The sequence below is a fragment of the Pseudomonas sp. FW305-70 genome (assembly GCF_058783925.1).
On sequence record NZ_JBYSYZ010000012.1, the window covers coordinates 114219 to 169508 of the forward strand.

The following is a 55290-nucleotide window of genomic DNA, read 5'->3' on the forward strand; positions in this document are numbered from 1 at the left end:
GTCTACGGGCTGATCAAAAAGAACTGATCCAGACGATAAAGCCCTCTCCGCCAAGCCGGTCGGGAGGGCTAGAATGTTCGGCGTTTCCTGTTCTTCCCTTTGCCGAGCACCTTCATGCGCCGTCTTTTACTGACTCTTGTTTTACTGGGTACGGGCCTTGCCCATGCCGGCGAACTGCCAGAGACCGACTGGCTCGAATTGATGCCCAAGTCGGACCAGAAGGCCCTCGAGGCCATGCCCGAAATCGACCACAATTCCCCTGAAGCCAATGGCACCTTCACCGACAAAGGCGGGATGAAGCAGGCCAAAGGCTTGCCGGCGGTGATGTACTCGACCAAGACTGTTGCGTCGATGAACGACAGAAACATCCGCATTGGCGGTTATCCAGTGCCGCTGGAGTCCGACGCCAAAGGCCACAGTACTTTGTTCTTCCTGGTGCCGTACCCGGGTGCCTGCATCCACGTGCCGCCACCGCCACCCAATCAACTGGTGCTGGTGCGTTATCCCAAGGGCTTGAAGCTGGATGATATCTACACGCCGCTGTGGGTGACCGGCACGCTGAAGATCGAGAAGGTCAGCAATGACCTGGCGGATGCGGCGTATGCGCTGGATGCGCAGAAGGTGCGGGTGGTGGAAGAGTCAGACTTGTAGAGATGTAAATGTGGGAGCGGGCTTGCTCGCGAAGAGGGAGTGTCAGTCGCCATCAATGCTGACTGATACACCGCTTTCGCGAGCAAGCCCCACATTGGTTTCAGGTGTTATTTAGAGCGGCGCGCTACCGATGCTGATACCCAAGGTGTGGCTAGCACCTGCTGCGAGCGTCACCACATCGCCCATCACGTTCGCCGTCTCGATGCACAGCATGCGCTGCCAACCGTCGTCGGCCATGTCGCTGAACGCAGCGGCGCGGTCGATCCACGGGTTCCAGATCACTGCCGTGCGCGATCCGCTGCTGGTCAGTACGATGCGCCGTTCCCAGGCTGGATCGACGATGCTCAACTGTGGCGGGGCGTTGAGGTAGATGCGGTCGGTCTCGCCGGTAAAATGCAGATCACCGGTCTGGGTGACGGTTTTCCAGTTATCCAGGGTTTCGATGTAGTTGAGACCGTCCACACCTTCGACGCGCACATCACGCACATCGCTGACGGCAAAGTAACTGTGCAGCGCCTGGCTGATGCTGACGGTATCAGTGCCCCGGTTGTGGCTGGTCAGCTGGATGTGTAATTGCTCATCGAGGCGAATGGTCATAGTCAAATCCACCTGGTGCGGCCAGCCAGGGAAGCCGCCTTCGGGGTAGGGCAGCAGGAATTCGACCTTCAGGCTTTCGCCTTCGGCTTCGATGCCGCCCAGTTCCCAATCCATCGCTCGCACGAAGCCGTGAGCCGACGGCGCGTCATTGCTGACACGCATCGCCTTGACACTTTGCGGGTTGCGGTCGAAGACACCGAACCACGGCCAGCACACCGGTACGCCGGCGCGGATGCTCTTGCCGGTCTTGAATACGGCCTCGTCGTTGAGCCAGATCAGCGGCGGCTGGCCGGCCAGCTGATAGCTGAGGATGTGCGCACCTTGCTGGGCCACCAGTAATTCGGCCTGACCGTGGCGGATGCGCCAGCAGTTCAGTTCATCCAGTTTTACGGCTTCAACATTGGGCGTGCTCATGGGACAGCTCTCGATCAGTAACGTGGACGACTATCGACCGCAAAACGGCTACCAGGTTTAGAAACTCTTTATCGAGCCCTGGGCGGAACCGAGCGGGTACGACCGCTGCCGTCGATGGCAACGAACACAAACACCGCTTCGGTTACTTTACGCCACTCGCTGGACAGTGGATCGTCGCTCCAGACCTCGACCATCATCTTGATCGAGCTGCGGCCGATTTCCAGGGCCTGGGTATAAAAGGAAAGCTGAGCGCCCACCGCCACCGGAACCAGAAATGCCATGCGGTCGATTGCAACGGTGGCAACGCGCCCGCCGGCGACCTTGCTGGCCATCGCAGTGCCTGCCAAATCCATCTGCGCCACCAGCCAGCCGCCGAAAATGTCGCCAAAGCCGTTGGTTTCGCGAGGGAGCGCGGTGATTTGCAGGGCCAGGTCGCCTTGCGGGATCGGATCTTCTTGTTCGAGCTCTATCATGCCGGGGGTGCCTCTGACCCGTGACTCTTCGTTGGTATTGCTGGTGGTAGCCGTCTTCGGGAAAAACGATTCAGCACCGAACATACTGCGTTCGTCACGTTTTCCATAAGGCGCCTAAAGGGAAACTCTGCGAAATCGCCTATGAACCTGACAGGCGTTTTCGCACAGCAACCCTCAAAAACCGGAGCAAGGCTGCGAGTATATCGGTCGGTAGACTCCGCGACGACCGTCCGGTTCTCATTTTGACCGTCAAAAACGCACCTCTATGTGCTTTTTCGAACAATTTGCTATCGTGCCGGACCTGCCCAGGCCTCAACCAGCGTTGTTGAGGTTGCAGATCCGACTATAAGAGAAGCCCTTGCCATGACCACAGCGCCCTCGAGCATCGCGCAGCCAGAACAACCCGCACGTCCGCTGACCCGCAACGACTACAAGACTCTATCGCTGTCTGCCCTGGGCGGTGCGCTGGAGTTCTACGACTTCATCATCTTCGTGTTCTTCGCCACGGTGGTGGGCAAGCTGTTCTTCCCGGTGGACATGCCAGAGTGGCTACGCCTGATGCAGACCTTCGGCATCTTCGCCGCCGGCTACCTGGCGCGGCCGCTGGGCGGCATCGTGATGGCGCATTTCGGCGACCTGCTGGGCCGCAAGAAAATGTTCACCCTGAGCATTTTCATGATGGCCGTGCCGACCCTGATCATGGGGTTGTTGCCGACCTATGCGCAGATCGGCATGTGGGCACCGATCCTGTTGCTGCTGATGCGGGTGATCCAGGGCGCGGCCATTGGCGGTGAGGTGCCGGGGGCGTGGGTCTTCGTTTCCGAACACGTGCCGCAGCGTCATATCGGCTACGCCTGTGGCACCCTGACCAGCGGTCTGACGGCGGGCATCCTGCTCGGCTCGCTGGTCGCCACGGCGATCAACAGCCTCTATACCCCGGTGGAAGTGTCGGATTACGCCTGGCGGATCCCGTTCCTGCTGGGCGGCGTGTTCGGACTGTTCTCGGTGTACCTGCGTCGCTGGCTGCACGAAACCCCGGTGTTCGCCGAGCTGCAACAGCGCAAGGCCCTGGCCGAAGAGGTGCCGCTGCGCGCGGTGCTGCGTGACCATCGTGGCGCCATCGCCATTTCGATGCTGCTCACCTGGCTGCTGTCTGCCGCCATCGTGGTGTTGATCCTGATGACGCCGACTGTGTTGCAGACGGTCTATCACTTCTCGCCAACCACGTCCTTGCAGGCGAACAGCCTGGCGATCGTCTTCCTGAGCTTTGGCTGCATCATCGCCGGCGCGCTGGCGGATCGCTTCGGCGCAGGGCGAGTCTTCGTCCTGGGCTGCGCTGCATTGCTGGCCAGCTCCTGGACCTTCTACCACAGCCTGGCCGACCATCCGGACTGGCTGTTCCCGCTGTATGCGCTGACCGGTCTGCTGGTCGGCACCATCGGCGCGGTGCCGTACGTGATGGTGAAGGCGTTCCCGCCAGTGGTGCGTTTCAGTGGCCTGTCGTTCTCCTATAACGTGGCCTACGCCATTTTCGGCGGTCTGACGCCAATGATCGTCAGTCTGCTGCTCAAGGAAAGCCCGATGGGGCCGGCCTACTACGTGGCGGTGCTGTGCGGGGTCGGGATTCTGGTGGGGGCATATCTCTGGAAAAAAGGGCGCTAAGCGGCCTTTCTCAGCGACTGCACTGACGCCTTCGCGAGCAAGCCCGCTCCCACATTGGTTCTGTATTCGCCGCAGATCCCCTGTGGGAGCGGGCTTGCTCGCGAAGAACGATAACGCGGTATTACCTGGAAACACTGAATACTGGCCTTTCATCCAATTGTCATATTTCAGCCATAGAGTGTTCACACGGCCTGCTGATACTTGGCCCCGACTTAACACACCCTATCTGCTAGGAGTAAGGCATGAAACTGAAGCGTTTGATGGCGGCAATGACTTTTGTCGCTGCTGGCGTTGCGACTGCCAACGCGGTTGCCGCTGTTGACCCTGCTATCCCGAGCTACACCAAGACCACTGGTGTGTCGGGCAACCTGTCCAGCGTCGGCTCCGATACCCTGGCCAACCTCATGACCCTCTGGGCTGAGAACTACAAGAAAGAATACCCGAACGTAAACATCCAGATTCAGGCCGCCGGTTCTTCTACCGCACCACCTGCGCTGACAGAAGGTACCGCTAACCTGGGCCCGATGAGCCGCAAGATGAAGGACAACGAGCTGCAAGCCTTCGAAACCAAGTATGGCTACAAGCCAACCGCTATTCCGGTTGCCGTGGACGCCTTGGCCGTATTCGTGCATAAGGACAACCCTATCAAGGGTCTGACCATGGCTCAGGTCGACGCGATTTTCTCCTCGACTCGTCTGTGCGGTGCCAAGACCGATGTCAAAACCTGGGGTGACCTGGGCGTGACCGGTGACCTGGCCAACAAGCCAGTTCAACTGTTTGGTCGTAACTCGGTATCCGGTACCTACGGCTACTTCAAGGAAGAAGCCCTGTGCAAGGGCGACTTCAAGCCAAACGTCAACGAACAGCCAGGTTCGGCTTCGGTTGTGCAGTCGATCAGCAGCTCGCTGAACGGCGTCGGCTACTCGGGCATTGGGTACAAGACTGCCAGCGTGAAAACCGTTGCCCTGGCCAAGAAAGATGGCGGTGAATTCATCGAAGACACCGAAGAAAACGCCCTGAACGGCAAGTACCCGCTGTCGCGCTTCCTCTACGTTTACGTCAACAAAGCGCCAAACAAGCCTCTGGCTCCGCTGGAAGCCGAGTTCGTGAAACTGGTTCTGTCGAAACAGGGCCAGGAAGTTGTAGTGAAAGACGGCTACATCCCACTGCCAGCCAAGGTTGCTGCAAAAGCTCTGGCTGACCTGGGTCTCGCGGAAGGCGGCGCTGAAGTCGCAAAAAAGTAACAAATTGAGTCCGAGGTGAACCCCTCGGACTCACATGGGGGCGGCAGGAGTCGCCCCCATACACCTCTAATTCTCTATCCACTGCTGGTTACCGCCAGCGGCGGATTTGTTGCGTCACTGCATTGTCATCTTTCTGTCATACAGGATCGCTAGGGTGTGCGCATGAATGATCTGGCCAATTCCAACATGACTACTAATCCCCCCAAGCGAATTGACTTCAATACGCCTGAGCTACAACGCAAGCGTCGCATCCGCGCGCTCAAGGATCGCTTCACCCGCTGGTACGTCCTTATCGGCGGCCTGGCGGTGCTGGCAGCCATCACACTGATCTTCTTCTTCCTTGCCTACATTGTCGCGCCCCTGTTCCAGGGTGCCAGTCTGACCGCCAAGGACGCTATTACGCCAGCCTGGATGCAAGACGCCGGCAAGCCGCTGATGATCTCCCTGGAAGAGCAGAACCAGGTGGCGATGCGGGTTTCCGACAAGGGCCAGGCATTGTTCTTCGACATCGACAGTGGCGCCGAACTCAAGCGCGTCGATTTGCCGGTTCCGGCCGGCACCACCGTGACCTCCATCGGTGAAGACCAGCCAGGCCACCCGCTGGTGGCGGTGGGTCTGTCCAACGGTCAGGCACTGGTATTCCGTCACACCTATAAAGTCAGCTACCCGGAAGGCAAGAAAACCATCACCCCGGCCGTCGAGTACCCGTATGGCGAAGCGCCAATCGCGGTGAACGAGGCGGGTGGTACGCTGGAGCACGTCAGCCTCAACGCCAACGATTCGACCCTGATGCTGGTGGGCTCTACCGGTTCGCAACTCAATGTTCTGTCGCTGACCAGCGAAGAGAACATGATGACCGGCGAAGTCACCAACGAGCAGAAGCGCATCGAGCTGCCGCAGATGACCGAGCCGGTGAAGAGCATCTTCGTCGACCCGCGTCAGCAGTGGCTGTACGTGATCAACGGGCGTGCCCAGGCTGACGTGTTCAGCTTGCGCGACAAGAGCCTCAACGGTCGCTACAAACTGCTTGAAGACGGTGAAGCGCAAGTCACCGCCAGCACCCAGCTGGTGGGCGGCATCTCGCTGATCATCGGCGATTCCAAGGGTGGCCTGGCCCAGTGGTTCATGGCCCGCGATCCCGATGGCGAACAACGTCTGAAGCAGATTCGCACCTTCCAGATGGGCACTACGCCGATCGTTGAAATCACCGCCGAAGAGCGCCGCAAGGGCTTCGTTGCCCTGGACGCTTCCGGCAAGCTTGGCGTGTTCCACAGCACTGCCCACCGTACCTTGCTGGTGGAACCCGTCGCTGAAGGCCAGGGCGTTTTCGGTCTGTCGCCTCGCGCCAACCGCGTAATCGTTGAAGCCGGCGGCAAGCTGCATCCGCTGCTGCTCGACAACCCGCACCCGGAAGTGTCGTGGAGCGCGTTGTGGAGCAAGGTCTGGTACGAGAACTACGACGAGCCTAAATACGTCTGGCAATCGACCGCCGCCAACACCGACTTCGAACCCAAGCTGAGCCTGTCACCGCTGACCTTCGGTACCCTGAAAGCCGCGTTTTACGCCATGTTGCTGGCCGCTCCACTGGCCGTTGCCGCTGCGATCTACACCGCGTACTTCATGGCTCCTGGCATGCGCCGCAAGGTCAAGCCGGTGATCGAATTGATGGAAGCGATGCCGACGGTGATCCTCGGTTTCTTCGCCGGTCTGTTCCTCGCACCTTATGTTGAAGGACACTTGCCGGGCATCTTCAGCCTGCTGATGCTGCTGCCGATCGGCATCCTGGTCGCCGGTTTCACCTTCAGCCGCCTGCCTGAGTCGATCCGCCTGAAAGTACCGGACGGTTGGGAAAGTGCGCTGCTGATTCCGGTGATCCTGTTTGTGGGTTGGCTGTCGCTGTACATGAGTCCGTTCATGGAGAACTGGTTCTTCGGCGGCGACATGCGCATGTGGATCTCCCACGACCTGGGCATCACCTACGATCAGCGCAACGCTCTGGTGGTCGGCCTGGCCATGGGCTTCGCGGTCATCCCGAACATCTACTCCATCGCCGAAGACGCTGTGTTCAGCGTGCCGCGTGGCCTGACCCTGGGCTCCCTGGCCCTCGGTGCCACGCCGTGGCAGACCATGACTCGCGTGGTGATCCTCACCGCGAGCCCGGGCATCTTCTCGGCGCTGATGATCGGCATGGGCCGTGCGGTCGGGGAAACCATGATCGTGCTGATGGCCACCGGTAACACCCCGGTCATGGAAATGAACCTGTTCGAAGGCCTGCGCACCCTGGCGGCCAACGTTGCGGTGGAAATGCCCGAGTCGGAAGTCGGCGGCAGCCACTACCGCGTGCTGTTCCTCTCGGCGCTGGTGCTGCTGTTGTTCACCTTCGTCATGAACACCCTCGCAGAACTGATTCGTCAGCGTCTGCGCAAGAAATACTCGTCGCTTTAAGAAAGGTAGAAGTCTGTGAAACAGAACTCCCTGAAAGGATGGTTCAAGAGCGGCGCCCCCGGCGTCTGGATCAGCGGTGGCGCGGTGTCCATCGCGGTCATCATGACCATTGGCCTGCTGGCAGTGATTGCCGTGCGCGGCCTGGGTCACTTCTGGCCGGCGGATCTGATCCACGCCAGCTACGACGTACCGGGCCAGGGCCAGCACCTGGTGATCGGCGAAATCGTACAGAAGGAAGAAGTGCCACGTGCCCGTCTGAAGAGCGCCGGCCTGCCGGTGCCTGACGAAGGCCCTGAGTTCATGACTCGCGAGCTGATCAAGGTCGGCAACCGTGACCTGAACGGCAACGACTTTACCTGGGTCGTCGGCGAGTGGCTGACCAACCAGACGACGCCGCCGGAGTTGATGGCGATCGAGCGGCGTGAGTGGGGCAACTTCTACGGTTACCTGGTCAACGTCAAACAGGACGGCAAGGTTGTCGCTGAAGGCGAAGCCGCATGGCCTGAGTTGCAAGCCCGTGTCGATCGCGTGAACAAGCTGGCCGCACAGCTCAAGAGCCTGGAAAAAACCGACATCGGCGCGATCAACGCCGGTCTTGAGCGCGTTCGCCTGCACGGTCGCAAGCTGGAGCTGGATGGCAAGCTCGACGCCGCCGCACAAGCGGACATGGAATCGGAGCGCGCCGAACTCAATGCCCGCTATCAGGATGTTGAAGCGCGCCTGAACGATCTGCATGCGCAGTTCAACCGCGACAGCCTGACCGCCCGTGATGCGAACGGTAAGGAAATCGAAATCGGCATCGGCAAGGTGGTTCACGCCTACCAGCCGAACGCCATGAGCACGACCACCAAGATCGGTTTCTACTTCAGCAAGGTCTGGGAGTTCCTGAGCGACGACCCGCGTGAAGCGAACACCGAGGGCGGTATCTTCCCGGCCATTTTCGGCACCGTGATGATGACCCTGATCATGGCGATGATCGTGACCCCGTTCGGCGTGCTGGCGGCGGTGTACCTGCGTGAATACGCCAAGCAGAACACCCTGACCCGGGTGATCCGCATCGCGGTGAACAACCTGGCCGGTGTTCCGGCCATCGTTTACGGGGTGTTCGGCCTGGGTTTCTTCGTCTATGTGCTGGGCGGCTCGCTCGACCGTCTGTTCTTCCCGGAAGCCTTGCCGGCGCCGACCTTTGGCACGCCGGGCCTGCTCTGGGCTTCGCTGACCCTGGCGCTGCTGGCAGTGCCGGTGGTGATCGTGGCCACTGAAGAAGGCCTGGCGCGGATTCCTCGCACCGTGCGTGAAGGCTCGTTGGCCCTCGGCGCGACCAAGGCTGAAACCTTGTGGAAGATCGTATTGCCGATGGCCAGCCCGGCGATGATGACCGGCATGATCCTCGCTGTGGCTCGTGCCGCGGGTGAAGTGGCGCCGCTGATGCTGGTGGGTGTGGTGAAACTGGCGCCGTCGTTGCCGGTGGACGGTAACTACCCGTATCTGCACCTGGACCAGAAGATCATGCACCTGGGCTTCCACATCTATGACGTCGGCTTCCAGAGCCCGAACGTCGAAGCCGCACGACCGCTGGTATACGCCACGGCGCTGTTGCTGGTGCTGGTGATCGCGACGCTGAACCTGTCGGCCGTCTACATCCGCAACCACCTGCGCGAGAAGTACAAAGCTTTGGACAGCTGATTTCCAATGTGGGAGCGGGCTTGCTCGCGAAAGCGGTGGGTCAGGCAACATTGATGTTGAATGTGCCGGCCTCTTCGCGAGCAAGCCCGCTCCCACACTGGACCGCGTCCACCGGAATATTGATGGGAACTGCAATAAGCAGCGTTCCGAACCGAATTTGTTAGCACAGGGAGCCTCCCATGCAGCACGAAGCACATACCCACGGCATCAACATGTCGGCACTGGGTCGCGATAAACAGAGCCTGAGCCTCGAGCAGGAAACCGTAGCCATCGAAGTACCTGGCCTGAGCCTGTACTACGGTGAGAAGCAAGCGCTGTACGACGTCAGCATGAACATTCCGAAACAGCGCGTGACCGCCTTCATCGGCCCGTCCGGCTGTGGCAAGTCGACGCTACTGCGCACCTTCAACCGCATGAACGACCTGGTGGATGGCTGCCGCGTCGAGGGCGAGATCAACCTGTACGGCAACAACATCTACCGCAAGGGCGAAGACGTGGCCGAGCTGCGTCGTCGCGTCGGCATGGTGTTCCAGAAGCCCAACCCGTTCCCGAAAACCATCTACGAAAACGTGGTTTACGGCCTGCGCATCCAGGGCATCAACAAGAAGCGCGTGCTCGACGAAGCCGTCGAGTGGGCACTCAAGGGCGCAGCGCTGTGGGACGAAGTCAAAGATCGCCTGCACGAGTCGGCACTGGGTCTGTCCGGTGGTCAGCAGCAGCGTCTGGTGATCGCCCGCACCATCGCCGTTGAGCCGGAAGTGTTGCTGCTCGACGAACCCTGCTCGGCACTCGACCCGATCTCCACGCTGAAAGTCGAAGAGTTGATCTACGAACTGAAATCCAAGTTCACCATCGTGATCGTGACCCACAACATGCAGCAGGCGGCGCGGGTTTCCGACTACACCGCGTTCATGTACATGGGCAAACTGGTGGAATTTGGCGACACCGACACCCTGTTCACCAATCCAGCGAAGAAGCAGACCGAAGACTACATCACGGGCCGGTATGGCTAGGAACAGCTGCAAGCCGCAAGCTTCAAGCGGCAAGTAAGAGCGGTCCGAGTACGACACAACACAGCTTGCAGCTTGTAGCTTGCAGCTCACAGCTATCGCGGAGCAAAAGATGATTTCGAAGGAAGGCTTAACCCACCACATCTCTGCCCAGTTCAACGCCGAACTGGAGGAAGTGCGCAGCCACCTCCTGGCCATGGGCGGGCTGGTCGAGAAGCAGGTCAACGACGCGGTCACCGCGCTGATCGAGGCCGACTCCGGCCTGGCCCAGCAGGTGCGCGAGATCGACGACCAGATCAACCAGATGGAACGCAACATCGACGAAGAATGCCTGCGCATTCTGGCCCGTCGTCAGCCAGCAGCGTCCGACCTGCGACTGATCATCAGCATTTCCAAATCGGTGATCGACCTGGAGCGCATCGGTGACGAAGCGACCAAGATCGCCCGTCGCGCCATTCAGTTATGCGAAGAAGGCGAGGCACCGCGCGGTTACGTCGAAGTGCGCCACATCGGTGACCAGGTGCGCAACATGGTCCGTGATGCATTGGACGCCTTTGCCCGTTTCGATGCCGAGCTGGCCTTGTCGGTGGCGCAGTACGACAAGATCATCGACCGCGAATACAAGACTGCCCTGCGTGAGCTGGCGACCTACATGATGGAGGATCCGCGTTCTATCTCGCGGGTTCTGAGCATTATCTGGGTACTGCGTTCGCTGGAGCGTATCGGCGACCACGCGCGCAATATCTCGGAGCTGGTGATCTACCTGGTACGCGGCACCGACGTGCGGCATCTGGGGCTCAAGCGCATGAAGGAAGAAGTCGAAGGAACAACCGGCGAAACCGCTAATGTTCCGGGCAAAACTGACGATAAGTAAGGTTGCCCAAGTAAAGCGCCCGGCCTGTTGGCCGGGCGTTTTTGTTTGTGGCCTACGCATTCGAAAAGCAGCACCCGTGAACGAAAAGTCCGGCGTGACTGAAGGTTTTTTGGCAATGTGCCATCAGCAAGGCGGTATGCTGGCCGGGATTTTTTAAAGGGGTGGTGGATGAGTAAGGTCAGTGTGTTGGTCGTGGACGACGCGTCGTTCATTCGTGACCTGGTGAAAAAGTGCCTGCGCAATTATTTTCCGGGCATGCGGATCGAAGACGCGATCAACGGCAGAAAGGCCCAGGCCATGCTGGCCAAGGAAGCATTCGATCTGGTCCTGTGCGACTGGGAAATGCCGGAAATGTCCGGCCTGGAACTGCTGACCTGGTGTCGTGAGCAAGACAGCCTCAAAGCCATGCCTTTCGTGATGGTGACCAGCCGTGGCGACAAGGAGAACGTCGTCCAGGCGATCCAGGCCGGGGTATCCGGTTATGTCAGCAAGCCGTTCACCAACGAACAACTGATCACCAAGGTCAAGCAGGCGCTGCACAAGGTCGGCAAACTCGATGTCTTGACCAACGTAGCCGCGACCAAAACCAGCCCTGCATTCGCCAACGACTCCCTGGCCGCCCTGACCGCTGGCAAGGCCCCCGTCACCACGCCAACAGCCGCACCCGCACCGTCCAAAGGCTTGCTCAACAGCCCGCCGGTCAAGGCGCCTGCGGCTTCTTCAGCACCCGCCAGCGGCCGTGGCCAGGGTCAACTGCGTTTGCCGAACGGCATCCAGCAGTGCGTGATCAAGGCCCTGAGCCTCAAGGAGGCCCTGTTGGTGGTCAAGCGCACCGAGACCCTGCCGCAGATCCTCGACAGCGCCGTGCTGGACCTGGAGCAAGGCGACAATGCCGAAATCGCCCGCCTCAACGGCTATCTGCATGCTGTCGTGGCCCACGAACCGAAGCCCGACAGCGACTGGCTGCAACTGACCTTCCGCTTTGTCGATCAGGATGCGCAGAAGCTCGATTACATCTCGCGCCTGATTGCGCGGGGGACGGCGCAGAAGCACTTCATTCCTGGCGCTTGATACAGCGTATCTGCTTGTCCGCCTTCGCGAGCAAGTCGAGTCGTCGCACCGCCGCTCCCACATTTGAAATGCATTCCAATGTGGGAGCGGCGGTGCGACGACTCGACTTGCTCGCGAAGGGGCCATTGGCTTTGTCAAAAATCTTCTGAACGGCCCATTTTGAAACATCTGCCGACTACCCGAGTCCATAGCAGCTGCTAGGCTCCATCTCAGTTTCCACTCGACAGAATCCTTGCCCATGTTCACGCGGCTGCTGTTTTTCTGTGGCCTGTTCATGGTCGCCACCTCGGCCGTGGCCATGACCATCTACAAGTCCAAAGACGCCAATGGCGTGGTTTCCTACAGCGACCGCCCCAGCAAAGGCGCCCATGTGTTCGTTTTCCGCGATGGCATGGTCGAGCACCTTGAGCGTCAGGTGCGCCTCATCATCATGAAGAAGAAAGGCGTGCACAGCGTGTATGTGCGCAATGACCTGTATGCACCGGTAGAGGTCGAACTGAGTTTTGCCGGGGTAAAGAACGCCAGCGGTGTGCCGGGCAGGACGATTCGACGCGTGATACCGATGCGCAGCAGCGTTCGCCTGGCGCAGCTCACGGCGGCCAAAGGTGGAAGGCCGCTGGCGTACGTCCCGAAGTTCAAGTATTCCCTGGGCGACCCCTCAGGACCCACGGTGGGCTATCGGTACCCGTTGCCCTGGCGTGGCGGCCCGTTCCGGATCAGTCAGGGCGCCAATGGCCCCTATAGCCACTTTGGCCCCAAGAGCCGCTACGCCATAGACATCGCGATGCCTGAGGGCACGCCGATCATTGCCGCGCGAGGCGGGGTGGTGGTGAAGACCGAGAACAGACAGAGCGGGCGCGGCACCGATGCCTCCGGCAATTTCGTGCGGGTGCTGCACGATGACGGGACCATGGGTGTTTACCTGCACCTGAAGAAGGGCTCGGTCCGCGTTCGGGAAGGTCAGCGGGTAACGGTAGGCAGTGCTCTGGCGTTGTCCGGCAACACCGGCAACAGCACCGGGCCGCATTTGCACTTCGTGGTGCAGCGCAATACCGGGCTGGGGCTGGTGTCGATTCCGTATCAGTTCAACCAGCCGGTGGGTGCTTTGCCCAACTTTGCGTTGGGCAAGCAATAAAAGATCGCAGCCTCCGGCAGCTCCTACAGGTGTTCACATAGCCCTGTAGGAGCTGCCGGAGGCTGCGATCTTTTAGGTGTTTAATCGAGCATCAACACCTTGGCCAGGACAATCTTCGGCCCCTTCATCTTCTTGATGATGATCCGCAGGCCTTCGACTTCCAGCACTTCTTCCTCTTCCGGAACGCGCTTGAGACTCTCATAGACCAGCCCTGCAAGGGTTTCGGCTTCGACGTGGTCGAGGTCGATGCCCAGCAGTCGTTCAACCTTGAACAGCGGGGTATCGCCCCGGACCAGCAACTTGCCCGGCTGGTACGCGAGGATCCCGCGCTCGGCCTTGCGGTGTTCATCCTGGATGTCGCCCACCAGCACTTCCAGCACGTCTTCCATGGTCAGGTAGCCGATGATGTTGCCGTCGGCCTCTTCGACCACGGCGAAGTGCGAACCGCCCTTGCGGAACTGCTCCAGCAACTGCGACAGCGGCATGTGCCGCGACACGCGCTCCAGCGGACGGGTCAGTTCGGCGAGGTTGAACGACTCGGGAATGTGGTCCAGCGCTGCCAGTTCCAGCAGCAGATCCTTGATGTGCAGCAGGCCGACGAACTCCTGGCGTTCGCTGTCGTACACCGGATAGCGGCTGAACTTGTGGCGACGGAACATTGCCAGGATCTGCTTGAGCGGTGCGTTGAACTCCAGGGTCACCAGGTCTTCGCGGGAGTTGGCCCAGTCGACCACTTCCAGTTCGCCCATCTCCACCGCCGAGGCCAGCACGCGCATGCCTTGGTCGCTCGGGTCCTGGCCACGGCTGGAGTGCAGGATCAGTTTCAGCTCTTCACGGCTGTAGTGATGCTCGTGATGCGGGCCGGGTTCACCTTGCCCTGCAATGCGCAGGATGGTGTTGGCGCTGGCGTTGAGCAGGTAGATGGCCGGGTACATGGCCCAATAGAACAGGTACAGCGGCACGGCGGTCCACAGCGACAGCAATTCGGGTTTGCGGATCGCCCAGGATTTCGGGGCGAGCTCACCGACCACGATGTGCAGGTACGAAATGATGAAGAACGCGGTGAAGAACGAGATGCCTTTGACCACTTCGGCCGATTCAACGCCGACAGCGCTCAACACCGGCTCAAGAATGTGGGCAAACGCGGGCTCACCGACCCAACCCAGGCCCAGGGAGGCGAGGGTGATACCCAATTGGCAGGCCGACAGGTACGCATCGAGCTGACTGTGCACGGTGCGCAGGATGTGCCCGCGCCAGCCGTTTTTGTCAGCGATGGCCTCGACCCGGGTCGAGCGCAGCTTGACCATGGCAAATTCCGCCGCAACGAAAAAGCCGTTGAGCAAAACCAGGATCAGAGCAAAAAGAATCATGCCGAAGTCGGCGAAAATTGTAGCGAGGGTCAAGCCAGGGGAAGGGTCCATGATGGAGTTTTGCGGGTTCCGTGTATTCGAGAGGGAAGAAAATCCGCGCCTGAAGGGCAGGCGCAAGTCAGCCAATGTAGCGGCTGACCGGCCAGTTGCCTAGTGGCGCGTGCTGGCCGGTATCAGTCGGCGGTGCTGATAACCCGTGATTTGGTGACCTGAGCCGGGGCAAAGTGGCAGGTAAAGGTACTGCCGTGGCCCGGTACACTGCTGATTTCCATCCGTGCCCGATGACGTAACAAAACGTGTTTGACGATCGCCAGCCCCAGGCCGGTGCCACCGGTATTGGAGTTGCGGCTGGAGTCGACGCGATAGAAGCGTTCGGTCAGGCGCGGCAGGTGTTTGCTATCGATACCGATCCCGGAATCCTGCACGCTCAGGTGCGCCCCCTGGTCATCGCCCCACCAGCGAATGCGGATGTTGCCTTCGGCCGGGGTGTATTTCACCGCGTTGAACACCAGGTTGGAAAACGCGCTGCGCAACTCCGCCTCGCTGCCCTTGAGCAGAATCATCGGGTCGGCGTCCAGGGTGATTTTCTGGTTTTTCTGGCCGGACAACTGCTGCGCATCGCTCTTGATCGATTGCAGCAAGCCGTCGATCGGCACCGGCTGGTTGTCCGATGGATAATCGGTGGCTTCCAGCTTGGCCAGCAACAACAGGTCGTTGAGCAGGGTCTGCATGCGCCCGCCTTGTTGCTGCATCTGCTGCAAGGCACGGCCCCAGCGCGGGTTCACCTCGTCGACGTTATCGAGCAGGGTTTCCAGGTAGCCGCAGATCACCGTCAACGGCGTGCGCAGTTCATGGGACACGTTGGCGATGAAGTCTTTGCGCATTTGTTCAAGCTGATGGATGCGTGTCACATCGCGCACCAGCATCAAGTGTTCGTTGTTGCCGTAACGGGTGATGTACAGCTGAATGCGCACGCGGTCGTTGGTCGGCGAAGGAATTTCCAGCGGCTCGGCGTAGCTGTCTTGCTCGAAGTATTCCTTGAAGCGCGGATGGCGCACCAGGTTGGTCACCGGTTGGCCACTGTCCTGCGGGGTCTTGAGGCCCAGCAGGGTTTCGGCGGCGCGGTTCCACCACTCCAGGTTGCCGTCGGTGTCGAGCATGATCACCGCATCCTTGAGCGCGGCGGTGGATTCCTGAACCCGGTCGATCACCGCTTGCAGGCGCCCGCGTACCCGTTGGTCGCGGCGCTGCAGGTGGTAGATGCTGTCGAACACCTCGCCCCACAGGCCGTAGCCGTCGGGCGGCGCTTCATCGGGTTTGTGCAGGCGCAGCCACTCGTGCAGACGCAGCAATTGCTTGAGGGTCCAGGCCAGGTAAAGACCCAGGCCTGCGGCGAGGCTCCAGCCGTAATAGCCGGTGATCAGGCCGATCACCAGGCAGGCGGTGACCAGTAGCAGCATGTGGCGAATCAGGGTGCCATGCCAGTTTTGGTTCACTTGACGCGCGTCCTTGTCAGCTTGTCGGGCGGTAAGGGTCCGGGTCAGGCTTTGGTAGAAAAGCGGTAACCGGTGCCGCGCACGGTTTGTACCAGATTTTCGTAAGCATCGCCGAGGGCTTTGCGCAGGCGCCGAATGTGCACGTCGACAGTACGCTCCTCGACATAGACGTTGCCGCCCCAGACCTGATCCAGCAACTGGCCACGGGTGTAGGCGCGCTCCTGGTGAGTCATGAAGAATTGCAGCAGGCGGTATTCGGTCGGGCCCATCTCGGCGGGACGACCGTCGATGGTCACGCGGTGGCTGATCGGGTCCAGCAGCAGGCCGCCGACTTCGATTGGCGCCTCGCCATCGGTCGGGCCGGTACGGCGTAGCACGGCCTTCAGGCGCGCCACCAGCTCACGGGGGGAAAACGGCTTGGTGATGTAGTCGTCGGCGCCGACTTCCAGGCCCTGGATCTTGTTGTCCTCTTCACCCTTGGCGGTGAGCATGATGATCGGGATGTCCCCGGTCAGTTCATCTCGCTTGAGGCGACGGGCCAGCTCGATGCCGGAGGTGCCGGGCAGCATCCAGTCGAGCAGGATCAGGTCCGGTTTGCGGTCGACGATAATGGCGTGGGCCTGCTGGGAGTTTTCCGCCTCCAGGCAGTCATAGCCGGCCATTTCCAACGCAACGGCGATCATTTCGCGAATAGGCGCTTCGTCGTCGACGATCAGAATGCTCCTGCCAACCATGCCCAAAATCCTCTTGTCATTTAACTGTCTTGCGCCGCATTAGATAACGGAATTATTGCAGTCGTGTGACAGTATTTTAGTCGACCGGCGATTGGCTGGATCCTGGGCTAAGCTCTAAGTCCGGATCCTGACAACCACAAGAGGAAGGTTTCCATGAACTACATTGCTCAATCCTGGAAGGCTTTGCTGGTCACTGCTGCGTTAACGCTGCCGACACTGGCCTTTGCCGCCGACCCGGCGATGATGAAAGACGGCATGATGGTCGACCATAAGGGCATGACTTTGTACACGTTCGACAAGGACACTGGCGGCAAGTCGGTGTGCACCGGCGAGTGTGCAGAGTACTGGCCGCCGCTCAAGGCAGAGGCGGGTGCCAAGGCTGAAGGTAAATGGACCGTTATCAAGCGTGACGACGGGACCATGCAATGGGCCTTTGACGGAAAACCGCTGTACTACTTCCAGAAGGACAAGGCACCTGGAGAAATGAAGGGTGACAAGATGAAGGACGTCTGGCACGTCGTTCGCGAGCTTTTCAACGGTCAACGCAACCCGTAATCCAGCACAATCCCGACGAAAATAGCCAGGCCCGCCCAGTGATTGTGCAAAAACGCCTTGAAGCAACGCATCCGGTCCTTGTCGCGGGTGTACCAGAACTCCCACGCAAAGCAGCCCGCCGCCACCAGTAATCCGAGGTGGAACCAGCCACCCAGGTCGAACTTCGAACCCGCCAGCAACAGGCAACCCAACGCCAGTCCTTGCAGAGTCAGGATGATTGCCCGGTCCGCATCGCCGAACAGGATTGCCGTGGATTTCACACCGATCTTGAGGTCGTCATCGCGGTCGGTCATCGCGTAATACGTGTCGTAACCCACGGTCCACAGCAGGTTGGCGATCCACAGCAGCCATGCGGCAGCCGGCAATTCACCGGTTTCTGCGGTGAACGCCATCGGCATCCCCCACGAAAATGCGGCGCCCAACACCACTTGCGGGTAATAGGTGTAGCGCTTCATGAAGGGGTAACTGAACGCCAATGCCAGGCCGCCCAGCGACAGCCACACGGTCGCGGCATTGGTGCACAGCACCAGCAGGAAGCTCACGCCCATCAGCAAGGCGAAGAACACCAGCGCCTCTTTCGAGCTGATCTTGCCGCTCACCAGCGGGCGCTGCTCGGTACGCTTCACATGACCATCGACCTTGCGGTCCGCCCAGTCGTTGATCACGCAGCCACCGGCGCGGGTCAGCACTACGCCCAGGACGAAAATCACAATGTTGGCCAGGGACGGCGAACCCTTGCCGGCAATCCACAGCGCCCACAGCGTCGGCCAGAGCAGCAGGTAAATGCCGATCGGCTTGTCCATCCGCGTCAGCTGAATGAAGTCCCAGGCCCGAGGGTTCAAGCGGTTCAAGGACTTGAGCAGGCTTTGGTACATCAGAGGTTCTCCGATTGGGCGCGTGCGGCGTCCCACAGGGAAGGCAGGAAGATTTCGGCCACCAGGACACTCAACGCGCCGCGGTCAAAACGTGAACGGCGGCCCCATAGATCCGGTGCCCGCACCTCGCCCGGCAGCCATTCTTGAGGATAATGACAAACCTCGATGGCCCGACGCTGAAACGCCTGATCGCAGAACAGCAATTCACCCAGGGAGCGGCTGCCCAATTCGTCCATGTGCAAGCCGTCGCCTTGCAATGCACTGCGTGCCGCTACGCTGCGGGCGAACACCCAGGCTTCACCATGACCGCGCAGATACACCTCGCGCACCCAACCTTCACTGCCGTCGGCCAGGTCCAGCGCTGCGCATTCGTCGGCGCGCAAGGTTTGCCAGCCCTCGAACATCGGCGAGACGCTGAAGGCATCATTCGACAGATGAATCAGACGTCGGGTGAGCGAGCCTTCGTCGAACAGCCAGTCCAGGATGGAAGCATCGGGGAGGGGCGCCAGTTCGCTGCGCGAGAGCCAGAGAGGAGCTGGAGAGGGGGATTCTGTGTGTTGCACAATGAGTCATTATTGGCAGCAAATGAGGCGGCGAGCTTAACATGTCAGCCACCGATATCGATTGAATTGGCCTGCCGTTGCGCTGAACACGCTTGCATCCGGCGGCACCGATCAGTACAAAACGCGCTGAGTTGGACGGCAGTGCTACAACCATCGACCGTCCGGCCGGCAAAACGCCTGAACCCTGAGGAAGTACCTGATGAAAAAGTGGCAATGTATCGTCTGCGGCCTGATCTACAACGAAGCCGACGGTTGGCCGGATGACGGCATTGCGCCGGGCACCCGTTGGGAAGACGTGCCGGAAGACTGGCTGTGCCCGGACTGCGGTGTGGGCAAAATGGATTTTGAAATGATCGAAATCGCTGCCTGAATAATTGAGGAGTAAGGAATGAACGCACCTGTCGTCATCATTGGCACCGGTCTGGCTGGCTACAATGTCGCCCGCGAGTTTCGCAAGCTCGACAGCGAAACCCCGCTGCTTTTGATTACCGCCGATGACGGGCGCTCCTACTCCAAGCCGATGCTCTCCACCGGCTTCGGCAAAAACAAGGATGCCGACGGCCTGAGTATGGCCGAACCCGGCGCCATGGCCGAACAACTCAAGGCCGAAATACGCACCCACACGCGCATCAGCGGCATTGACCCGGGCCACAAGCGCCTGTGGATCGGTGAAGAGGCGGTGATGTACCGTGACCTGATCCTGGCCTGGGGCGCCGAAACCGTGCGCGTGCCCATTGAAGGTGACGCGGCGGATTGCGTATTCCCGATCAACGACCTGGAAGATTACGCACGCTTCCGTGCAGCGGCTGCCGGCAAGCGCCGCGTGCTGCTGCTCGGCGCCGGCCTGATCGGCTGTGAGTTCGCCAACGACCTGACCCTGGGTGGCTACGAAGTGCAACTGGTTGCGCCGTGCGAGCAAGTCATGCCGACCCTGTTGCACCCGGCGGCCGCGGCAGCGGTGCAGGCTGGCCTGGAAAGCCTCGGTGCACGTTTCCACCTCGGGCCGGTGCTCAACCGCCTGCAACGCGTGGCGGACGGCCTGGAAGCGCACCTGTCCGATGGTCAGGTGATCCCGTGCGACGTGGTGGTCTCGGCCATTGGCCTGCGCCCGCGTGTCGACCTGGCGGCTGCGGCCGGCCTGCAGGTCAACCGCGGCATCATGGTCGACCGGCACCTGAAGACCTCCCATGCCAACATCTACGCCCTGGGCGATTGTGCCGAGGTCGATGGGCTGAATCTGCTGTACGTGATGCCCTTGATGAGCTGTGCGCGAGCGCTGGCGCAAACCCTGGCCGGCAACCCGACTGCCGTCACCTATGGCCCGATGCCGATCACCGTCAAAACCCCGGTGTGCCCGCTGGTGGTATCTCCGCCGCCACGGGGTGCAGAAGGCATCTGGACCGTCGAAGGGCAGGGCGCCGACATCAAGGTTTTATGCCGCGATGCTGCGGGCAAGCTGCTCGGTTATGCCCTCACCGGTGCCGCCGTGATGGAAAAACTGGCCCTGAACAAAGAGCTTCCAGCCCTGTTGGCATAAATACCGGTCGTTCTGTCGGAATCACCCCCCTTTTGCCCTAACAATGGCCGCGCCGATACTGGCGCGGGGCCTCACTGCGTGCCATCCTCACTCCCGTCTGCCGCAGAGTAGAGCACCTGCGGCGCTTTTGGCGCTGCTCCACAGAGAGCAGCACGGACATAACAACAACAAACCGTCAAAGGGGCTTCACTCACATGCGTAAACCAGACCTCGCTGCAGCCATTGCTGAAAAAGCAGACCTCACCAAAGAACAAGCCAACCGCGTTCTCAACGCCGTTCTTGAAGAAATCACCGGTGCCCTGCACCGCAAAGACAGCGTGACGCTGGTGGGCTTCGGCACCTTCCTGCAACGCCATCGCGGTGCCCGCACCGGCAAAAACCCGCAAACCGGTGAGCCTGTCAAAATCAAGGCCAGCAACACCGTTGCGTTCAAGCCAGGCAAGTCGTTGAAAGACAGCGTTAATCCGTAAGCCGTTTTCGCCTCTCGCGTAGCGGGGGGTGGAATAAAAAATGGGCACGCCAACCAGGGTTGGGTGCCCATTTTTTGTACCTGAAATACCGCCTTGGAGCCGGCTTGCTGGCGATGGCGTTAGTGAGGGCGCTATCGCGAGCAAACATCGTCGGCGAGATGGCGCAGGGTTGAAGATCAAAAGATCGCAGCCTTCGGCAGCTCCTACCGATTGTGTTTCGTTTGAAGGTGGTGTGGATAATTGTGACTTGGTAGTCATCGTGAGGGTAATGGTTCTGATCTTCTTCTAACGCAAGTAGATAGTGGTGTTATCGCCTGAAGCCGTTAAACTGCCCAGGCCGTTCATTTTCCTTCTGAGGCTGTGCGCATGAAATTTCGTTTTCTGCTGTGGATGCTGGGTTTGTTGATGGGTAAGGCCAGCCGGACCAATCCGGCGTTTCAGCAGCAGTTGGGTGACAAGGACCTGGTGTTTCAGCTGCAGACCCTGGACGGGAAAGTGGCGCGGCATTTCCGCGTGAAGGACCAGCGCATCACCAGCCAATCGGGTGTGCATGCTGAGCCTGCGTTTGCGATTGCCTTTAAAGATGCCGCGTATGGCTTTGCCACGATGCAGGCGAAGAATAAGCAACTGGCGTTCATGACCGGGATTCAGGACAAATCGATTCAGATCAAGGGCAACCCCGCGCTGGTGATCTGGTTCCAGGGGCTGACCAAGTATGTGAAGCCGAAGAAAAAGCCTGTTGCTGTTCAATGACAGCCATAAAGGTTGTTGTTTCGGACTAATCTCCGTCGATTTTAGTTCGAAGAAGACTAAATGACTGTCATTCCTGACAGGTCACAGTTGCGCTTGTTGCGTGCTCCACTGTGCTGAACATTGGGTAGTTCAGCCTTACTACACACGTGGAGTGCGATCATGAGCCAGATGCAGAGTGAAACAGTGACAGCAGGAACACTTGACCCGTCCTTTGGTAAAAATGGTGTAGTGGAAATAGAAGAGTGGAGGGCTGTTTTATATTCGGTTCTTCCGATGAATGGAAAGCTGATTTGTGCCGATCAATACCGGCGTGATGGTGTTGGTGTTGTGTCGATGAGGCTAAGGCGAATGGATGATCGTGGAGTCTTCGACACTTCTTTTGGCGACAATGGGTCGACGATCTTGCCAATTCACTGGAGCGTAGCCCCTAGATGTGGACTATTTCCATACTCGGAGGGCAAATTCCTTTTGAAAGGTACGTACCTTGATGAAATGGGGCAGCGAGATATGGTTGTTGCTCGGCTGAATAAGGATGGCCAGCTGGATACTGATTTTGGAGAGGAGGGTTATAAAAAAATAGACCCCTATAGACTGTTCTCTCGTGACGCAGCGTCATTACGCTCCCGGAAGTCATTCCCCCCCCGAAAAAATGTCGACAATACAAGTGAAGCAAAAAGTTTAACCATGGCAGCCGGATATATTGGCGGTTCTGTGTGCGTGCAGAAAGATGGCAGGATTCTTGTCGCGCACAGTGGGATTTACGGCCAGGACAATAGTCGATACTGGGTACGTGGATTGCTGATTCGACTTACGCCAGACGGCAAATATGACACGACCTTTGGTGATGGCGGTAAATTATTGATCAACCTTGATGGCCTTGATCATGAAGTCATCAGCATTGCGCTAACGGATGAAGAAAAAATTCTGGTGTTTGGTAGTTATCTTGAGGATGACTCTGAAAATGCAGCCTTAAACGCTTTTGTCATTCGTTTGGAAAAGGATGGGAAGAGAGATCGCAGCTTCAATGGTCAGAAGTTCGTTATTAAGAATGACGAACTAAAGCATATTAGGGCCGGGACAATTTCAGTCAGGAACAGCGATGGTGCGATTGTAGTGGCTGGCTCCGCTGCCAAGACTCATGATTTTGGTTTGCCATCTACCCCCTGGATTGCAGTTCTAAACGCCAATGGGTCTCCCAATTTTGGGTTTAATGCTGGCAAGCCATTGTTCTCCAGCATATTGCCCGATGGGGGGGTTTGGCAAAACTGTGCCTGGCAAGAGAATAACAACACAATCCTGGTTGCAAGATCAGTGGCAGCACGCTATTCGCCCACTGGTCAGCTTGATACTTCGTTCAACGGTAAGGGCTGGTTCGACCATAAAGGCATGTATAACCACATGGCGCTGACAAAGGACAGCAAGTTGGTTCTTATCGGGTATGCGGGGGGGTATCCGTTTGTTTTGCGTAGCCTGTTATAAAATCCAAAGCTGAAGTCGGCCCTATCGCGGGCTAGCCCGCGATGCTTTTCAGCCTTGGGTGAATTGCGACGCCAGTTCGCGCAGCAGCACTTCAGCCTCCAGCACTTTGCTGACTACGTCGTCGGCCTTGGCGCGGCTCAGGCCGAGGCGTTCCAATAGTGCGTCCGGGATGCCTTCGTCGGGGCCGGAGCCGATGCCTCGGCTGCGCAGCAGGCGCACCGACAGGCAGACCAGGTTCGGGTATTCGGCGTAGGTGCCGTCGTAGGCCGGGTCGTGCTGGAAGCGCAGGGCGGTGGACAGCTCTTCGGGCATGTCCCAGTAGCGCATCAGCCACGAGCCGATCTGTTCACGGCTGATGCCCAGCAGGTGTTGTTCCACGAAGCTGTGGCACAGGTGCGGGTTGACCTCCAGGTGGCGGCAGATCAGTGAGAAGTGTGGCGGGAACACGTGGGCCAGCAGCAGGTAGCCGAAGTTGTGCAGCAAGCCGGCCAGGTAGGTCAGGCCTGCTTCCGGGCGCTGGGTGCGTGGCATGGCGCGGGTCAGGCCTTCGATGACGGCGGCGGTGTAGATGGATTGCTGCCAGTACGGCGTGGTTTGTTGCGGGTGGTCCTTGGGCAGGCTCAGGGTTTTACCCAGGGCCAGGCCCAGCGCCAGGTTGATCACCAGGTCGAAGCCCAGCACGCGCACGATGGCGTCTTCCACGGAACGGATCTTGCCCGGCGAGGCGTAGTACGGCGACGCTGCCCAGCTCACGACTTGCGCGGCCAGCGCCGGGTCGGTTTCGACCACGCCGGTGATGTCGTCGATAGTGGCGTTGGGGTCGACACGCAGCTTGATGATCTTTTGCGCGGTTTCAGCCAGCGGCGGAATCTCGATGGTCTCTTCCAGACGCTGCTGGATGCGCCGCGCGGTAAACGCCTGGACGGCCTGGGTGATTTCCTTGCGGTCGTCATCGGGGCGGTCGAGGTTCGGACGGATGCTGGTCAGGTTTTCGCCGAAGTTGGCGGCGCTGGCCTTGGTCAGCATGGTCTTGAAGTCTTCGCTGGAGACTTCCAGCAGCACGCCCGGCTCACCAGAGTTGATCAGCAACTTCGGCTCACGCAGCAGGCTTTCGTCGTACAGGCAGGGTGAACTGGTCAGCACCGGCAGGCCCGGCAGCAAGCTGAGGTTGTGCTTGCCGAGCATTTTTGTCAGGCGTTCGGTGGGCACGGCAGTGAGGCGGCGACCGGTGAGTTCGGTCAGGCGATTGAGGTCCAGCAACTGGCTCTGCGGGAACAACACCATCAACGCGCCGACGCTGTCATCGAGCAGAACGGCCTGCACTTTGCGTGCGGCATTGAGGCCGTGATGGTCCAGCACTTCTTCGTAGGCAATGGCCAACTTGCCCAGCATCAGCCGAATAACCGACGGAGCGTGCGGGGTATCGGGTGCGAAGGCAACGTCGGTCATGGTCTGTATCCGTGATTAAACAATTGCAGGAGTATAACCAGCTTGCCTAAAGCCACGCCTCAGAAACTGTGACGCTTGTCACACTTGGCCGTATTGTTGGCCATGACGCAGCCATCGGTCGAGTAACGGGCTGACATGGGTCGGCCAGCGTTCGAGCAATGCCTGGGCGGCATCGCGTACGGCGGGTAGCAAATCGGCATCGCGCATCAGGTCGGCGACCTTGAATTGAAGCAGACCGGTTTGGCGGGTGCCGAGCATTTCGCCGGGGCCGCGCAATTCCAGGTCCTTTTCGGCGATGACAAAACCATCGTTGGTTTCGCGCATGATGCCCAGGCGCTGGCGGCCGATCTGCGACAGCGGCGGATGGTAGAGCAGCACGCAATGGCTGACGGCGCTGCCCCGGCCGACGCGGCCGCGCAACTGGTGCAGTTGCGCCAGGCCCAGACGCTCGGGGTTTTCGATGATCATCAGGCTGGCGTTGGGTACGTCCACGCCCACTTCGATCACCGTGGTTGCGACCAGCAGTTGCAGGTTTCCGGCCTTGAACTCGGCCATCACCGCGGCTTTTTCCGCAGGTTTCATGCGGCCGTGGATCAGCCCGACCTTCAGCTCGCCGAGGGCGGCGGTGAGGTCCTCAAAGGTGGTTTCGGCGGCCTGGCAGGTCAGCTCTTCCGACTCTTCGATCAGCGTGCATACCCAATAGGCTTGTCGCCCTTCGGCGCAAGCGCTGCGCACCCGTTCGATGACTTCGACCCGCCGGGTGTCGGTGATCAGCACGGTGTTGACCGGGGTGCGGCCGGGGGGCAGTTCGTCGAGGATCGAGGTGTCGAGATCGGCGTAGGCGCTCATGGCCAGCGTGCGCGGAATCGGCGTGGCGGTCATGATCAACTGGTGCGGACACATGCGTCCGCCGACGCCTTTCTGCCGCAGGGCCAGACGCTGCTGCACGCCGAAACGGTGCTGTTCGTCGATGATCACCAGCGCCAGGTTCTTGAATTGCACTTCGTCCTGGAACAGCGCGTGAGTGCCGACCACCATAGGCGTGCCGCTGGCGATTTGCTCCAGCGCGGCGGTGCGGTTCTTGCCCTTGAGCTTGCCGGCGAGCCATGCGACTTCAATGCCCAGCGGCTCGAGCCAGCGCTTGAAGGTGATGAAGTGCTGCTCGGCGAGAATCTCGGTAGGCGCCATCAGTGCGACCTGATAACCGGCCTCCAGCGCTTGCAGGGCGGCAAGGGCGGCAACCACGGTTTTGCCAGCGCCGACGTCGCCCTGGATCAGCCGCAGCATGGGCTCGTGCTGGCTGAGGTCGTAGGCGATTTCGTTGCCGACCCGTTGCTGGGCGCCGGTCGGGCTAAAGCCGAGATTGGCCAGGTATTTGGCCGGCAGCTGGGTGGCTTTGGGCATCGCCGGCGCACGCAGGGCGCGCATGCTTTCACGAAGGCGCTGTTGCGACAGTTGATGGGTCAGCAGTTCTTCGAAAGCCAGGCGGTGTTGTGCCCAGTGATGGCCGAGGGCGAGTTCATCGACGTCGGCATCGGCGGGCGGGTTGTGCAGGTAGCGGATTGCATCGGCCAGTGGAGCCAGTTGGTAGTCGCGGGCCAGCTCGTTGGGCAGCCAGTCGGGCAGGCTGCTGGGGCCCAGCAGGGTGAGGGTCTGCATGCACAACTGGCGCAGGCGCTGTTGGGTCAGGCCTTCGGTGAGCGGGTAGACCGGAGTCAGGGTTTCATCCACCGGCGGTGGTTCGTCGCCAGTGATGGCGCGATATTCCGGGTGGTAGATTTCCAGCCCCGAAGCACCGGGCCGTGCCTCGCCGTAGCAGCGAATCCGCGTGCCGCGTTTGAGGCCTTCCTTCTGTGCATTGCTGAAATGGTAGAAGCGCAGGCTGAGTCCGCCGGTGCCGTCCTGCAGTCGCACCACAAGGCTGCGCCGACGGCCCATGACCACATCGGCACCGCTGACCGTGCCTTCGATGACCGCATCCTGCCCGGGTCGCAGCGCGCCGATCGGGACCACGCGGGTGCGGTCCTGATAGCGCAGGGGCAAGTGAAACAACACGTCCTGGAGGTTTTCCAGGCCGACCTTGGCCAGTTTCTCGGCCATGGCTTCACCGACACCCTTGAGTGCCGTCACCGACACTTGCGACAACTCGCTCATGACCGTCGCTTAGCCCGCAGCAACCTGCGCCGCTGGCTTGGCCACCGAGCACAGGCGAATGGAGTCGGCGAGGATTTCAATCGCCTTCGGACGCGGGAAGCTCGCGCGCCAGGCAATGGCCACGGTGCGGAACGGTACGGGTGCCGACAATGGACGCACCTCGATCACGCCGGGGGCGTAGTGGTGGCTGTCGACTGCCGACAACGGCAGGATCGAAATCCCGAGGCCGGACGCGACCATGTGGCGAATGGTTTCCAGGGAACTGGATTCCACCGTGGTGTGCTTGGCGCCGTCGTTGCCTTTGGTCAGGGTCGGGCAGGCTTCCAGTACCTGATCGCGGAAGCAGTGGCCTTCGCCGAGCAGCAGCAGGCTCTTGTCGTTGAGCAGGTTGGCGTCGATGGACTCTTTTTGCGTCCACGGGTGCTGCGCCGGCATCAGCACGTAGAACGGCTCGTCGTAGAGCTGCAGGGTCAGCACGTCGGCTTCGCTGAACGGCAGGGCGATGATGATCGCGTCGAGTTCACCGTTGCGCAGTTTGTCGCGCAGCACGTGGGTGAAGTTTTCTTCGATGTACAAAGGCATCTGCGGGGCGACCCGGTGCAGTTGTGGAATCAGGTGCGGGAACAGGTACGGCCCGACAGTGTAGATCGCGCCAACTTTGAGCGGGGCCGTCAGCTGGTTCTTGCCGGCCTGGGCCAGTTCGCGGATGCCCTGGGCCTGTTCCAGCACCTTTTGCGCCTGGGCCACGATGCCTTCGCCGACCGGCGTCAGGCGCACGGCGCTTTTGCTGCGCTCGAAAATCAGCACACCGAGTTCGTCTTCAAGCTTTTTCACGCCCACCGAAAGGGTCGGCTGGCTGACGTGGCAACGCTCGGCCGCGTGGCCGAAGTGCTGCTCTTGGGCGAGGGTAACGATGTAGCGTAATTCTGTGAGGGTCATAGCAAGCGTCCATGTAGTTGCGGGCCAAGCATACCGGCTGCAATCGATAGACGCACGTTATCAGACTGAACGTGTCCGGTGACACCGGGCAATGCCGGTTTGCCGCTGGCAGATAAGAGAAAGGCACCTTTCGGTGCCTTTTGCTTGGCGCACAACCCTGTGGGAGCGGGCTTGCTCGCGAAAGCGGTGCTTCAGGCGACATCAATGTCGAATGATTTTTCGTCTTCGCGAGCAAGCCCACTCTCACATTTTTTAGCGACGGCGTTTTTCCAGCGAATACACAAAGGGTGCAACGATTTCGATGGAGCCATTGGTCAGCATGTCGGCCGGTGGCTTGGGCAGCGGTTGAGCGCGGCGGATCATTTCCAGGGTGGCCCGGTCCAGATCGGCAGTGCCCGAGGCGCCTACCAGCTCAAACGACAACACATTGCCTTCGGCATCCACGACGAAACGCAGGCGGTTCATGCCTTCCTTGCCCCGTGCCTGTGCACTGGCAGGGTACTTTTTGTACTTCTGCAGGTGCGCCAGCAGCGTGCCTTGCCAGCTGGCCTTGGCCGCCAGTTGAGCCGGCGAAGGACCCGGTGCAGGCTGAGCGGATTTCTCCGTTGGCGCCTGAGTCTGTTGCGTTTCGGCAGGCTTTTCTTCGGCCGGTTTTTCCTTCGGCGGTTCGGGTTTCTTCTCTACCGGCTTGGGCGGTTGTGGCTTTGGCTTTGGCTTGACGGGCTTGGGCACGGCAATCTCGGCTTTCGGCGCTTCGGCGAGCTTGGGGATCGGCAGTTCTTCAACCGGAGCCGGTGGCTGCGGTGGGGTGACGACCTTCGGCGGAGCAGGCGGTGGCGGGGCGGGGACCGGTGCCAGTTCGACCAACATTGCCTGAGGAGGCAATTCGATGGGCGGGCGAGCGGACCAGTTCAGCGCCAGCGCGATGGCCAGCGCGTGAACACCCAGCACCACGGCCAGGCTACCGCTGTAACGCGTCAGCTTATGGCGCGTCGTGATCATTTCTTGACTGCCGTCTCGAGTCCGACCAGACCTACCTTCAGGTAACCGGCTGAACGCAGGTTGTCCATCACGCTCATCAGGTCGCCGTAATCCACGCCTTTGTCGGCCTGGAAGAAGATCGTCGTGTCTTTTTTGCCCTGGGTCCTGGCGTCGAGGGTGGCGCCGAGTGCTTCGGCCTTCACTTCGTCTTCACCGAGGAACAGGCGCTGGTCAGCCTTGACGCTGAGGAACACCGGTTTCTCTGGCCGCGGCGCCGGTTTGGCGGTGGAGGCGGGCAGGTCGACCTTGATGTCCACGGTGGCCAGCGGGGCTGCCACCATGAAGATGATCAACAGCACCAGCATCACGTCGATGAACGGCGTGACGTTGATTTCGTGGTTTTCGGACAGATCGTCGTCTGCCCCTTCTTTCAAATGCAGGCCCATGGCCGATTACCCCACTTTCACCATGTGCGGTTGCGAGCTGCGCTCAGGCTGGTGGTCGAGGTCGCGGCTGACCAGCAGCAGGACCTGTGCCGACGCGTCGGACACCTGAGCTTTGTAACCGGCGATGGAGCGGGCGAAGACGTTGTAGATCACGACCGCAGGGATCGCTGCAACCAGGCCCAGTGCGGTGGCCAGCAGGGCTTCGGCGATGCCGGGAGCGACGACGGCGAGGTTGGTGGTCTGGGTTTTGGCGATGCCGATGAAGCTGTTCATGATGCCCCACACGGTACCGAACAGGCCGACGAAGGGCGCGGTGGAACCGATGGTCGCCAGCACGCCGGTGCCGCTGCTCATGTTGCGACCGCAGGCCGCGACCAGGCGCTCAAGGCGGAAGCTGACGCGTTCCTTGATGCCTTCTTTCTCACGGCTGTTGACCGACAGGCGCATCTCTTCGAGAGCATCGTGCACCAGCAGGTTGGCGAGTGTGCCTTCCTTTGCCGCCGTGGCGCTGGCTTCCTTGAGGGAGGCGGATTTTTTCAGTTGGGCGATTTCACCGCGCAGGCGACGCTTGGCGCCCATCAGCTCAAGACCCTTGGCGATCCAGATGGTCCAGGTGATGATCGAGGCGATGGCCAGGCCGATCATCACGATCTTCACGATGATGTCGGCATTCTTGTACATGCCCCACGGCGACAGGTCATGGGCCATGCCCAGGGTGTTGTCGGCTTCGAGGACTTCAGGAACGTCTTCACCCAGGGTTTCTGTCGGCGCTGCCTGGGCAGGATCGGTCGCGGCGGGAGCGACGGCCGGGGCGGCGTGATCAGTCGGTGCAGGGGCTGCGGCGGCCGGAGTTGCTGGCGCCTGGGCATCGGCGAAAGCCGCGACTGGCGCGAGCATCAGGCTGAGGAGCAGGGCGGCCACCGCGCTCCAGGCGCGAGGTCGTTTGGTTGGCGAAGCGGAGAGTTGATTACGTGTCATGCTGGCCGGACCTGAGAGAAAAAACGGGTGAAGTTCTTCCAGGCCTCGAAGGGCCGAGAACAAAAGTGGGGCGTATTATTGCAAGTAATTCTTGTTAACAGAAGTAATAGCGTCTCTTTTTTTCCTGCATTGCTAGCCGCCTGTCTGTTGCCGGCGCTAGTCTGTGGCTTTGCGATAGGAGTTTTCTGATGTCTGCGCCTACTGTTTTGATCGCCGGTTGCGGTGATGTTGGCAGCCGCCTGGCCACACAGCTGCTGGCGGCGGGATGGGAGGTTCATGGCCTGCGGCGGGATGTTTCACGCCTGCCCGCAGGCGTCATCGGCGTTGCCGGTGATTTGTTCAACAAAGACTGCCCGGCCACTTGGCCGATCGGTGCCGTGGATTACCTGGTGTATTGCGCGGCAGCCACCGATCACGACGAAGCCGGCTACCGTGCTGCCTATGTCCAGGGACTGGAGCATGTGCTGGAGTGGCTCAACGACTACGGTCAGGTGCCCAATCGCCTGTTGTTTGTGTCCAGCAGCAGTGTTTACGGGCAGCAGGATGGCGAGTGGGTCGATGAAAGTTCGTCTACGGTGGCGTCCGGTTATTCTGGGCGTGTGATGCTGGAGGCTGAGCAGATCGCGCTCAAGAGCGGTATCCCGGCCAGCGTCGTGCGACTGACCGGCATCTACGGCCCGGGGCGTGAGTGGTTGCTGACCCAGGTCCGCCGGGGTTATCGCGTGGCGGTTGAACCACCGTTGTATGCCAACCGGATCCATGCGGACGATGCCGCAGGATTGATGGCGTGCCTGCTTGAGGCGGACCGGCGTGGTGTGGCGCTGGAGGATGTCTACATCGGCGTCGATGACGAGCCGGCAGCGCTGGCCGATGTGGTGGGCTGGTTGCGCGGGTATCTGGGCGTGACTGAGTGGGACGACGATTCAAGCGTGCGGCGCACCGGCAGCAAGCGTTGCAGTAATGCGCGGGCGAAGGCTTTGGGCTGGACGCCGAAGTACCCGAGTTTTCGCGAGGGGTATGCGGCGATCATTGAAGGGCGCTGCTGACGTTACCGATTGCCACAAACCAAATGTGGGAGCGGGCTTGCTCGCGAATGGGGCATGACATTCAACATCTCTGTTGGCTGTTACACCGTTTTCGCAAGCCCGCTCCCACATGGGTTATGCGCAGGTTACTGCTTCTCGAGCAACCACTTGCGCTCACCCGGAGTGAACGAAGGCATTTCGTCCGCCTGCGCCGTGTTCACGGTCTGGAAAATCTCCAGCTCCTTGCCCTTGCGCGCAAAGATCCAGGCGTTGCCCTGGCCATTGAGTTGCAGCCACATGTTGTCATTGCCGCCGCTCATGGAGGCGCAATCGCCAGCCAGGCACAACGCATAGCGGTCGCTGCCGGGCAGACCGGTCACCTGGCCGTCGGCCTGGAATTGAACCGTGTTGCCTTCGCCGGTACCGCTGATGATTGTCCAGCTGCCGCCCATGTAGGCTGAATACAGTGCACGCTCGAAACTGGCGCCGATCGGAGCGCCGTCCGGCACTGGAATCTGGGCGCGGTCGAAAACCTGCTCGGGCTCGTTTTCGCTGGCGGACTGGCTGAGTTGCTTGCCATCACGCTTCAGCTCGCTGGCCGAGCTGCCGTAAAAGTCGATTTTCCAGGCGCCGGATTCTTCACCCAGCAGCTTGCCGTCGACGTTTTCAAAGCCATTGGTGTAGCGGGCCTGGCCGGCCTTGGTGTTGATGTCCCATTCCAGGTTCGGGCCATAGGCCTGGAGCGCTTCACGCAGGGGGACGCCTTTGGCGGCAGCATCGATCGCCACCTGATTGATCCAGGTGCCGCTGATATCACGATCGGCAGGGTTGCTGGCACATCCGCCCAGAAGCAGGGCGAGCAGCGAGAGAGCAAGCGCATTGCGCATGGTGGAATCCTTTCAAACTTTCTTTACAGCAGGGCAGTCGGCGCAGCCCCAGGCTGCGCCGTGCACATTACTCGATGACCAGGATGGCATCCATTTCAACCTGCGAACCCTTAGGCAGGGCTGCAACGCCGATGGCGGCGCGGGCAGGGTAAGGCTGGTCGAAGTACTTGCCCATGATCTCGTTGACCTTGGCGAAGTGGCTCAGGTCGGTGAGGAAGATGTTCAGCTTGACGATGTCCTTGAACGAACCACCGGCTGCTTCGGCTACGGCCTTGAGGTTCTCGAACACCTGGACGGTCTGGGCTTCGAAGCCTTCAACCAGTTCCATGGTTTTTGGGTCCAGAGGAATCTGACCCGACATGTAGACGGTGTTGCCGGCCTTGATCGCCTGGGAGTAAGTACCGATGGCGGCCGGGGCCTTGTCGCTGGTGATAACAGTCTTGGACATGAATGACTCCTTGTAAGTGGGCTTATGCGCGCATGCGGGTGATGCGAATCACCCCGGTCAGGGCACGCAGTTTCTTGATCACGCGGGCCAGGTGCACGCGGTCGTGCACGCTGACCACCAACTGGACCACGCTGATGCGACCATCGCGTTCGTCCATGCTGATTTTCTCGATGTTGCCGTCGGCGGCGTTGACGCTGCTGGCCAGCAGGGCAATCAGGCCGCGCTGGTGTTCCAGTTCGACGCGCAGTTCGACGTTGAATTCGCCGGTGACATCCTTGGCCCACGAGAGCTGGATGCATTTTTCCGGGTTGTGGCGGATTTCACTGATATTGCGGCAGTTGTCCAGGTGCACGACCATGCCTTTGCCCGCGGACAGGTGGCCGACAATCGGGTCGCCCGGGATCGGTGTGCAGCACTTGGCGTAGCTGAGTACCAGGCCTTCGGTACCGCGAATCGCCAGCGGGCCTTCCGGGCTTGGCAGCTGTTCGCCTTCGCCGAGCAGTCGGCGAGCCACCACATAGGCCATGCGATTGCCCAGGCCGATATCTTCGAGCAAATCCTCGATCAGTTCGAGGCGGTACTCGGCGAGCATCGCCTTGACGCGTTCAGCCGGGATTTTCTCCAGCGCGCTGTCGAATCCGTTGAGGACCTTGTTCAGCAGGCGTTCGCCCAGGCTGATGGATTCGGAGCGGCGTTGCAGTTTCAGTGCATGGCGGATGTGCGTGCGCGCCTTGCCGGTGACCACGAAGTTGAGCCATGCCGGGTTCGGCCGTGCGCCGGGTGCGCTGACGATCTCGACCGTGGAGCCGCTTTGCAGCGGTTCGGACAGCGGTGCGAGACGACGGTTGATCCGGCAGGCAATGCAGCTGTTGCCCACGTCGGTATGCACTGCGTAAGCGAAGTCGACCGCCGTGGAACCCTTGGGCAGCTCCATGATCCGGCCCTTGGGCGTGAACACGTAGACCTCGTCCGGGAACAGGTCGATCTTCACGCTCTCGATGAATTCCAGAGAGTTGCCGGCGCGTTGCTGCATTTCCAGCACGCCCTTGACCCACTGGCGGGCGCGGGCGTGAGTGCCTTTCGGCTGTTCGTCGCCGCTGGACTTGTACAGCCAATGGGCGGCGATGCCGTTGTTGGCCATCTCTTCCATTTCACGGGTGCGGATCTGGATCTCGATCGGAACACCGTGCATGCCGAACAGCGTGGTATGCAGCGACTGGTAGCCGTTGGCCTTGGGGATCGCGATGTAATCCTTGAAGCGCCCCGGCAGTGGTTTGTATAAGTTATGTACAGCACCCAGCACGCGGTAGCAGGTATCGACCTTGTCGACGATGATCCGGAACGCGTAGACGTCCATGATCTCGTTGAAGGCCCGACGCTTGCCGCGCATTTTCGTGTAGATGCCGTAGAGGTGTTTCTGGCGACCGCTGACCTCGCCCTGGATGCCGTCGATGGCCAGGCAGTGGCTTAAGGATTCTTCGATTTTGTTGACGATTTCCTTGCGGTTGCCCCGGGCGCGCTTGACGGCCTGGTAGATCCGCGCGGAACGCATCGGGTGCATGGCCTTGAAGCCGAGGTCTTCGAATTCTACGCGGATGGCGTGCATGCCCAGCCGGTTGGCGATGGGCGCATAGATTTCCAGGGTTTCCTTGGCGATGCGTCGGCGTTTTTCACCGGACAGCACTTCCAGGGTGCGCATGTTGTGCAGGCGGTCGGCCAGCTTGACCAGGATCACGCGAATGTCGCGGGCCATGGCCATGGCCATTTTCTGGAAGTTTTCGGCTTGTGCCTCGGCCTTGGTCTCGAAGTTCATCTGGGTCAGTTTGCTGACCCCGTCGACCAGTTCGGCCACGGTTTCGCCGAACTGCGCTTGCAGCGCTTCCTTGGCAATACCGGTGTCTTCGATCACGTCATGCAGCATTGCGGCCATCAGGCTCTGATGGTCCATGTGCATGTCGGCAAGAATATTCGCCACCGCGAGTGGGTGCGTGACGTACGCCTCGCCGCTACGACGGCGTTGGCCGTCGTGGGCTTGTTCGGCGTAGAAATACGCTCGGCGGACCAGGTTGACCTGGTCATTGCCGAGGTAGGTCGATAAGCGATCGGCGAGGGCGTCTATGCTCGGCATGATGTCTCCTGCCGTAGGCTGTGATCCCGCGCCGTGCTACGTCGACCAGGCATAGGCTTAGACGGCCTCGTTGGACTCGTCCTCGAATGCAGCAAAAAGCGGTTCATCTTCAACGATTTCGGCTTCGGCGATAGCTGCGTAGTCGATCAGGCCTTCAGCGATTTCGCGCAGGGCGACGACGGTAGGCTTGTCGTTTTCCCATGCTACTTTCGGCTCTTTGCCGCCGGTGGCCAGTTGACGGGCACGCTTGGTAGAGAGCATGACCAGCTCAAAGCGGTTATCCACGTGTTCTAGGCAGTCTTCAACGGTTACGCGGGCCATGGTCTTCCTCGTAGCAAATGCAATATGCGCGCTGCCCGGATGGGCGAGCGGACTCAACAGTTTAAAAAATCACCAGCGATTAGGGAAGCGCTGATTTTTTGACCAAGCCCTTCAACGCGCTGCAAGTGCCAATGTAAAGCCCTTGCAGCGGTTTTGGGAAGAGCTGATTAACCGAGCAATTCAGCCAGCAATTTGCCGTGACGCTGCTGCTGACGCTTCTGAATCAGCTGATTGGCGCGGAAAATTGCCTTCAGGTCGTGCAGTGCGTGGGCGAAATCGTCGTTGATGATCAGGTAATCGTAGTCGACGTAATGGCTCATTTCGCTGACGGCTTCGCGCATCCGGCCGTCAATGATCTCGTCGCTGTCCTGGCCACGGTTGGTCAGGCGCTGGTGCAGGGCCTGCAGTGACGGCGGCAGGATGAAGACCGAACGGGCCTGCGGCATCAGCTTGCGCACTTGCTCGGCACCTTGCCAGTCGATTTCCAGGATCAGGTCGTGGCCTTCGTCCAGGGTTTGCTGCAGGTGGCTTTGCGAGGTGCCATAGAGATTGCCGAACACTTCGGCGCGCTCGAGGAAATCGCCGTGCTCGATCATCTTCACGAACTCGCTGCGGTCGACGAAGTGATAGTTCACGCCATTCACTTCACCCGGGCGCATGGCGCGGGTGGTGTGGGAGACCGAGACGCGGATCTCCGGATTGGCGTCGGTCAGGGCCTTGACCAGGCTGCTCTTGCCCGCGCCCGAAGGGGCGGAAATGATGTAAAGGGTGCCAGTGCTGTGGGTCATGTCGGGGTAGCCTTACTCAATATTCTGCACTTGTTCGCGCATCTGCTCGATCAACACCTTGAGGTTGACCGCAGCCTGGGTGCTGCGCGGGTCGAAGGCTTTGGAGCCCAGTGTGTTGGCTTCGCGGTTGAGTTCCTGCATCAGGAAGTCCAGGCGCCGCCCGGCAGCGCCGCCGGATTTGAGTACCCGGCGAACTTCGATGATGTGAGTGCTCAGGCGATCCAGTTCTTCGGCGACGTCGCTTTTCTGCGCGAGCATGACCATTTCCTGCTCCAGGCGCTGCGGGTCCATCTCGGCCTTCATGTCGGCGAAACGGTCGAGGACTTTCTGGCGCTGGGTGGCGAGCATCTGCGGGACCAGTTCGCGCAGGGTCACCACGTCTTCTTCGATGGAGGTCAGGCGCTCGTTGATCAACCGTGCCAGCTCCGCACCTTCGCGCTCGCGGCCGGCCTTGAGTTCCTTGAGGCCCTGGTTGAACAGTGCCAGCGCTTCGGCGTTCAAGGCTTGCGGGTCGGAGGCGTCGCCCACCAGCACGCCGGGCCAGGCCAGGACTTCCAGCGGGTTCAGCGCGGCCGGGTTCTTGATCAGGCCGGCGATGGTCTCGGCGGCGGCGACCAGTTGCGCGGCGCGCTCCTGATCGATCTGCAGCGCTTTGCCGGTGTTTTCTTCGGTGAAGCGCAGGGTGCATTCGAGCTTGCCCCGCGATACGCCTTGGCGCAGGGCTTCACGTACCGCGCCTTCGAGGTCGCGAAAGGACTCCGGCAGGCGCAGGTGGGGTTCCAGGTAGCGGCTGTTGACCGACCGCAGTTCCCAGCTCAGGGTGCCCTGGACGCCGGCTTTTTCGACGCGGGCGAAGGCGGTCATGCTGTGCACCATGGCGGTACCTCGCAAGGCAGATCGGCGCAGAACCGTGGTTCCGGGAATCCGATATCAATGAATTAAAGCCGACTGGCAGCAAAGGCGCAGGATTGTAGCGCAGTGACGCGGATGCGCCCAAACACAGGGTGTGACAAAGAGCGGCAGGCCTGCGCCGGCGTGCAGTGCAGAGCCTTCGGTCGTCGGCGGATTTTTTTAGAAGTGCCCAGTAGCGGTCGTCGGCTCTATAATGCTCCGCAGTTTTCCGTCCCCAGTACAGGTATTCCCTATGATACGTCCAAGTGGTCGCGCTGCCGATCAGCTCCGCTCGATCCGCATCACCCGCAACTACACCAAACACGCCGAGGGTTCTGTGCTGGTCGAGTTCGGTGATACCAAGGTCATCTGCACCGTCAGCGTTGAACCGGGCGTACCGCGTTTCCTCAAAGGCCAGGGCCAGGGCTGGCTGACCGCCGAGTACGGCATGCTGCCACGTGCCACCGGCGAGCGTAACCAGCGTGAAGCCAGCCGTGGCAAGCAAGGCGGCCGTACGCTGGAAATCCAGCGTCTGATCGGCCGCTCCCTGCGCGCTGCGCTGGACATGACCAAGCTGGGCGACGTCACCCTGTACGTCGACTGCGACGTGATCCAGGCAGACGGTGGCACCCGTACGGCGTCGATCACCGGTTCCATGGTCGCGCTGATCGATGCCTTGAAAGTGATCAAGAAGCGTGGCGGCCTGAAAGGCGGCGACCCGGTCAAGCAGATGATCGCTGCTGTTTCCGTGGGCATGTACAAGGGCGAGCCTGTGCTCGACCTCGACTACCTGGAAGACTCGGCGGCCGAAACCGACCTGAACGTGGTGATGACCAGTGCTGGCGGTTTCATCGAAGTCCAGGGTACTGCCGAAGGCGCGCCGTTCCAGCCTGAAGAGCTGAACGCCATGCTGGAACTGGCGAAGAAAGGCATGAACGAGATCTTCGAACTGCAAAAGGCCGCATTGGCCGACTGACCGCACTGCTCCAGGCAAGGAGGACACCATGAGTGACGAACAACTGCCGCTGCCCACGCCGAGCCAGGAGGTGCGTCAGTGGGCGATGTTCTGTCACCTGTCCGCCTTGCTGGGGATCTGGATTCCGTTCGGCACGCTGATCGGCCCGCTGATTCTCTGGCAAATGAAGCGCGAGATGGACCCGTTCATTGACGCTCAGGGCAAGGAGGCATTGAACTTCCAGATCACCGTCGCCATTGCCTCGGCCATCTGCTTCCTGCTGATGGTGGTGATCATCGGGTTCTTCCTGTTCGGACTGGTGGCGATAGGTGCGCTGGTGCTGACGATTATTGCCGGTGTGAAAGCCAATGAAGGGTTTCCTTACCGGTACCCGTTTACCTGGCGATTGATCAAATAACGATCGAATACCCCTTTGTAGGAGCGAGCCTGCTCGCGATGGTCGTTAATGATGACATTGGATACCTGACACCCAGCGGTGCTCTTTCGTCCATCGCGAGCAGGCTCGCTCCTACAGAGGGCGGCAATCACCGTCCACAAAAAAGCCGACATTGCTGTCGGCTTTTTTGTATCTGCAAAACGACGCTCAGATGGTCAGCGTCCAGTCGTAGTCCACGATCAACGGCGCGTGTTGCGAGAACCGCGGCTGGCGTGGCAAGCGTGCACTGCGTACGAAGCGGCGCAGGCCCGGGGTCAGCAGTTGATAGTCGAAGCGCCAACCAAGGTTGAGCATCTCCGCCTGTTCGTTATCCGGCCACCAGCTGTACTGGTCGCCTTCGCGGCTGACTTCGCGCAGGGCGTCGACATAGCCCATGTTGCCGACAATCTCGTCCATCCAGGCGCGTTCAGGCGCCAGGAAACCCGGAGATTGCTGGCTGTCGCGCCAGTTCTTGATATCCAGCTTCTGTTGCGCCACGTACAGCGAGCCACAATAGATGTACTCGCGACGTTTGCGCCGCTGTTTATCCAGATAACGGGCGAAGTCGTCCATTAGCTTGAACTTCTGGTTCAAGTCTTCATCGCCGTTCTGCCCCGAAGGGAGCAGCAAGGTCGCGATGCTGACCTTGTCGAAATCGGCTTGCAGGTAGCGCCCGTAGCGGTCGGCCGTCTCGAAACCGAGACCGCTGATGACAGCCTTCGGTTGCAGCCGCGAATACAAAGCCACGCCACCTTGGGCGGGGACTTCGGCATCGCAGGCATAAAGGAAGTATCCATCCAGTTGGAAGGCTGGATCGTCCAGTTCAAAGGCGGAGGCGCGGGTGTCCTGCAGGCAGATGACGTCGGCATTCTGTGCCTGCAGCCAACTGAGCAAACCACGCTCGACTGCAGCCTGAATACCATTGACGTTCACACTGATGATCCGCATAAATGGCCCCAAAAATCGCGTGCGTGTATGATACACGGCGTCAAGCTAATTAGCTAAATCCGTGGTATTTGGGGTTTTTCATGCAAGCGTATCAGCGCGATTTCATCCGTTTTGCCATCGATCGCGGCGTTTTGCGCTTCGGTGAGTTCACCCTGAAGTCCGGGCGCACCAGTCCTTACTTCTTCAATGCAGGGCTGTTCAACTCGGGTTCGGCCCTGGCGCAGCTGGGACGTTTCTACGCCGCTGCCATTGCCGAGAGCGGCATTGCGTTCGATGTACTGTTTGGCCCTGCCTACAAAGGCATCCCGTTGGCGGCGACTACCGCTGTGGCCCTGGCCGAACATCACAACCGTGACCTGCCATGGTGCTTCAACCGCAAGGAAGCCAAGGCCCACGGCGAAGGCGGCAGTCTGGTGGGCGCACCTTTGACCGGCGAAGTGCTGATCATCGACGACGTGATCACCGCCGGTACAGCCATCCGTGAAGTGATGCAGATCATCGCCTCCCAGGACGGCGCCAAGGCCGCCGGCGTGCTGATCGCCCTGAACCGTCAGGAGCGCGGCAATGGCGAGTTGTCGGCGATCCAGGAAGTCGAGCGTGATTTCGGCATCCCGGTCATCAGCATCGTTTCGCTGAACCAGGTGCTGGAATTCCTGGCGGACGATCCGCAGCTCAAGCAGCACCTGCCTGCTGTCGAAGCCTACCGCGCCCAGTTCGGCGTTTAACCGCAATTCCCTTGTAGGAGCGAGCTTGCTCGCGATGCACGTCAGAGCGCCGCTTTTCGCCAGGCACCCTGCGTTATCGTTGGCGTTTTTCGCGAGCAAGCTCGCTCCTACAGGGAGTGCGGCAAAAAAAGACCCCGCTCAGCCTGGCTGAGCGGGGTCTTTTGGTTTGCGCGATCGCTTAGTGACGCTTGCGATTGCTGATCAAGGTACCCACGCCGGTATCGGTGAAGATTTCCAGCAGGATCGCGTTCGGCACGCGGCCGTCGATGATCAGCGAGCTGCCCACGCCGCCCTGGACCGCTTCCAGTGCGCAACGGATCTTCGGCAGCATGCCGCCGTAGATGGTGCCGTCGGCGATTAGTTCGTCGACCTGTTGAGTCGTCAGACCGGTCAGGACCTTGCCCGACTTGTCCATCAGGCCGGCGATATTGGTCAGCAGCATCAGTTTCTCTGCTTTCAATGCTTCGGCGACTTTACCGGCCACCAGGTCGGCGTTGATGTTGTACGACTCACCGTTGGCGCCGACGCCGATTGGCGCGATAACCGGGATGAAATCGCCTTTGACCAGCAGGTTCAGCAAATCGGTATTGATCCCGACCACTTCGCCCACATGGCCGATGTCGATGATTTCCGGGGTGGTCATCTCCGGGGTCTGGCGGGTGACGGTGAGCTTCTTCGCACGAATCAGCTCGGCGTCTTTACCGGTCAGACCGATGGCGCTGCCACCGTGGCGGTTGATCAGGTTGACGATGTCCTTGTTGACCTGGCCCCCGAGGACCATTTCCACCACGTCCATGGTCGCGGCGTCGGTGACGCGCATGCCGTCGACGAAATGACTCTCGATCGACAGGCGCTTGAGCAGGTCACCGATTTGCGGGCCGCCGCCGTGAACCACCACCGGGTTGATGCCCACGGCCTTCATCAGCACGATGTCGCGGGCGAAGCCGGTTTTCAGCTCCTCGCTTTCCATCGCGTTGCCGCCGTATTTGATCACCAGTGTCTTGCCGACGTATCGGCGGATATAAGGCAACGCTTCGGACAGGACCTTGGCGGTGTTGGCGGCGGCTTCGCGTTCGAGGGTCATTCAGGGCTCCGGGTGAATCAGAACGGTAGTTGGAGATCAGGTGCAACGCGCTTCAACTGGACTTTGAAAACGTCCTTGATGCGCTGCAATTCAGCCTCGTCATCGGCCTCGAAACGCAGCACCAGCACCGGTGTGGTGTTGGATGCGCGTACCAGGCCCCAGCCTTTGGCGTAGTCGACTCGCACGCCGTCAATGGTGGTCAGGTCGGCGCCTGGGCCCCACTGTGCGTCGTGCAGTGCATCAATGATGCTGAATTTGCTCTCTTCGGTCACATGGATATTGATTTCCGGCGTAGAAATATCGTTCGGGAAGGTCGCGAACAGCTCTTCGGCCGAGGATTTTTCCTTGCTGAGGATTTCCAGCAACCGCGCGGCGCTGTAGATGCCGTCGTCGAAACCGAACCAGCGCTCCTTGAAGAAGATGTGCCCGCTCATTTCGCCGGCCAGCAAGGCGCCGGATTGTTTCATTTTCTTTTTGATCAACGAGTGACCGGTTTTCCACATTAACGACCGGCCGCCGTATTCCTTGATCAGCGGAATCAGGCGACGGGTGCATTTGACGTCGAAGATGATCTCGGCGCCCGGGTTGCGCGCCACGACGTCGCGGGCGAACAGCATCAGCAGGCGGTCCGGATAGACGATACTGCCGGTGTTGGTCACCACGCCGACGCGGTCGCCGTCGCCGTCGAAGGCCAGGCCGATGTCAGCGTTGGTTTCCTTGACCTTGGCGATCAGGTCGACGAGGTTTTCAGGCTTGCCCGGGTCCGGGTGGTGGTTCGGGAAGTTGCCGTCGACTTCGCAGAACAGCGGGATGACTTCGCAGTTCAGCGCTTCGATCAGCTGCGGGGCAATCACGCCGGCCGCGCCGTTGCCGCAGTCGACGACCACTTTCAGGCGACGGGCCAGCTTGATGTCCTGGACGATTTCGGTGGTGTAGCGGTCGAGGATTTCGACCTGGGTGATGCTGCCCTGGCCGCTGCTCAGGTTGTTGGTCTTGAGGCGGTCGTGCAGGGCCTGGATCTGTTCGTTGGCCAGGGTGTCGCCGGCGATGACGATCTTGAAGCCGTTGTAGTTCGACGGGTTGTGGCTGCCGGTCAGCATCACACCTGATTTGCCGGCCAGCACGTTGGCGGCGTAGTACAGCGCCGGCGTCGGGACCAGGCCGACATCGCTGACGTGGCAGCCGCTGTCGGCGATGCCTTTGATCAATTGTGCGACCAGCTCCGGACCGGACAAGCGACCGTCGCGACCGACGGACACATTTGGCTCGCCCTGGGCCAGGCTTTGGGAGCCAACGGCGCGGCCAATCCAGTAAGCGGTCTCGGCGTTCAGGAATTCCGGGACGGTGCCGCGGATGTCGTAGGCGCGGAAGATGCTGTCAGGGAACTTGGGTGCAATTTTGGCCGGGGTGTTCATCTGTGGAAATGCTCCATCTAGAAAGTGGCTGGACAGGCCGCCGAGTCATTCGGCGACAGGTTCAAACTGAAGGGTATGACGGCGTTTTCCACAGAGAGTTCGTGGTGTGAAAGGGCCATGACGCCCCTGACGGCAGGGGTTTGGCCGGGCAATGCCTTGATTTTCGGTGCTAAACGTTGCAGATGACAATTTGAATTTTGTGGCGAGAGAGCTTGCTCCCTCGCCACGATGGATCTCGATCAACGGGTACCGGTATGGCCGAAACCGCCAGTGCCGCGCTCGGTTTCAACAAACTCTTCAACCATCTCGAAGTGAGCCTGCACCACCGGCACCAGCACCAGTTGCGCCAGGCGCTCACCGACCGGCATGGTGAATTCGGTCTGGCCACGGTTCCAGCAGGAGACCATCAGCGGGCCCTGGTAATCGGAGTCGATCAGGCCGACCAGATTGCCCAGCACGATGCCGTGCTTATGGCCCATCCCCGAGCGCGGCAGAATCAGCGCCGCCAGGTTCGGGTCACCGATGTAGACCGACAGGCCGGTAGGGATCAGCACGGTTTCACCCGGCTTGATCACGGTGTCCTGCTCCAGCATGGCACGCAGGTCGAGGCCGGCGGAGCCCGGTGTGGCGTATTGCGGCAGCGGGAATTCGGTACCGATGCGGGGGTCGAGGATCTTGGCTTGCAAAGCGTGCATGTAAATTAAACCTGGTTCAGACGTTCGGCGATAAAAGTGATCAGCTGGCGAGCAATCTTGCTCTTGCTGGTCTGGGCGAAAAGTGTGGCGTGAAGCTCACGATCGATGACGCTGCAGGCGTTTTCTTCGCTGTTGAAGCCAATGCTCGGGTTGGCGACGTCGTTGGCGACGATCAAATCGAGGTTCTTGTCTTTCAACTTGCGCGCAGCGTAATCGAGCAGGTGTTCGGTCTCGGCGGCGAAACCGACACTGAACGGGCGGTCGGGGCGGGTGGCGATGGTGGCCAGGATGTCCGGGTTACGCACCATTTGTAGCAACAAGCCGTCGCCGCTCGTAGGATCTTTCTTGAGTTTCTGTGGGGCGACGACTTCCGGGCGGTAGTCCGCGACGGCTGCCGAAGCGATGAACAGGTCGCAAGGGATGGCTGCTTCGCAGGCGGCGAGCATGTCGCGGGCACTGACTACGTCGATGCGGGTGACTCGATCCGGGGTCGGCAGATACACGGGGCCGGTGATCAGGGTTACGCGGGCACCGGCTTCCACGGCGGCTTCGGCCAGGGCAAAGCCCATTTTCCCGGAGCTGTGGTTGGTGATGTAGCGCACCGGGTCGATGTTTTCCTGAGTCGGGCCGGCTGTGATCAGCACGTGTTTGCCGGTCAGGGCCTGACGCTGGAAGCAGTCAGCCGCGCACTGGGCCAGCTCAAGGGCTTCGAGCATGCGCCCCAGGCCGACGTCGCCGCAGGCCTGGCTGCCGGAGGCCGGGCCGAAGACCTTGATGTCGCGGCTTTCGAGGGTTTGCAGGTTGCCCTGGGTCGCCGGATCGCGCCACATGGCCTGGTTCATGGCCGGGGCAACGGCGACCACCGCGTCGGTGGCCAGCACCAGTGTGGTCAGCAGGTCATCGGCAATGCCCTGGGCCAGGCGGGCAATCAGATCCGCCGTGGCGGGGGCGATCAGCACCAGGTCGGCCCATTTCGCCAGTTCGATGTGGCCCATTGCCGCTTCGGCCGCCGGGTCCAGCAGGTCCAGATGGACCGGGTGCCCGGACAGGGCCTGCATGGTCAGCGGGGTGATGAACTCTGCGCCGCCACGGGTCATGACCACGCGCACTTCGGCGCCCTGGTCGATCAGGCGGCGAACCAGGTCGGCGCTCTTGTAGGCAGCGATACCGCCGCCGACGCCCAGAACAATGCGTTTCCGATACAGCCGCTGCATAGGCCTGCCTTTCAATTCGTTGGTGACATACGTGGCGAAACCCCCTCCCCAGGGTGAATTCGCCCGCAAAAAAGATGGGCTACGATATCACAGCGACCGCTACGGAACAGCGGCGCCCACAGACAGGGAGGTGTTATGAGTATTCGCGATTGGCCGGCGGCGGAACGGCCGCGGGAGAGGTTGCTTGAACAGGGCTCGGGAAGCCTTTCGGACGCCGAATTGCTGGCGATATTTTTACGGACAGGCGTGGTCGGTAAAAGCGCCGTGGATTTGGCCCGACATCTGTTGAATCAGTTTGGCAGCCTGCGTTTGCTACTTGAGGCCGATCAGGAAGCGTTCAGCAAGCAGTTGGGGCTGGGGCCGGCGAAATTTGCACAGTTGCAGGCTGCGCAAGAAATGAGCAGGCGCCATCTGGCCGAGCGTGCGCGTCAAAAATCGGCACTGGAGAATCCGCAGGCGGTTCGCGAGTACCTGAAATCAATGCTGCGCCATGAGCCGCATGAGGTGTTTGGTTGCCTGTTTCTCGACTCCAGGCATCAGGTACTGGCGTTTGAGACGCTGTTTCGCGGTTCCATTGACAACACCAGCGTTCATCCGCGAGAGGTGGTCAAGCGCGCCTTGGCCAACAACGCAGCGGCATTGATCCTCTGCCACAACCATCCTTCGGGCAACAGTGACCCCAGTCAGTCCGACCGGGTGCTGACCAAGCGTCTGCAAGAGGCGCTGGAGTTGATTGATGTGCGGGTGCTCGACCATTTCATCATTGGCGATGGAGATCCGCTGTCGATGGCTGAGTATGGCTGGATGTAGGGCGTGGCCCCTTGTAGGAGCGAGCTTGCTCGCGATAAACCCGAGAACGCTGCGGGGTGTCTGGCTTTCCGCGTTATCGTTGACGTCCATCGCGAGCAAGCTCGCTCCTACAGGTTCGTGTGTCGATTATTTGAGGTTGACCTTGGAGTAGTCCTGCCGCCCGAACGGGCTGACCGAATACCCCTCGACATCCTTGCGCGTCAGCGCGAAGGCCGTCGGGTGGGCCAGGGGCAACCACAGCGCCTGTTGCTGGATCTGCGTCTGCGCCTGTTCGTAGAGCTTGGTGCGCACGCCTTGCTCGCCGGTGGTCTTGCCGGCGCTGATCAGCTTGTCCAGGTCCGCATTGCAGTAGCGGGCGAAGTTGGTGCCGGACTTGACCGCGGCGCAGGAAAACTGCGGCGTGAGGAAGTTGTCCGGATCGCCGTTGTCACCGGCCCAGCCCATGAACAGCAAGTCGTGTTCACCGGCCTTGGCACGGCGGATCAGCTCGCCCCATTCGATCACCCGGATTTCGGCCTGGATGCCGATTTCCGCCAGGTCGGATTGCAGCAGTTGAGCGCCGAGGCTCGGGTTGGGGTTGAGGAGGCTGCCGGAAGGACGGGTCCAGAGGGTGGTCCGGAAGCCTTCCTTGAGCCCGGCTTTGGCCATCAGCGCCTTGGCCTTCTCGACGTCATGCGGATACCCCGGAAGGCTTTTCGCATAGCTCCAGGTGTTCGGCGGATACGGACCATTGGCCGCTTCGGCGGTGTCTTCGAACACGGCTTTGATGTAATTGGCCTTGTCGAAGGCAAGGTTGATGGCCTGACGCACTTCTGGCTTGTCCAGCGGTGGATGCTGGCTGTTGATGCCGACGAATGCGGTCATGAACGCGTCAGTCTTTTCGACTTTCAGGGTCGGCTCTTTCAGCGCTTCCTGTACGTCCAGAGGCTTGGGCGACAGGGCGATCTGGCATTCATTGCGCCGTAATTTCTGCAAGCGGACATTGGCGTCCGGTGTGATGGCAAAGATCAGCGGATCGACAGAGGGTTTGCCGGCGAAGTAGTCGGGGTTGGCTTTATAGCGAACCGAGGCATCCTTCTGGAAGCGCGTGAATACGAACGGCCCCGTGCCGATCGGCTGGCTGTTGAGTTTTTCAGGCGTGCCGGCCTTCATCAGCTTGTCCGCGTACTCGGCCGAATAGATCGAGGCGAAGCCCATGCTCAGGGTCGCCAGGAAGGTCGAATCCGCGTGGTCGAGGGTGAAGCGCACGGTCTGTGGGTCGAGGGCGTCGATTTTCTTTATCAGCGCCGGCAACTGCATCGATTGCGCATGCGGGAAGCCGCTCTGGGCGACTTTGTGCCACGCATTGGCCGGGTCGAGCATGCGGTCGAAGCTGAAAATCACGTCTTCGGCGTCCAGGTCGCGCGTTGGGGTGAAGTACTCGGTGCGATGGAATTTTACCTGCGGGTGCAACTTGAAGACGTAGATCAGGCCGTCGGGGCTGACTTCCCAGCTGTCGGCGAGACTGGCGACCACTTTGCCACTGGCCGTGTCGAAATCCACCAGGCGGTTCATCAGCACGTCGGCCGAGGCGTTGGTGGTGGTCAACGAGTTGTACTGCACCACATCGAACCCTTCAGGGCTGGCCTCGGTGCAGACGCTCAGGGCGGCGGCAAAGGCTTGTGGGCTCAGCAGAAGCGGGGCGAGCAACAGCGGTAGGGCAGCGAGGCGCATGGTCGGCTTCCTTTACAGATCGAAGGCCCATCTGCAAGTGCAGTCTGGAAAAGACTTACCCTAGTGGGCTCTTTTGTAAATGACTATCCCCTTTTTCATTTTCAGAGGACTATAGGCGACTGATTTTGCTGTGCAGCGGTTGAGAAACCCCCTTGGTTGGCCCAATGCCCTATTCTCTGCGACGAGCGGTCGCCATCGGCGATAGCCTTTGTCCAAAGCTCTCGGAGCCGGGAAAACGGGGATTTTGTGAATTCAACGCACACTGAATGTTGTTGCTCTCCAGTCTTTCTGGTATAAAGCAGCGCTCTTTTCTAGGGGCCCGGTTCCTTCACTGTAGGTGTAGCCGGTAAGACCTCTAAAGAAACGCGGCGCCTGGCGCCAAATGACTGAGAGATTAAGCGGCCAACCCATGCCGGGTTGGGCATGTGGTTTTAGAGGGCTGAGGCATGTCTAGAGTATGTCAAGTTACCGGTAAGGGTCCGGTAACCGGGAATAACATTTCCCACGCAAACAACAAAACCCGTCGTCGTTTCCTGCCGAACCTGCAGCATCACCGCTTCTGGGTTGAAGAAGAGAAACGTTTTGTGCGTCTGCGCGTATCTGCCAAAGGCATGCGTATCATCGACAAGCGTGGCATCACTGTCGTGCTGGCCGAACTTCGCCGCGATGGCAAGGTTTAAGGGAGCTAATCATGCGTGAATTGATTCGTTTGATTTCGAGCGCCGGTACTGGTCACTTCTACACTACCGACAAGAACAAGCGTACTACCCCGGACAAAATCGAGATCAAGAAATATGATCCGGTTGTTCGCAAGCACGTGATCTACAAAGAAGGCAAAATCAAGTAATTGATTTTTCTTTCTTACGAAAAAGGCCCGTATCGCGAGATACGGGCCTTTTTTGTTGTCTGTGGGTTATGCAGTGCCTGTCAGAGCCCCTTCGCGAGCAAGCCCGCTCCCACATTCGAGCTTCGGTGAACACCACATTTGTGTCCGGCGACAACCAAGTGTGGGAGCGGGCTTGCTCGCGAAGGGGCCAGCCCTGACAACGCAGTCTTCAAGCCTTCTGTTCAAACGCTACGTAGATCTTGCGGCACGGCTCCAGCACTTCCCAGGTACCGCGAAAACCCGCGGGGATCACAAAGCGGTCGCCTGCGCGCAGGGTCTTGGCATTGCCGTCGCTGTCACGCAGCACCGAAACCCCTTGCAGGATCTCGCAGTACTCGTGCTCGGTGAAATTCACCGTCCACTGTCCGACTTCACCTTCCCACACGCCAGCATTCAACTGACCACAAGGACTGTTGTAGTGGTTGTACACCGCTTGTTCCGGGTCGCCCTTGAGCACTTTGGCCGGATCCGGACGGTAGCGCTCGGCGGCAGTGGTAGCCTGGCTGAAGTCGACGACGTTCTGGATGTTCATTGTTGTTATCTCCCCGTGATTGCGGCGCGGTTGGTTGATGAGCCCAAAGTCTATGTTTATTAAAATGAACATCGCAAGGCCGTTTGCCGGCGTTATGTCAAATATATTGAAACTTCATGTGCGGCTGGTTTAGGGTGGTGGATGCCTTCGGCCGAAAAGCAGGCTGGCCGGGCAGAATTCCTGACAGCGCCCGCGAAGAACGCGGGTGTCGTATCAATAAGAGGAGGACACTCGCATGACCACCCTGACCCGTGCCGACTGGGAACAACGTGCCCGCGATCTGAAAATCGAAGGCCGCGCCTATATCAATGGCGAATACACCGACGCCGTTTCCGCCGAGACCTTCGAGTGCATCAGCCCGGTCGATGGCCGTCTGCTGGGCAGGATTGCCAGCTGTGACGCCGCCGATGCCCAGCGCGCCGTGGAAAACGCCCGCGCCACGTTCAATTCCGGTGTCTGGTCGCGCCTGGCGCCGACCAAGCGCAAAGCCACCATGATCCGTTTCGCCGGACTGCTCAAACAGCACGCCGAAGAGCTTGCGCTGCTAGAAACCCTGGACATGGGCAAGCCAATCAGCGACTCCCTGTACATCGACGTCCCTGGCGCGGCGCAAGCCCTGAGCTGGAGCGGCGAAGCCATCGACAAGATCTACGACGAAGTCGCCGCCACCCCGCACGATCAGTTGGGTCTGGTGACCCGTGAGCCGGTCGGCGTGGTCGGGGCCATCGTGCCGTGGAACTTCCCGCTGATGATGGCGTGCTGGAAACTGGGTCCGGCGCTGTCCACCGGTAACTCAGTGATCCTCAAACCGTCGGAAAAATCGCCACTGACTGCCATCCGCATCGCAGCTCTGGCTGTCGAAGCCGGTATTCCGAAAGGCGTGCTGAACGTGCTGCCAGGTTACGGCCACACCGTCGGCAAGGCGCTGGCCCTGCACAACGACGTCGACACTCTCGTATTCACCGGCTCTACCAAAATCGCCAAGCAACTGCTGATCTACTCCGGCGAGTCGAACATGAAGCGCGTCTGGCTCGAAGCCGGCGGCAAGAGCCCGAACATCGTCTTCGCCGATGCGCCGAACCTGCAGGAAGCTGCCGAAGCCGCTGCTGGCGCCATCGCCTTCAACCAGGGCGAAGTCTGCACCGCCGGTTCGCGTTTGCTGGTGGAGCGTTCGATCAAGGATAAATTCCTGCCGCTGGTGATCGAGGCGCTGAAAACCTGGAAGCCGGGCAACCCGCTGGATCCGGCGACCAATGTTGGCGCGCTGGTCGATACCCAGCAGATGAACACCGTGCTGTCCTACATCGAGTCCGGCCATGCCGACGGCGCCAAACTGGTGGCCGGTGGCAAGCGTACCCTCCAGGAAACTGGCGGCACTTACGTTGAGCCGACGATTTTCGACGGTGTGAGCAATGCGATGAAAATCGCTCAGGAAGAAATTTTCGGCCCGGTACTGTCGGTTATCGCATTCGACAACGCCGAAGAGGCCATCGCGATCGCCAACGACACGCCGTACGGTCTGGCCGCTGCGGTCTGGACAGCCGACATTTCCAAGGCTCACCTCACCGCCCGCGCACTGCGTGCTGGTAGCGTGTGGGTCAACCAGTACGATGGCGGCGACATGACCGCTCCGTTCGGTGGCTTCAAACAGTCCGGCAACGGTCGCGACAAGTCCCTGCACGCGTTCGACAAGTACACCGAGCTGAAGGCGACCTGGATCAAGTTGTAAGCTCGTGAGGGAGGCAGCAGGCCTCCCGAACGACGCAGATCCCTTGTGGGAGCGGGCTTGCTCGCGAAGGCGGTGTATCAGCCAACATTGATGTTGGATGTGATGGCCTCTTCGCGAGCAAGCCCGCTCCCACATTTGTTTTGTATGGCCTGAAAGAAATAACAATCCACAGGAGCGTGGAACATGCGTTGGGCGACTTATTTCGCCGTCTTGGCATCTGTCCTGAGTGTCGGCCTGGCCCTGGGCGTCAGCATGCCGCTGGTGTCGTTTCGGCTGGAGAGCTGGGGCTACGGCTCGTTTGCCATTGGTGTCATGGCCGCGATGCCGGCCATTGGCGTCCTGTTGGGGGCGAAAATCTCCAGCCATCTGGCGGCGCGATTCGGCACGGCCAATCTGATGCGCCTGTGCCTGTGGGCCGGGGCGGTTTCGATCGGATTGCTGGCGCTGTTGCCGAGTTATCCGGTCTGGCTGGTGCTGCGGTTGATGATCGGGGTGATCCTGACCCTCGTATTCATTATCGGTGAAAGCTGGATCAATCAATTGGTGGTCGAGGAGTGGCGCGGGCGGCTGGTGGCGCTGTATGGCAGCAGCTATGCGCTGAGTCAGCTGGCAGGCCCGGTGTTGCTGGGGTTTCTCGGTACCGAACACGATTATGGCTTTTGGGTGGGTGTCGGTTTGCTGATGGCGGCTCCGTTCCTGTTGCTGGGCCGCAGTGGTGCGCCGAGCAGCGAAGCCAGCAGCGTGACCTTGAGTGATTTGCTCGCTTTCTGTCGTGGCCTGCCGGCGATTGCCTGGGCGGTGTCGCTGTTCGCCGCGTTCGAGGCGATGATTCTGACCCTGCTGCCGGTCTATTGCCTGCGCCAGGGTTTCACCACGGAGATCGCCTTGGCGATGGTCAGTACGGTGGTGGTTGGCGATGCGGTGCTGCAATTGCCGATTGGTGCGTTGGCCGATCGCTTGTCGCGCCGGGCGTTGTTTACCGGCTGCGCAGTCGTCTTGCTGGTGTCTAGCCTGGCGATTCCGATGCTGATCGATACGCTGCTGATCTGGCCGCTGTGGGTTTTGTTTGGTGCCAGTGCCGGCGGCTTGTTCACCTTGTCACTGATCCTGATCGGCGAGCGTTATCGCGACGATGCGCTGGTGCGGGCCAACGCGCACATCGCCCAGCTGTGGGGCATTGGTTGCCTGGTCGGGCCGCTGCTGGCGGGCGCCGGCAGCCAGTGGATCAGCGGCCATGCGTTGCCGTTGCTGATGGCAGTCGGGGCCTTGGGCGTGTTGATCGTTGTGTCGCGGCAAGGGGCGTTTGGTGCGGTGCAACCGGCTTAGCTGAGAATACAAAACCTGTGGCGAGGGGGCTTGCCCCCGTTGCGCTGCGAAGCAGTGCCAAGCCCTGCAATCGCATTTTGTCTGACTACCGGATTGTTTGCTTTTACGACTGCTTCGCAGCCGAACGGGGCGATGCGGCGTTCCGACAAACCCCCTCGCCACAAGAGCTCCGCCAGGCAGCAGCTACAACATCCGCTCCAGCCCAACCGTGTTGCTCAGCCAGGCATTGAAACGACGCCACCAGCTCCCTGGCTCCTTGGTCAGGGTGTGCATTTTTCCGTCGTCTTCTGTGCTCCAGACAATCTGACCGTTCTCCAGCTCCACTTGATAGCTCAGGGCTGGCGCCATGCCCTGCAGCGCCAGTTCGCGGACCCGTGCAGCCAATTCCGGGCTGTCCACCAGCACGCCGACCTCGGTGTTCCACAGCACTGACCGCGGGTCGAAATTGAACGAGCCGATAAAGGATTTCTGCTGGTCGAAGATCATCGCCTTGCTGTGCAGGCTGGAATCGGAGCCGCGATAGGAGCTGCTGGAAAACAGATGCGGCCCGCTACCGCTGCCGCCTCCCTCGCCGGGTTGGCGACGCAATTCGTACAGCTTCACGCCATGTTCCAGCAATGCCCTGCGATAGGGCGCGTAACCACCGTGAACCGCAGGAACGTCCGTGGCTTCCAGTGAATTGGTCAGCAAACGCACCGAAACGCCGGCATCGGCGCGCCCGGTCAGGTACACCAGCCCGGGTTGGCCAGGCACGAAATAAGCCGAAATCATGATCAGCTCTTTGCGGACGCCGTCGAGTTCAGGCGCCAATTGCGTGGTCAGCAGCAACTGCGGATCGGGCTCGCCCTTGGCCAGTACCTTGCTCGGTGCATCCCACAATGCCTGGTTCCAGGCCCAGATCAGTTCGCGGCGCCAGATGTCCAGGCGCGGATGGGTGGCGAAGGTCATCAAGTGTTTGTAGAGCGCGTGATCCTGCTTGCGGGTTTCCGCCAGGGACTCTTCCAGTCGGGTGCGGGTGTTTTCCAGGTCGTGGAGGGTGGGTTTGCTCGACAGGAATTCGTCGATCGGCTTGCTCAGGGCGCTGTTCCAGTATTGGTCGAAACTGTGCCCGAGTTGCTCGGCAACCGGGCCGACACCGAGCAAGTCGATGTCAGTGAAATTCATGTTGGGCTCGGCATCGTAATACTCATCCCCCAGATTTCGCCCGCCGACGATGGCCATGCTGCTGTCCGCCAGCCACAACTTGTTATGCATGCGTCGATGCTGTTGCGACAGGTTGAGCAGTCGGCCAGTGGTACGTGTCACCCCCGTACTGCGGCCCAGGTTCAGCGGATTGAACACTCGGATCTGGATTTGCGGGTGCGCGGCGAGGGTGGCAATGACGCGGTCCAGGCCATCGCTGGTCGTGTCATCAAGCAGTACCCGCACCCGCACGCCCCGGTCGGCGGCCTTGAGCAATTCCTCGATCAGCATGCGTGTGCTGATGCCGTCGTGCACGATGTAGTACTGCAAATCGAGGCTGCTTTGGGCGTTGCGGATCAGTTCGGCACGGGCGGTGAAGGCCTCGGTGCTGTCCGATAGCAGGCGAAAGCCCGACTGGCCCTTGTAAGGCGCGGCCTGTGCCTGGACCGAGCGGCCAAATGCTGAGTCTGAAGCCGGCAGCGCCTGGCTCGGTACACGCTGTACGTCGAGGCTGGCGCAACCGCCCAGGAACGCGGCGAGTAGCACAAGAGCAAGCAGGGGCTGTCTGACTCTCACGTGGGGTCGTTCCGTTTGGCGGCATAGTCAGGCATATGGACGCTGAATCCAGAATAAAAGTCAGTCGCTGAGCTGATCGGTTTCCGCCAGCAGTTTGATCGCTGTCGCACCGACCTTGCGCACCGCGTCTTCGATCTGCGGTGTTGGCTTGGCAGCGTAGTTCATGCGCAGGCAATTGCGGTATTTGCCGGAGGCGGAAAAAATACTGCCCACGGCAATCTGTACGCCCTGGTCGTGCAAGGCGCGATTCAGTTTCAGGGTGTCGAAGCCTTCCGGCAGTTCGACCCACAGCATGAAGCTGCCTTGTGGGCGACTGGCGCGGGTGCCGGCCGGGAAGTAGCGGGTTACCAAATCGATCATCATGTCGCGATTACGCTGGTATTGAGTGCGCATCCGCCGCAAATGCGGTTCGAAGTGGCCGCCCTTGAGAAACTCGGCGATGGCGATCTGGGGTTGCGGCGCGGTGGAGCCGGTGCTGATGTATTTCATGTGCAGCACCCGTTCCAGATAGCGGCCGGGTGCGACCCAGCCGATGCGCAGGCCCGGTGCCAGGGTCTTGGAAAACGAACTGCACAACAGGACGCGACCGTCCTCGTCGAAGGACTTGATCGTGCGCGGGCGCGGATAGGTGTAGGCCAGTTCGCCATACACATCGTCCTCGATGATCGCCACGTCAAACCGCTGCGCAAGCATCAACAACGCGCGTTTGCGCGACTCCGGCATGATGTAGCCCAGCGGGTTGTTGCAGTTGGGGGTCAACTGTATGACCTTGATCGGCCACTGCTCCAGGGCCAGTTCCAGCGCTTCGAGGCTGATACCGGTCAGTGGATCGGTGGGGATTTCCAGAGCCTTCATGCCCAGGCCCTTGAGGGTTTGCATCGCACCGTGAAAGCTCGGCGAGTCCACCGCCACAATGTCTCCCGGTTCGCAGATCGCCCGAATGCTGGTGGACAGCGCTTCGTGGCAACCGGTGGTCACTACCAGGTCGCTGGCACCCAACTGGCAGCCGGAATCGAGCATCAGGCGGGCGATCTGTTCGCGCAGTTCGAGGTTGCCGTGGATGTTGTCGTAATACAGGCCGGGCATGTCCTGCCGCCGGCTGATCCGTGCCAGGTCGCGCAACAGTGGCTTCATGGTTGGACTGGTGATGTCCGGCATGCCGCGGCCCAGTTGCACCACGTCTTTGCGCGGCACGGCGCGAATCAACTCCAGCACCTGATCCCATTGGGAGATGTCCACCGGCCGTTGGGCCGGGCGGCCGACTGCCGGCAAATCCGGCAGTTCGCGGCTGGCCGGGACGAAGTACCCGGATTTGGGACGTGGCGTGGCCAGTCCACTGTCCTCCAGCACCCGATAGGCCTGCTGCACCGTGCTCAGGCTGACGCCGTGCTCGACGCTCAGCGCCCGTACCGAGGGCAGCCGGTCACCGGGGCGATAGAAGCCCTGTTCGATACGCGTGCCGAGCAGTTCGGCCAGGTTGACGTAAAGGGTCATGGTGCAGCCTCGATAGGGAAGGTTCGGTTAACCAGTACAGATAAGATGAAAAATCGGGATTCAGTGGCGGAATCGGCAAAACTGTATGGAGTTAATACAGTCGCTTTGAATCTGTAATGCTTTTACCCGCCCGCGCATCATGGAACCTCTGGCTACCCAAGTAAACAGGAGCACCCAAGATGAACGGTTTGAGCGATGTGCGGCTGACATTACACAGTCAGGAACTGGCGACAGGGCAGAACAACGGCGCGCGGGAGGCGGGCATGCACACTGCGTCGTCCGGCCAGAGTCGTTGGGATCAGTTCTGGCGTCGGCTGCATACGCGCAAGGCGTTGCTGGCGCTGACACCGGATCAGCTCAAGGATGTCGGGCTGACGCGGGAGCAGGCGTTGGAGGAGGGGCTGAAGCCTTTCTGGCGGATCTGAATGTTGCAGTGTTCTTCAGGGCCTCATCGCGGGCAAGCCCGCTCCCACAAGGACCGGCGGTGAGCGCAAATTTTGTGAACACCGTCATACCCTGTGGGAGCGGGCTTGCCCGCGAAGGCGTCAGAGCTGACACCGACAATCCTTCAGACCAACTCTTTCAGCCGATGCCACAACATCCCCAGCGCCAGCAACGGCGAGCGCAAATGCTTGCCGCCGGGGAAGGTGATGTGCGGCACCCGGGCGAACAGATCGAAGCCGCCGCTGTGCTGGCCGCTGATGGCTTCGGCCAGCAGCTTGCCGGCCAGGTGCGTGGCATTCACGCCATGACCGGAATAGGCCTGGGCGTAATACACATTCGGCTGGTCCTTGAGCCGGCCGATCTGCGGCAGGCGATTGGCGCCGATGCCGATCATGCCGCCCCATTGGTACTCGATCTTCACTGCGCTCAGCTGCGGGAAAACCTCGAGCATTTTCGGGCGCATGTACGCGGCGATGTCTTTCGGGTCGCGGCCGGAGTAATGGCAGGCGCCGCCAAACAGCAGGCGCCGGTCCGCCGAGAGCCGGTAGTAGTCCAGCGCCACCCGTTGGTCACAGACCGCCATGTTCTGCGGCAGCA

Annotated in this window: 54 protein-coding genes and 1 pseudogene (2 of these 55 running past the window's edge); 26 read left to right on the forward strand and 29 right to left on the reverse strand. The window is 60.4% G+C overall.

What is annotated here, in order from left to right:
• Together AC3WN7_RS12085 and AC3WN7_RS12090 are read left to right on the forward strand one after the other, a co-directional pair.
• Positions 1-27, forward strand: partial view of a GlsB/YeaQ/YmgE family stress response membrane protein gene (locus tag AC3WN7_RS12085; protein WP_095964360.1) — the 3' end only. Its footprint begins 219 nt before the window's first position; the window shows 27 of its 246 coding nt (coding positions 220-246); its start codon lies off the left edge, out of view; the stop codon is at positions 25-27.
• A gap of 87 nt (positions 28-114) precedes the next feature.
• Positions 115-651 carry a DUF3299 domain-containing protein gene (locus AC3WN7_RS12090; RefSeq protein ID WP_102673755.1) on the forward strand — a complete coding sequence of 179 codons (537 nt, stop codon included), beginning with the start codon at positions 115-117 and terminating at the stop codon, positions 649-651.
• A 111-nt stretch (positions 652-762) separates the two neighbouring features.
• On the opposite strand, the gene AC3WN7_RS12095 is transcribed toward AC3WN7_RS12090, so the two are convergent.
• Together AC3WN7_RS12095 and AC3WN7_RS12100 are read right to left on the reverse strand one after the other, a co-directional pair.
• The gene (locus tag AC3WN7_RS12095) at positions 763-1662 is read right to left on the reverse strand and encodes a D-hexose-6-phosphate mutarotase (RefSeq protein ID WP_102673735.1); all 900 of its coding nucleotides are present in this window, start codon (positions 1660-1662) and stop codon (positions 763-765) included.
• Positions 1663-1730: 68 nt separating this feature from the next.
• Positions 1731-2135: an acyl-CoA thioesterase gene (locus AC3WN7_RS12100; protein WP_007942704.1), complete on the reverse strand. Its 405-nt coding sequence runs from the start codon at positions 2133-2135 to the stop codon at positions 1731-1733.
• Between the two features lie 363 nt (positions 2136-2498).
• Here AC3WN7_RS12100 and AC3WN7_RS12105 point away from each other — a divergent pair, with 363 nt between their 5' ends.
• The 8 genes from AC3WN7_RS12105 (at position 2499) to AC3WN7_RS12140 (ending at position 13262) form a co-directional block, all read left to right on the forward strand.
• Positions 2499-3797 (forward strand): MFS transporter, encoded by a 1299-nt coding sequence (locus tag AC3WN7_RS12105; RefSeq protein ID WP_102673736.1) that lies wholly within the window; start codon positions 2499-2501, stop codon positions 3795-3797.
• A 242-nt stretch (positions 3798-4039) separates the two neighbouring features.
• Positions 4040-5041, forward strand: coding sequence for a phosphate ABC transporter substrate-binding protein PstS (locus AC3WN7_RS12110; protein ID WP_015097393.1), 1002 nt, complete (start codon positions 4040-4042; stop codon positions 5039-5041).
• A gap of 411 nt (positions 5042-5452) precedes the next feature.
• Positions 5453-7486 (forward strand): ABC transporter permease subunit, encoded by a 2034-nt coding sequence (locus tag AC3WN7_RS12115; protein WP_172435673.1) that lies wholly within the window; start codon positions 5453-5455, stop codon positions 7484-7486.
• Positions 7487-7501: 15 nt separating this feature from the next.
• Positions 7502-9172, forward strand: a complete 1671-nt coding sequence (pstA, locus tag AC3WN7_RS12120) for a phosphate ABC transporter permease PstA (protein WP_095964356.1) — start codon at positions 7502-7504, stop codon at positions 9170-9172.
• Positions 9173-9351: 179 nt separating this feature from the next.
• On the forward strand, positions 9352-10185 hold the full coding sequence (pstB, locus tag AC3WN7_RS12125; RefSeq protein WP_095964355.1) for a phosphate ABC transporter ATP-binding protein PstB: 834 nt from the start codon (positions 9352-9354) through the stop codon (positions 10183-10185).
• Positions 10186-10294: 109 nt separating this feature from the next.
• On the forward strand, positions 10295-11056 hold the full coding sequence (phoU, locus tag AC3WN7_RS12130) for a phosphate signaling complex protein PhoU (RefSeq protein ID WP_095964354.1): 762 nt from the start codon (positions 10295-10297) through the stop codon (positions 11054-11056).
• 168 nt (positions 11057-11224) lie between these two features.
• Complete coding sequence (locus AC3WN7_RS12135; RefSeq protein ID WP_095964353.1) at positions 11225-12127, forward strand: response regulator; 903 nt, start codon at positions 11225-11227, stop codon at positions 12125-12127.
• A 238-nt stretch (positions 12128-12365) separates the two neighbouring features.
• Positions 12366-13262 carry a peptidoglycan DD-metalloendopeptidase family protein gene (locus AC3WN7_RS12140; RefSeq protein WP_102673737.1) on the forward strand — a complete coding sequence of 299 codons (897 nt, stop codon included), beginning with the start codon at positions 12366-12368 and terminating at the stop codon, positions 13260-13262.
• A gap of 80 nt (positions 13263-13342) precedes the next feature.
• Here AC3WN7_RS12140 and AC3WN7_RS12145 read toward each other — a convergent pair whose 3' ends face one another.
• The 3 genes from AC3WN7_RS12145 to phoB all read right to left on the reverse strand — a co-directional run bounded on the left by AC3WN7_RS12145 (position 13343) and on the right by phoB (position 16862).
• The gene (locus AC3WN7_RS12145; RefSeq protein ID WP_007975205.1) at positions 13343-14683 is read right to left on the reverse strand and encodes a hemolysin family protein; all 1341 of its coding nucleotides are present in this window, start codon (positions 14681-14683) and stop codon (positions 13343-13345) included.
• A 122-nt stretch (positions 14684-14805) separates the two neighbouring features.
• The gene (gene phoR / locus AC3WN7_RS12150) at positions 14806-16092 is read right to left on the reverse strand and encodes a phosphate regulon sensor histidine kinase PhoR (RefSeq protein ID WP_219735705.1); all 1287 of its coding nucleotides are present in this window, start codon (positions 16090-16092) and stop codon (positions 14806-14808) included.
• Positions 16093-16172: 80 nt separating this feature from the next.
• Positions 16173-16862, reverse strand: coding sequence for a phosphate regulon transcriptional regulator PhoB (gene phoB, locus AC3WN7_RS12155; protein ID WP_015097384.1), 690 nt, complete (start codon positions 16860-16862; stop codon positions 16173-16175).
• 153 nt (positions 16863-17015) lie between these two features.
• Between phoB and AC3WN7_RS12160 the strand changes: the two genes are divergently transcribed.
• A complete protein-coding gene (locus AC3WN7_RS12160) occupies positions 17016-17417 on the forward strand; it encodes a COG4315 family predicted lipoprotein (RefSeq protein WP_102673738.1) in 402 nt (133 codons plus the stop codon).
• On the opposite strand, the gene ubiA is transcribed toward AC3WN7_RS12160, so the two are convergent.
• Both ubiA and AC3WN7_RS12170 read right to left on the reverse strand, forming a co-directional pair.
• Positions 17402-18292 (reverse strand): 4-hydroxybenzoate octaprenyltransferase, encoded by an 891-nt coding sequence (gene ubiA / locus AC3WN7_RS12165; RefSeq protein ID WP_095964349.1) that lies wholly within the window; start codon positions 18290-18292, stop codon positions 17402-17404. The two genes, AC3WN7_RS12160 and ubiA, sit on opposite strands and share 16 nt — an antisense overlap.
• The gene (locus AC3WN7_RS12170) at positions 18292-18855 is read right to left on the reverse strand and encodes a chorismate--pyruvate lyase family protein (RefSeq protein WP_095964348.1); all 564 of its coding nucleotides are present in this window, start codon (positions 18853-18855) and stop codon (positions 18292-18294) included. Before AC3WN7_RS12170 ends, ubiA begins: the two co-directional genes overlap by 1 nt.
• Positions 18856-19054: 199 nt before the next feature.
• On the opposite strand from AC3WN7_RS12170, the gene AC3WN7_RS12175 reads away from it, so the two are divergent.
• The 5 genes from AC3WN7_RS12175 (at position 19055) to AC3WN7_RS12195 (ending at position 23094) form a co-directional block, all read left to right on the forward strand.
• Entirely contained in the window at positions 19055-19225 is a 171-nt protein-coding gene (locus AC3WN7_RS12175; RefSeq protein WP_007975200.1) for a rubredoxin, read from the forward strand.
• 18 nt (positions 19226-19243) lie between these two features.
• Positions 19244-20392 (forward strand): NAD(P)/FAD-dependent oxidoreductase, encoded by a 1149-nt coding sequence (locus AC3WN7_RS12180; RefSeq protein ID WP_007975199.1) that lies wholly within the window; start codon positions 19244-19246, stop codon positions 20390-20392.
• 194 nt (positions 20393-20586) lie between these two features.
• Positions 20587-20862 (forward strand): HU family DNA-binding protein, encoded by a 276-nt coding sequence (locus tag AC3WN7_RS12185; protein ID WP_003195589.1) that lies wholly within the window; start codon positions 20587-20589, stop codon positions 20860-20862.
• 366 nt (positions 20863-21228) lie between these two features.
• On the forward strand, positions 21229-21615 hold the full coding sequence (locus tag AC3WN7_RS12190; RefSeq protein ID WP_102673739.1) for a helicase: 387 nt from the start codon (positions 21229-21231) through the stop codon (positions 21613-21615).
• A gap of 159 nt (positions 21616-21774) precedes the next feature.
• On the forward strand, positions 21775-23094 hold the full coding sequence (locus AC3WN7_RS12195) for a delta-60 repeat domain-containing protein (protein WP_102673740.1): 1320 nt from the start codon (positions 21775-21777) through the stop codon (positions 23092-23094).
• 48 nt (positions 23095-23142) lie between these two features.
• Here the strand turns inward: AC3WN7_RS12195 and AC3WN7_RS12200 are convergent, their stop codons facing one another.
• From AC3WN7_RS12200 to exbB, 6 genes are all read right to left on the reverse strand, one after another.
• A complete protein-coding gene (locus AC3WN7_RS12200) occupies positions 23143-24543 on the reverse strand; it encodes an aminoacyl-tRNA deacylase and HDOD domain-containing protein (RefSeq protein WP_095964344.1) in 1401 nt (466 codons plus the stop codon).
• Positions 24544-24621: 78 nt separating this feature from the next.
• The gene (recG, locus tag AC3WN7_RS12205; RefSeq protein ID WP_095964343.1) at positions 24622-26697 is read right to left on the reverse strand and encodes an ATP-dependent DNA helicase RecG; all 2076 of its coding nucleotides are present in this window, start codon (positions 26695-26697) and stop codon (positions 24622-24624) included.
• A 9-nt stretch (positions 26698-26706) separates the two neighbouring features.
• Positions 26707-27636 carry a hydrogen peroxide-inducible genes activator gene (locus AC3WN7_RS12210; RefSeq protein WP_095964342.1) on the reverse strand — a complete coding sequence of 310 codons (930 nt, stop codon included), beginning with the start codon at positions 27634-27636 and terminating at the stop codon, positions 26707-26709.
• Between the two features lie 252 nt (positions 27637-27888).
• Complete coding sequence (locus AC3WN7_RS12215; RefSeq protein ID WP_007989592.1) at positions 27889-28638, reverse strand: energy transducer TonB family protein; 750 nt, start codon at positions 28636-28638, stop codon at positions 27889-27891.
• Positions 28635-29063 (reverse strand): TonB system transport protein ExbD, encoded by a 429-nt coding sequence (gene exbD / locus AC3WN7_RS12220; protein ID WP_102673741.1) that lies wholly within the window; start codon positions 29061-29063, stop codon positions 28635-28637. Before exbD ends, AC3WN7_RS12215 begins: the two co-directional genes overlap by 4 nt.
• A gap of 6 nt (positions 29064-29069) precedes the next feature.
• Positions 29070-30041, reverse strand: coding sequence for a tonB-system energizer ExbB (gene exbB / locus AC3WN7_RS12225; RefSeq protein WP_102673742.1), 972 nt, complete (start codon positions 30039-30041; stop codon positions 29070-29072).
• A 188-nt stretch (positions 30042-30229) separates the two neighbouring features.
• On the opposite strand from exbB, the gene AC3WN7_RS12230 reads away from it, so the two are divergent.
• Positions 30230-31087, forward strand: a complete 858-nt coding sequence (locus AC3WN7_RS12230; RefSeq protein WP_102673743.1) for an SDR family oxidoreductase — start codon at positions 30230-30232, stop codon at positions 31085-31087.
• Positions 31088-31212: 125 nt separating this feature from the next.
• On the opposite strand, the gene AC3WN7_RS12235 is transcribed toward AC3WN7_RS12230, so the two are convergent.
• The 6 genes from AC3WN7_RS12235 to AC3WN7_RS12260 all read right to left on the reverse strand — a co-directional run bounded on the left by AC3WN7_RS12235 (position 31213) and on the right by AC3WN7_RS12260 (position 36514).
• Positions 31213-31953, reverse strand: coding sequence for a hypothetical protein (locus AC3WN7_RS12235; RefSeq protein WP_102673744.1), 741 nt, complete (start codon positions 31951-31953; stop codon positions 31213-31215).
• A gap of 67 nt (positions 31954-32020) precedes the next feature.
• Positions 32021-32401: a RidA family protein gene (locus tag AC3WN7_RS12240; protein ID WP_102673745.1), complete on the reverse strand. Its 381-nt coding sequence runs from the start codon at positions 32399-32401 to the stop codon at positions 32021-32023.
• 22 nt (positions 32402-32423) lie between these two features.
• Positions 32424-34529 (reverse strand): bifunctional GTP diphosphokinase/guanosine-3',5'-bis pyrophosphate 3'-pyrophosphohydrolase, encoded by a 2106-nt coding sequence (spoT, locus tag AC3WN7_RS12245; RefSeq protein ID WP_095964338.1) that lies wholly within the window; start codon positions 34527-34529, stop codon positions 32424-32426.
• A gap of 57 nt (positions 34530-34586) precedes the next feature.
• Entirely contained in the window at positions 34587-34850 is a 264-nt protein-coding gene (gene rpoZ, locus AC3WN7_RS12250) for a DNA-directed RNA polymerase subunit omega (RefSeq protein WP_007921129.1), read from the reverse strand.
• Between the two features lie 167 nt (positions 34851-35017).
• The gene (gene gmk, locus AC3WN7_RS12255) at positions 35018-35638 is read right to left on the reverse strand and encodes a guanylate kinase (protein WP_095964337.1); all 621 of its coding nucleotides are present in this window, start codon (positions 35636-35638) and stop codon (positions 35018-35020) included.
• 12 nt (positions 35639-35650) lie between these two features.
• A complete protein-coding gene (locus tag AC3WN7_RS12260) occupies positions 35651-36514 on the reverse strand; it encodes a YicC/YloC family endoribonuclease (protein WP_095964336.1) in 864 nt (287 codons plus the stop codon).
• A gap of 268 nt (positions 36515-36782) precedes the next feature.
• On the opposite strand from AC3WN7_RS12260, the gene rph reads away from it, so the two are divergent.
• Both rph and AC3WN7_RS12270 read left to right on the forward strand, forming a co-directional pair.
• The gene (gene rph, locus AC3WN7_RS12265; protein WP_007975179.1) at positions 36783-37505 is read left to right on the forward strand and encodes a ribonuclease PH; all 723 of its coding nucleotides are present in this window, start codon (positions 36783-36785) and stop codon (positions 37503-37505) included.
• A 28-nt stretch (positions 37506-37533) separates the two neighbouring features.
• A complete protein-coding gene (locus tag AC3WN7_RS12270; RefSeq protein ID WP_007975177.1) occupies positions 37534-37902 on the forward strand; it encodes a DUF4870 domain-containing protein in 369 nt (122 codons plus the stop codon).
• A 186-nt stretch (positions 37903-38088) separates the two neighbouring features.
• On the opposite strand, the gene crc is transcribed toward AC3WN7_RS12270, so the two are convergent.
• Entirely contained in the window at positions 38089-38868 is a 780-nt protein-coding gene (crc, locus tag AC3WN7_RS12275) for a catabolite repression control protein Crc (RefSeq protein WP_003176915.1), read from the reverse strand.
• Between the two features lie 80 nt (positions 38869-38948).
• Between crc and pyrE the strand changes: the two genes are divergently transcribed.
• Positions 38949-39593, forward strand: coding sequence for an orotate phosphoribosyltransferase (gene pyrE, locus AC3WN7_RS12280; RefSeq protein ID WP_007975175.1), 645 nt, complete (start codon positions 38949-38951; stop codon positions 39591-39593).
• A 178-nt stretch (positions 39594-39771) separates the two neighbouring features.
• Here pyrE and argB read toward each other — a convergent pair whose 3' ends face one another.
• From argB to coaBC, 4 genes and pseudogenes are all read right to left on the reverse strand, one after another.
• Positions 39772-40677, reverse strand: coding sequence for an acetylglutamate kinase (gene argB, locus AC3WN7_RS12285; RefSeq protein ID WP_007975174.1), 906 nt, complete (start codon positions 40675-40677; stop codon positions 39772-39774).
• A 17-nt stretch (positions 40678-40694) separates the two neighbouring features.
• Positions 40695-42071, reverse strand: a pseudogene (locus tag AC3WN7_RS12290) (phosphomannomutase/phosphoglucomutase); the annotation flags it as partial.
• Positions 42072-42331: 260 nt separating this feature from the next.
• Positions 42332-42787: a dUTP diphosphatase gene (gene dut / locus AC3WN7_RS12295; protein WP_007975171.1), complete on the reverse strand. Its 456-nt coding sequence runs from the start codon at positions 42785-42787 to the stop codon at positions 42332-42334.
• 5 nt (positions 42788-42792) lie between these two features.
• Positions 42793-44001, reverse strand: a complete 1209-nt coding sequence (gene coaBC / locus AC3WN7_RS12300) for a bifunctional phosphopantothenoylcysteine decarboxylase/phosphopantothenate--cysteine ligase CoaBC (RefSeq protein WP_102673747.1) — start codon at positions 43999-44001, stop codon at positions 42793-42795.
• A 135-nt stretch (positions 44002-44136) separates the two neighbouring features.
• Here coaBC and radC point away from each other — a divergent pair, with 135 nt between their 5' ends.
• On the forward strand, positions 44137-44811 hold the full coding sequence (gene radC, locus AC3WN7_RS12305; RefSeq protein WP_095964333.1) for a RadC family protein: 675 nt from the start codon (positions 44137-44139) through the stop codon (positions 44809-44811).
• A gap of 126 nt (positions 44812-44937) precedes the next feature.
• Here radC and AC3WN7_RS12310 read toward each other — a convergent pair whose 3' ends face one another.
• Positions 44938-46524, reverse strand: a complete 1587-nt coding sequence (locus AC3WN7_RS12310) for an ABC transporter substrate-binding protein (RefSeq protein WP_102673748.1) — start codon at positions 46522-46524, stop codon at positions 44938-44940.
• A 446-nt stretch (positions 46525-46970) separates the two neighbouring features.
• On the opposite strand from AC3WN7_RS12310, the gene rpmB reads away from it, so the two are divergent.
• Both rpmB and rpmG read left to right on the forward strand, forming a co-directional pair.
• Positions 46971-47204, forward strand: a complete 234-nt coding sequence (rpmB, locus tag AC3WN7_RS12315) for a 50S ribosomal protein L28 (protein ID WP_007975166.1) — start codon at positions 46971-46973, stop codon at positions 47202-47204.
• 11 nt (positions 47205-47215) lie between these two features.
• A complete protein-coding gene (gene rpmG / locus AC3WN7_RS12320) occupies positions 47216-47371 on the forward strand; it encodes a 50S ribosomal protein L33 (RefSeq protein WP_003177274.1) in 156 nt (51 codons plus the stop codon).
• 208 nt (positions 47372-47579) lie between these two features.
• Here rpmG and AC3WN7_RS12325 read toward each other — a convergent pair whose 3' ends face one another.
• The gene (locus AC3WN7_RS12325) at positions 47580-47942 is read right to left on the reverse strand and encodes a cupin domain-containing protein (RefSeq protein WP_095964331.1); all 363 of its coding nucleotides are present in this window, start codon (positions 47940-47942) and stop codon (positions 47580-47582) included.
• Between the two features lie 235 nt (positions 47943-48177).
• Between AC3WN7_RS12325 and AC3WN7_RS12330 the strand changes: the two genes are divergently transcribed.
• Together AC3WN7_RS12330 and AC3WN7_RS12335 are read left to right on the forward strand one after the other, a co-directional pair.
• Positions 48178-49671, forward strand: coding sequence for an aldehyde dehydrogenase (locus AC3WN7_RS12330; RefSeq protein ID WP_015097360.1), 1494 nt, complete (start codon positions 48178-48180; stop codon positions 49669-49671).
• 183 nt (positions 49672-49854) lie between these two features.
• On the forward strand, positions 49855-50997 hold the full coding sequence (locus AC3WN7_RS12335; RefSeq protein ID WP_102673749.1) for an MFS transporter: 1143 nt from the start codon (positions 49855-49857) through the stop codon (positions 50995-50997).
• Positions 50998-51180: 183 nt separating this feature from the next.
• Here AC3WN7_RS12335 and AC3WN7_RS12340 read toward each other — a convergent pair whose 3' ends face one another.
• Together AC3WN7_RS12340 and AC3WN7_RS12345 are read right to left on the reverse strand one after the other, a co-directional pair.
• Complete coding sequence (locus AC3WN7_RS12340; protein WP_102673750.1) at positions 51181-52755, reverse strand: phospholipase D family protein; 1575 nt, start codon at positions 52753-52755, stop codon at positions 51181-51183.
• A 60-nt stretch (positions 52756-52815) separates the two neighbouring features.
• Positions 52816-54249: an aminotransferase-like domain-containing protein gene (locus AC3WN7_RS12345; protein ID WP_102673751.1), complete on the reverse strand. Its 1434-nt coding sequence runs from the start codon at positions 54247-54249 to the stop codon at positions 52816-52818.
• Between the two features lie 179 nt (positions 54250-54428).
• Here AC3WN7_RS12345 and AC3WN7_RS12350 point away from each other — a divergent pair, with 179 nt between their 5' ends.
• Positions 54429-54674 carry a DUF1127 domain-containing protein gene (locus AC3WN7_RS12350; protein WP_095964327.1) on the forward strand — a complete coding sequence of 82 codons (246 nt, stop codon included), beginning with the start codon at positions 54429-54431 and terminating at the stop codon, positions 54672-54674.
• Between the two features lie 143 nt (positions 54675-54817).
• Here AC3WN7_RS12350 and AC3WN7_RS12355 read toward each other — a convergent pair whose 3' ends face one another.
• On the reverse strand, positions 54818-55290 hold the final stretch of the coding sequence (locus tag AC3WN7_RS12355; protein WP_102673752.1) for an NAD(P)/FAD-dependent oxidoreductase. It continues 835 nt past the right edge of the window; 473 of the gene's 1308 nt are visible here — the last part of the coding sequence; its start codon lies beyond the right edge, outside the window — the gene reads right to left on this strand; it ends in the stop codon at positions 54818-54820.

What these genes read in the sequence shown, in the direction of transcription:
- AC3WN7_RS12090 (WP_102673755.1), top strand. Translation starts at nt 115, where the DNA reads ATGCGCCGTCTTTTACTGACTCTTGTTTTACTGGGTACGGGCCTTGCC.
- AC3WN7_RS12095 (WP_102673735.1), bottom strand. Translation starts at nt 1,662, where the DNA reads ATGAGCACGCCCAATGTTGAAGCCGTAAAACTGGATGAACTGAACTGC.
- AC3WN7_RS12100 (WP_007942704.1), bottom strand. Translation starts at nt 2,135, where the DNA reads ATGATAGAGCTCGAACAAGAAGATCCGATCCCGCAAGGCGACCTGGCC.
- AC3WN7_RS12105 (WP_102673736.1), top strand. Translation starts at nt 2,499, where the DNA reads ATGACCACAGCGCCCTCGAGCATCGCGCAGCCAGAACAACCCGCACGT.
- AC3WN7_RS12110 (WP_015097393.1), top strand. Translation starts at nt 4,040, where the DNA reads ATGAAACTGAAGCGTTTGATGGCGGCAATGACTTTTGTCGCTGCTGGC.
- AC3WN7_RS12115 (WP_172435673.1), top strand. Translation starts at nt 5,453, where the DNA reads ATGCAAGACGCCGGCAAGCCGCTGATGATCTCCCTGGAAGAGCAGAAC.
- pstB (WP_095964355.1), top strand. Translation starts at nt 9,352, where the DNA reads ATGCAGCACGAAGCACATACCCACGGCATCAACATGTCGGCACTGGGT.
- phoU (WP_095964354.1), top strand. Translation starts at nt 10,295, where the DNA reads ATGATTTCGAAGGAAGGCTTAACCCACCACATCTCTGCCCAGTTCAAC.
- AC3WN7_RS12135 (WP_095964353.1), top strand. Translation starts at nt 11,225, where the DNA reads ATGAGTAAGGTCAGTGTGTTGGTCGTGGACGACGCGTCGTTCATTCGT.
- AC3WN7_RS12140 (WP_102673737.1), top strand. Translation starts at nt 12,366, where the DNA reads ATGTTCACGCGGCTGCTGTTTTTCTGTGGCCTGTTCATGGTCGCCACC.
- AC3WN7_RS12145 (WP_007975205.1), bottom strand. Translation starts at nt 14,683, where the DNA reads ATGGACCCTTCCCCTGGCTTGACCCTCGCTACAATTTTCGCCGACTTC.
- phoR (WP_219735705.1), bottom strand. Translation starts at nt 16,092, where the DNA reads ATGCTGCTACTGGTCACCGCCTGCCTGGTGATCGGCCTGATCACCGGC.
- phoB (WP_015097384.1), bottom strand. Translation starts at nt 16,862, where the DNA reads ATGGTTGGCAGGAGCATTCTGATCGTCGACGACGAAGCGCCTATTCGC.
- AC3WN7_RS12160 (WP_102673738.1), top strand. Translation starts at nt 17,016, where the DNA reads ATGAACTACATTGCTCAATCCTGGAAGGCTTTGCTGGTCACTGCTGCG.
- ubiA (WP_095964349.1), bottom strand. Translation starts at nt 18,292, where the DNA reads ATGTACCAAAGCCTGCTCAAGTCCTTGAACCGCTTGAACCCTCGGGCC.
- AC3WN7_RS12175 (WP_007975200.1), top strand. Translation starts at nt 19,055, where the DNA reads ATGAAAAAGTGGCAATGTATCGTCTGCGGCCTGATCTACAACGAAGCC.
- AC3WN7_RS12180 (WP_007975199.1), top strand. Translation starts at nt 19,244, where the DNA reads ATGAACGCACCTGTCGTCATCATTGGCACCGGTCTGGCTGGCTACAAT.
- AC3WN7_RS12185 (WP_003195589.1), top strand. Translation starts at nt 20,587, where the DNA reads ATGCGTAAACCAGACCTCGCTGCAGCCATTGCTGAAAAAGCAGACCTC.
- AC3WN7_RS12190 (WP_102673739.1), top strand. Translation starts at nt 21,229, where the DNA reads ATGAAATTTCGTTTTCTGCTGTGGATGCTGGGTTTGTTGATGGGTAAG.
- AC3WN7_RS12195 (WP_102673740.1), top strand. Translation starts at nt 21,775, where the DNA reads ATGAGCCAGATGCAGAGTGAAACAGTGACAGCAGGAACACTTGACCCG.
- AC3WN7_RS12200 (WP_095964344.1), bottom strand. Translation starts at nt 24,543, where the DNA reads ATGACCGACGTTGCCTTCGCACCCGATACCCCGCACGCTCCGTCGGTT.
- recG (WP_095964343.1), bottom strand. Translation starts at nt 26,697, where the DNA reads ATGAGCGAGTTGTCGCAAGTGTCGGTGACGGCACTCAAGGGTGTCGGT.
- AC3WN7_RS12210 (WP_095964342.1), bottom strand. Translation starts at nt 27,636, where the DNA reads ATGACCCTCACAGAATTACGCTACATCGTTACCCTCGCCCAAGAGCAG.
- AC3WN7_RS12215 (WP_007989592.1), bottom strand. Translation starts at nt 28,638, where the DNA reads ATGATCACGACGCGCCATAAGCTGACGCGTTACAGCGGTAGCCTGGCC.
- exbD (WP_102673741.1), bottom strand. Translation starts at nt 29,063, where the DNA reads ATGGGCCTGCATTTGAAAGAAGGGGCAGACGACGATCTGTCCGAAAAC.
- exbB (WP_102673742.1), bottom strand. Translation starts at nt 30,041, where the DNA reads ATGACACGTAATCAACTCTCCGCTTCGCCAACCAAACGACCTCGCGCC.
- AC3WN7_RS12230 (WP_102673743.1), top strand. Translation starts at nt 30,230, where the DNA reads ATGTCTGCGCCTACTGTTTTGATCGCCGGTTGCGGTGATGTTGGCAGC.
- AC3WN7_RS12235 (WP_102673744.1), bottom strand. Translation starts at nt 31,953, where the DNA reads ATGCGCAATGCGCTTGCTCTCTCGCTGCTCGCCCTGCTTCTGGGCGGA.
- AC3WN7_RS12240 (WP_102673745.1), bottom strand. Translation starts at nt 32,401, where the DNA reads ATGTCCAAGACTGTTATCACCAGCGACAAGGCCCCGGCCGCCATCGGT.
- spoT (WP_095964338.1), bottom strand. Translation starts at nt 34,529, where the DNA reads ATGCCGAGCATAGACGCCCTCGCCGATCGCTTATCGACCTACCTCGGC.
- rpoZ (WP_007921129.1), bottom strand. Translation starts at nt 34,850, where the DNA reads ATGGCCCGCGTAACCGTTGAAGACTGCCTAGAACACGTGGATAACCGC.
- gmk (WP_095964337.1), bottom strand. Translation starts at nt 35,638, where the DNA reads ATGACCCACAGCACTGGCACCCTTTACATCATTTCCGCCCCTTCGGGC.
- AC3WN7_RS12260 (WP_095964336.1), bottom strand. Translation starts at nt 36,514, where the DNA reads ATGGTGCACAGCATGACCGCCTTCGCCCGCGTCGAAAAAGCCGGCGTC.
- rph (WP_007975179.1), top strand. Translation starts at nt 36,783, where the DNA reads ATGATACGTCCAAGTGGTCGCGCTGCCGATCAGCTCCGCTCGATCCGC.
- AC3WN7_RS12270 (WP_007975177.1), top strand. Translation starts at nt 37,534, where the DNA reads ATGAGTGACGAACAACTGCCGCTGCCCACGCCGAGCCAGGAGGTGCGT.
- crc (WP_003176915.1), bottom strand. Translation starts at nt 38,868, where the DNA reads ATGCGGATCATCAGTGTGAACGTCAATGGTATTCAGGCTGCAGTCGAG.
- pyrE (WP_007975175.1), top strand. Translation starts at nt 38,949, where the DNA reads ATGCAAGCGTATCAGCGCGATTTCATCCGTTTTGCCATCGATCGCGGC.
- argB (WP_007975174.1), bottom strand. Translation starts at nt 40,677, where the DNA reads ATGACCCTCGAACGCGAAGCCGCCGCCAACACCGCCAAGGTCCTGTCC.
- dut (WP_007975171.1), bottom strand. Translation starts at nt 42,787, where the DNA reads ATGCACGCTTTGCAAGCCAAGATCCTCGACCCCCGCATCGGTACCGAA.
- coaBC (WP_102673747.1), bottom strand. Translation starts at nt 44,001, where the DNA reads ATGCAGCGGCTGTATCGGAAACGCATTGTTCTGGGCGTCGGCGGCGGT.
- radC (WP_095964333.1), top strand. Translation starts at nt 44,137, where the DNA reads ATGAGTATTCGCGATTGGCCGGCGGCGGAACGGCCGCGGGAGAGGTTG.
- AC3WN7_RS12310 (WP_102673748.1), bottom strand. Translation starts at nt 46,524, where the DNA reads ATGCGCCTCGCTGCCCTACCGCTGTTGCTCGCCCCGCTTCTGCTGAGC.
- rpmB (WP_007975166.1), top strand. Translation starts at nt 46,971, where the DNA reads ATGTCTAGAGTATGTCAAGTTACCGGTAAGGGTCCGGTAACCGGGAAT.
- rpmG (WP_003177274.1), top strand. Translation starts at nt 47,216, where the DNA reads ATGCGTGAATTGATTCGTTTGATTTCGAGCGCCGGTACTGGTCACTTC.
- AC3WN7_RS12325 (WP_095964331.1), bottom strand. Translation starts at nt 47,942, where the DNA reads ATGAACATCCAGAACGTCGTCGACTTCAGCCAGGCTACCACTGCCGCC.
- AC3WN7_RS12330 (WP_015097360.1), top strand. Translation starts at nt 48,178, where the DNA reads ATGACCACCCTGACCCGTGCCGACTGGGAACAACGTGCCCGCGATCTG.
- AC3WN7_RS12335 (WP_102673749.1), top strand. Translation starts at nt 49,855, where the DNA reads ATGCGTTGGGCGACTTATTTCGCCGTCTTGGCATCTGTCCTGAGTGTC.
- AC3WN7_RS12345 (WP_102673751.1), bottom strand. Translation starts at nt 54,249, where the DNA reads ATGACCCTTTACGTCAACCTGGCCGAACTGCTCGGCACGCGTATCGAA.
- AC3WN7_RS12350 (WP_095964327.1), top strand. Translation starts at nt 54,429, where the DNA reads ATGAACGGTTTGAGCGATGTGCGGCTGACATTACACAGTCAGGAACTG.